Annotated in this window: 39 protein-coding genes; 30 read left to right on the top strand and 9 right to left on the bottom strand. The window is 43.7% G+C overall.

Going from position 1 to position 42,980, the window contains the following annotated elements:
• Positions 1 to 587: 587 nt before the first annotated feature.
• Positions 588 to 803 carry a hypothetical protein gene (locus MHN30_RS23955; protein WP_084204346.1) on the bottom strand — a complete coding sequence of 72 codons (216 nt, stop codon included), beginning with the start codon at positions 801 to 803 and terminating at the stop codon, positions 588 to 590.
• Positions 804 to 1,113: 310 nt separating this feature from the next.
• Here MHN30_RS23955 and imuA point away from each other — a divergent pair, with 310 nt between their 5' ends.
• From imuA to MHN30_RS23245, 3 genes are read left to right on the top strand one after another with little or no spacing between them, the layout of a single operon-like run.
• Entirely contained in the window at positions 1,114 to 1,800 is a 687-nt protein-coding gene (gene imuA / locus MHN30_RS23235) for a translesion DNA synthesis-associated protein ImuA (protein ID WP_239361259.1), read from the top strand.
• Between the two features lie 2 nt (positions 1,801 to 1,802).
• Entirely contained in the window at positions 1,803 to 3,200 is a 1,398-nt protein-coding gene (locus tag MHN30_RS23240) for a DNA polymerase Y family protein (RefSeq protein ID WP_130163717.1), read from the top strand.
• On the top strand, positions 3,200 to 6,277 hold the full coding sequence (locus tag MHN30_RS23245) for an error-prone DNA polymerase (protein WP_239361261.1): 3,078 nt from the start codon (positions 3,200 to 3,202) through the stop codon (positions 6,275 to 6,277). The genes MHN30_RS23240 and MHN30_RS23245 overlap by 1 nt, the downstream gene beginning before the upstream one ends.
• Before the next feature lie 117 nt (positions 6,278 to 6,394).
• Here the strand turns inward: MHN30_RS23245 and MHN30_RS23250 are convergent, their stop codons facing one another.
• Complete coding sequence (locus MHN30_RS23250; RefSeq protein ID WP_239361263.1) at positions 6,395 to 6,865, bottom strand: hypothetical protein; 471 nt, start codon at positions 6,863 to 6,865, stop codon at positions 6,395 to 6,397.
• Between the two features lie 92 nt (positions 6,866 to 6,957).
• On the opposite strand from MHN30_RS23250, the gene MHN30_RS23255 reads away from it, so the two are divergent.
• The gene (locus tag MHN30_RS23255) at positions 6,958 to 7,341 is read left to right on the top strand and encodes a response regulator (protein ID WP_010370975.1); all 384 of its coding nucleotides are present in this window, start codon (positions 6,958 to 6,960) and stop codon (positions 7,339 to 7,341) included.
• A 93-nt stretch (positions 7,342 to 7,434) separates the two neighbouring features.
• On the opposite strand, the gene rpsT is transcribed toward MHN30_RS23255, so the two are convergent.
• Positions 7,435 to 7,695 (bottom strand): 30S ribosomal protein S20, encoded by a 261-nt coding sequence (gene rpsT / locus MHN30_RS23260; protein WP_010370978.1) that lies wholly within the window; start codon positions 7,693 to 7,695, stop codon positions 7,435 to 7,437.
• Between the two features lie 427 nt (positions 7,696 to 8,122).
• Between rpsT and murJ the strand changes: the two genes are divergently transcribed.
• The 13 genes from murJ (at position 8,123) to MHN30_RS23325 (ending at position 22,815) form a co-directional block, all read left to right on the top strand.
• Complete coding sequence (gene murJ / locus MHN30_RS23265; protein ID WP_343224360.1) at positions 8,123 to 9,685, top strand: murein biosynthesis integral membrane protein MurJ; 1,563 nt, start codon at positions 8,123 to 8,125, stop codon at positions 9,683 to 9,685.
• 67 nt (positions 9,686 to 9,752) lie between these two features.
• A complete protein-coding gene (ribF, locus tag MHN30_RS23270) occupies positions 9,753 to 10,679 on the top strand; it encodes a bifunctional riboflavin kinase/FAD synthetase (RefSeq protein WP_010370985.1) in 927 nt (308 codons plus the stop codon).
• Positions 10,680 to 10,700: 21 nt separating this feature from the next.
• Positions 10,701 to 13,529 (top strand): isoleucine--tRNA ligase, encoded by a 2,829-nt coding sequence (gene ileS, locus MHN30_RS23275; RefSeq protein WP_239361266.1) that lies wholly within the window; start codon positions 10,701 to 10,703, stop codon positions 13,527 to 13,529.
• A gap of 9 nt (positions 13,530 to 13,538) precedes the next feature.
• A complete protein-coding gene (gene lspA / locus MHN30_RS23280; RefSeq protein WP_130163722.1) occupies positions 13,539 to 14,042 on the top strand; it encodes a signal peptidase II in 504 nt (167 codons plus the stop codon).
• Complete coding sequence (gene fkpB / locus MHN30_RS23285; protein ID WP_010370993.1) at positions 14,039 to 14,479, top strand: FKBP-type peptidyl-prolyl cis-trans isomerase; 441 nt, start codon at positions 14,039 to 14,041, stop codon at positions 14,477 to 14,479. Before lspA ends, fkpB begins: the two co-directional genes overlap by 4 nt.
• Positions 14,479 to 15,408: a 4-hydroxy-3-methylbut-2-enyl diphosphate reductase gene (ispH, locus tag MHN30_RS23290; protein ID WP_239361268.1), complete on the top strand. Its 930-nt coding sequence runs from the start codon at positions 14,479 to 14,481 to the stop codon at positions 15,406 to 15,408. Before fkpB ends, ispH begins: the two co-directional genes overlap by 1 nt.
• 13 nt (positions 15,409 to 15,421) lie before the next feature.
• Positions 15,422 to 16,426: a histidine kinase gene (locus MHN30_RS23295; RefSeq protein WP_239361270.1), complete on the top strand. Its 1,005-nt coding sequence runs from the start codon at positions 15,422 to 15,424 to the stop codon at positions 16,424 to 16,426.
• Positions 16,423 to 17,109 (top strand): LytTR family DNA-binding domain-containing protein, encoded by a 687-nt coding sequence (locus MHN30_RS23300; RefSeq protein ID WP_239361271.1) that lies wholly within the window; start codon positions 16,423 to 16,425, stop codon positions 17,107 to 17,109. Before MHN30_RS23295 ends, MHN30_RS23300 begins: the two co-directional genes overlap by 4 nt.
• Before the next feature lie 117 nt (positions 17,110 to 17,226).
• On the top strand, positions 17,227 to 17,781 hold the full coding sequence (gene pilV / locus MHN30_RS23305; protein ID WP_045990204.1) for a type IV pilus modification protein PilV: 555 nt from the start codon (positions 17,227 to 17,229) through the stop codon (positions 17,779 to 17,781).
• Positions 17,778 to 18,785 carry a PilW family protein gene (locus MHN30_RS23310; protein WP_099029363.1) on the top strand — a complete coding sequence of 336 codons (1,008 nt, stop codon included), beginning with the start codon at positions 17,778 to 17,780 and terminating at the stop codon, positions 18,783 to 18,785. The genes pilV and MHN30_RS23310 overlap by 4 nt, the downstream gene beginning before the upstream one ends.
• Complete coding sequence (locus MHN30_RS23315; RefSeq protein ID WP_239361272.1) at positions 18,773 to 19,234, top strand: pilus assembly protein PilX; 462 nt, start codon at positions 18,773 to 18,775, stop codon at positions 19,232 to 19,234. Before MHN30_RS23310 ends, MHN30_RS23315 begins: the two co-directional genes overlap by 13 nt.
• Before the next feature lie 22 nt (positions 19,235 to 19,256).
• Positions 19,257 to 22,391, top strand: a complete 3,135-nt coding sequence (locus MHN30_RS23320; RefSeq protein WP_239361273.1) for a PilC/PilY family type IV pilus protein — start codon at positions 19,257 to 19,259, stop codon at positions 22,389 to 22,391.
• Complete coding sequence (locus MHN30_RS23325) at positions 22,378 to 22,815, top strand: type IV pilin protein (protein WP_130163728.1); 438 nt, start codon at positions 22,378 to 22,380, stop codon at positions 22,813 to 22,815. The genes MHN30_RS23320 and MHN30_RS23325 overlap by 14 nt, the downstream gene beginning before the upstream one ends.
• A 309-nt stretch (positions 22,816 to 23,124) precedes the next feature.
• Here MHN30_RS23325 and MHN30_RS23330 read toward each other — a convergent pair whose 3' ends face one another.
• The gene (locus tag MHN30_RS23330; RefSeq protein WP_239361274.1) at positions 23,125 to 23,631 is read right to left on the bottom strand and encodes a GspH/FimT family pseudopilin; all 507 of its coding nucleotides are present in this window, start codon (positions 23,629 to 23,631) and stop codon (positions 23,125 to 23,127) included.
• Positions 23,632 to 23,730: 99 nt separating this feature from the next.
• A complete protein-coding gene (locus MHN30_RS23335; protein ID WP_010371021.1) occupies positions 23,731 to 24,336 on the bottom strand; it encodes a GspH/FimT family pseudopilin in 606 nt (201 codons plus the stop codon).
• A 68-nt stretch (positions 24,337 to 24,404) separates the two neighbouring features.
• Here MHN30_RS23335 and glnB point away from each other — a divergent pair, with 68 nt between their 5' ends.
• Complete coding sequence (gene glnB, locus MHN30_RS23340; protein ID WP_010371023.1) at positions 24,405 to 24,743, top strand: nitrogen regulatory protein P-II; 339 nt, start codon at positions 24,405 to 24,407, stop codon at positions 24,741 to 24,743.
• A gap of 218 nt (positions 24,744 to 24,961) precedes the next feature.
• On the opposite strand, the gene MHN30_RS23345 is transcribed toward glnB, so the two are convergent.
• A complete protein-coding gene (locus tag MHN30_RS23345; protein WP_222241009.1) occupies positions 24,962 to 25,726 on the bottom strand; it encodes an outer membrane protein assembly factor BamD in 765 nt (254 codons plus the stop codon).
• 123 nt (positions 25,727 to 25,849) lie between these two features.
• Between MHN30_RS23345 and rluD the strand changes: the two genes are divergently transcribed.
• From rluD to MHN30_RS23375, 6 genes are all read left to right on the top strand, one after another.
• Positions 25,850 to 26,827: a 23S rRNA pseudouridine(1911/1915/1917) synthase RluD gene (gene rluD, locus MHN30_RS23350; RefSeq protein WP_010371027.1), complete on the top strand. Its 978-nt coding sequence runs from the start codon at positions 25,850 to 25,852 to the stop codon at positions 26,825 to 26,827.
• A 1-nt stretch (position 26,828) separates the two neighbouring features.
• Positions 26,829 to 27,545, top strand: coding sequence for a peptidoglycan editing factor PgeF (gene pgeF, locus MHN30_RS23355; protein ID WP_130163730.1), 717 nt, complete (start codon positions 26,829 to 26,831; stop codon positions 27,543 to 27,545).
• A gap of 90 nt (positions 27,546 to 27,635) precedes the next feature.
• Entirely contained in the window at positions 27,636 to 30,209 is a 2,574-nt protein-coding gene (clpB, locus tag MHN30_RS23360) for an ATP-dependent chaperone ClpB (RefSeq protein WP_239361275.1), read from the top strand.
• Between the two features lie 128 nt (positions 30,210 to 30,337).
• Entirely contained in the window at positions 30,338 to 31,273 is a 936-nt protein-coding gene (locus MHN30_RS23365; RefSeq protein ID WP_239361276.1) for an NADP-dependent oxidoreductase, read from the top strand.
• A gap of 128 nt (positions 31,274 to 31,401) precedes the next feature.
• A complete protein-coding gene (gshA, locus tag MHN30_RS23370) occupies positions 31,402 to 32,979 on the top strand; it encodes a glutamate--cysteine ligase (protein WP_239361277.1) in 1,578 nt (525 codons plus the stop codon).
• Positions 32,980 to 33,109: 130 nt separating this feature from the next.
• The gene (locus MHN30_RS23375) at positions 33,110 to 33,718 is read left to right on the top strand and encodes a transglycosylase SLT domain-containing protein (RefSeq protein WP_039496979.1); all 609 of its coding nucleotides are present in this window, start codon (positions 33,110 to 33,112) and stop codon (positions 33,716 to 33,718) included.
• Positions 33,719 to 33,795: 77 nt separating this feature from the next.
• Here the strand turns inward: MHN30_RS23375 and MHN30_RS23380 are convergent, their stop codons facing one another.
• Both MHN30_RS23380 and ccsA read right to left on the bottom strand, forming a co-directional pair.
• Positions 33,796 to 35,058 carry an HlyC/CorC family transporter gene (locus MHN30_RS23380; protein ID WP_010606684.1) on the bottom strand — a complete coding sequence of 421 codons (1,263 nt, stop codon included), beginning with the start codon at positions 35,056 to 35,058 and terminating at the stop codon, positions 33,796 to 33,798.
• Positions 35,059 to 35,126: 68 nt separating this feature from the next.
• Positions 35,127 to 35,933 carry a cytochrome c biogenesis protein CcsA gene (ccsA, locus tag MHN30_RS23385; RefSeq protein WP_017216167.1) on the bottom strand — a complete coding sequence of 269 codons (807 nt, stop codon included), beginning with the start codon at positions 35,931 to 35,933 and terminating at the stop codon, positions 35,127 to 35,129.
• A 207-nt stretch (positions 35,934 to 36,140) separates the two neighbouring features.
• Here ccsA and ffh point away from each other — a divergent pair, with 207 nt between their 5' ends.
• Positions 36,141 to 37,520 carry a signal recognition particle protein gene (ffh, locus tag MHN30_RS23390; protein ID WP_010371045.1) on the top strand — a complete coding sequence of 460 codons (1,380 nt, stop codon included), beginning with the start codon at positions 36,141 to 36,143 and terminating at the stop codon, positions 37,518 to 37,520.
• A gap of 59 nt (positions 37,521 to 37,579) precedes the next feature.
• On the opposite strand, the gene MHN30_RS23395 is transcribed toward ffh, so the two are convergent.
• Positions 37,580 to 39,238, bottom strand: coding sequence for a tannase/feruloyl esterase family alpha/beta hydrolase (locus tag MHN30_RS23395; RefSeq protein ID WP_239361279.1), 1,659 nt, complete (start codon positions 39,236 to 39,238; stop codon positions 37,580 to 37,582).
• A gap of 257 nt (positions 39,239 to 39,495) precedes the next feature.
• On the opposite strand from MHN30_RS23395, the gene rpsP reads away from it, so the two are divergent.
• The 5 genes from rpsP to tyrA all read left to right on the top strand — a co-directional run bounded on the left by rpsP (position 39,496) and on the right by tyrA (position 42,815).
• A complete protein-coding gene (rpsP, locus tag MHN30_RS23400; protein ID WP_010371051.1) occupies positions 39,496 to 39,744 on the top strand; it encodes a 30S ribosomal protein S16 in 249 nt (82 codons plus the stop codon).
• 17 nt (positions 39,745 to 39,761) lie between these two features.
• On the top strand, positions 39,762 to 40,295 hold the full coding sequence (gene rimM, locus MHN30_RS23405) for a ribosome maturation factor RimM (RefSeq protein WP_010371053.1): 534 nt from the start codon (positions 39,762 to 39,764) through the stop codon (positions 40,293 to 40,295).
• Positions 40,295 to 41,062, top strand: coding sequence for a tRNA (guanosine(37)-N1)-methyltransferase TrmD (trmD, locus tag MHN30_RS23410; protein WP_239361281.1), 768 nt, complete (start codon positions 40,295 to 40,297; stop codon positions 41,060 to 41,062). Before rimM ends, trmD begins: the two co-directional genes overlap by 1 nt.
• 33 nt (positions 41,063 to 41,095) lie before the next feature.
• Complete coding sequence (rplS, locus tag MHN30_RS23415; RefSeq protein WP_017216162.1) at positions 41,096 to 41,455, top strand: 50S ribosomal protein L19; 360 nt, start codon at positions 41,096 to 41,098, stop codon at positions 41,453 to 41,455.
• A gap of 211 nt (positions 41,456 to 41,666) precedes the next feature.
• On the top strand, positions 41,667 to 42,815 hold the full coding sequence (gene tyrA / locus MHN30_RS23420) for a bifunctional chorismate mutase/prephenate dehydrogenase (RefSeq protein WP_045989966.1): 1,149 nt from the start codon (positions 41,667 to 41,669) through the stop codon (positions 42,813 to 42,815).
• The last annotated feature ends 165 nt before the right edge of the window (positions 42,816 to 42,980 follow it).

A 42,980-nucleotide genomic window follows, 5' to 3' on the forward strand; every position in this document is an offset into this window, starting at 1 on the left:
CCAGTTGCAGCGAAGTGGTAGTTCAGTTGGTTAGCTGTTGCCTTAGAGAAAGCGGCATGTCACGCCGGGGGCTGCGGCGGTTCGACGCTTCGATTCGAGTCCCGTCCACTGGGCCAGTTTGCATTTTCTTCTAAGCAAGCTTCCTTGAGCAAAATCAAAAATCAAAAATAAAATAGCTCATTTTCTTTAGTCTTTCCCTTGTCATCACTGTCAAGTAACTCATTTTTCAACATAAGCTTATAATAATGTCGTTATAACTTTGCCAGTTGCAGCGAAGTGGTAGTTCAGTTGGTTAGCTGTTGCCTTAGAGAAAGCGGCATGTCACGCCGGGGGCTGCGGCGGTTCGACGCTTCGATTCGAGTCCCGTCCACTGGGCCAGTTTGCATTTTTCTTCTAAGCAGGCTTCCTTGACCCAAATCAAAAAGCTCATTTACGTTAGTCCTTCCCTTGTCATCACTATCAAGTCACTTATTTTTCAACATAAGCTTATAATAATGTCGATATAATTTTGCTTGTTGTGGCAAAGTGGTAGTTCAGTTGGTTAGCTGTTGCTTAAGTGGATAGCATTCAGCTAGGTCAAAAGGCAATTATCTACGCGCCACACTCATTGTTTTACGTCTCAGTTCTTGTCGCCTTTTATACAAATAGACTAGGGCCTGTTGACCTTTGCTGTTTGATTTTTGTTCTTCTGAGTGTGTTTTGGTCGCGACGCTCGACTTGCCGCCTAGTAATCTAGGCAAAAGTTGAGCAACAATGAACAAAGCGCACTCAGATGAACCCAAAGGGCAGCGCTTGATTAGCATTTCTACTGTGTTGCCCCACAAGGATGTGGGGTAAGGTGACTTTGCAGGAGCACAAAGTCTTTATCGCCAGACTTACATAGAATGACTATGCTACGCTGGCTCTGCCTTGTATAAATACCAATCAAACTGCTGCAAAAACAAACTTGAAAGATCAACAGGCCCTAGTTGTAGATCTCATTTCTTCTAAGCAAAACACGATTAACTTAAAGCGCAAACTATGGTTATTTTTAACTCGCCTCTTTTCTAGCGATCTACTTGCGATCTGCCTTCATTTAAATATACTGTATATAAAAACAGTATTTGGTGATGTATGGCGAATTATATAGATCTTCTTGAGCGTAAAAACCTGCTTTGGCGTGGACGTGGACAGACCGTGCAGCATGATGTCGTCAGTACTCGCTTTGCTGCACTTGACGATTTGCTGTGCGGTGGTTGGCCGCAACAAGGTGTGATTGGTGTGAAAACTGCAATGGGAATAGGAGAGTTAAGGTTGATATTGCCCCATTTTGTGGATGATAACCGTTTGAAGGTATTAATTAATCCTCCAGGGCAAATACATGCCGCGGCATTGCATTATTTATCGTTAGACCTGAGTGAATTTATGATATTGCAGCCACCAAGTGAAAAAGAAGCACTGTGGGCTGCGGAACAATGTGTAAAAAGTGGTGCGTGTAGTGCGCTTGTACTTTGGCACGAAGCGCTTTCTATTGCTGCTGTAAAGCGTTTGCAGTTAGGTGCACAGGCGGGAGGTTGTAGGTTATTTGCTTTGTACCAAGCGCAGTACGCCCAGACTTTACCATTTACACTTTCAGTGGTTTTACAAGCACAGCACAGCGGCTTGGATGTGATAGTAAAGAAGCACAAGGGGCACTTTGCACATCGCAGTCTTAAACTAGAGAATCCCCACTATTGGCCAGAGCTTGAAAAGCCGAACCTACCTCATGTTAGCGATAATATAGTTGCGTTTTCAGGCTATGAGCGGCGCTTAACGAGCTAGTTATGTGGTTATATCTCTATTTTCCTATGCTGCAATTAGAGGGAATGACAAAGCAAACGGTTTCCGGTGATTTTGTTACACCCGTTATTATTATTGATGGCCGCAAAAACCAGATAGTGCAGCTAAATGATGCAGCGCAGCAGCGAGGTATAAAAATAGGAATGGGCCTTGGGACTGCTTGTGCATTGTGTACACAGCTTCATGTTTTGCCCTACGACGACTTTCTAGAAAGACAACAGCTATTAGACATTGCCAATATGCTTTATCAAGTGAGTGCAGATATTGTAATCGATGAACCTAATGGTCTTGTGCTTAAAGTCGATTCTATGCTGTCGCTCTATCATGATTTGCCAAGTTACTGGCAAGTAATATCTGGACAATTAGCGCAACTTGGCAAGAGTTATTATTACGGCATGGGTGAGTCCACAATAATGGCTAAGCTCTTGGCGCGAGAGCACTGCAATGTGCTTGTGTTAACGCCTTGCCAAAAGCGTCATTACTTGGGGAAAATAGGACTAACACGTACAAGTCTAGACAGTCGGGTGGTTGAACTGCTTGCTCGCACCGGAGTTAAAAACGTGGCGCAGTTAGAGCAGTTTGCACTCAGTGAGCTGGCTAAACGTTTTGATACTGCGCTCGTACATTATGTAGGCTGCTTGTTTGGAAAACTAAAAGAAACCCTTAACTATTTCCAACCTGCGGAAGCCTTTGAACTTAACGCGCCTTTACTTTACGAAGTCGAAGAGATGGCTTGGTTAGAAAAGCCAATTGAGCATTTGCTATCGCGTTTAGCATTATTCCTACAGCAACGTAACTTAGTAACTCGAACGCTTTATTTTACCTTAGCACTTCGAGATAAAGAGGCTTTAGAGATCACATTAAACAGCGCGGAGCCTGAATATAAGGTAGAAAATTGGCAGCGCCTGTTAAACCTCAAGCTAGAATCCATAACCTTAGATGCACCCGTACAAAGTGTTTCACTCAAAGCTGATGCACTAGAAACGCAGCATGCCACAATAAAAGATCTCTTCTCAACGCAGCAAAGTGCGATGTCTGCGCAAGGACTGCGGGCTATTCTATGTGCTAAGCTCGGTGAGCAGGCTGTGCAATATCTACAACTTACAGGCGATCCTCGTCCTGAAAAGGCCAGCACTTATAGCCACGAGCCACATTTCACGACACTCAAGAGTAAATTAAGACCTACCATTCTATTTCCGAAGCCACAGCCTTTATGTGAAAAAGTCAATATTATTTCTGGTCCAGAGCGTATCGCTTCAGGGTGGTGGGACGGTGAGCCGGTCCAGCGAGACTATTTTATTGTACAAAATGAACAAGCGCAGCGGTTATGGGTATTTCGAGAGCAAAATAACCATTGGTATATTCATGGAGTATTTAGCTGATGTCTTATGCCGAGCTTTTTTGCCAGAGCAATTTTTCATTTTTGACTGGCGCATCGCGACCAGAAGAGTTGGTCAAACAAGCAGATTTTTTAGGTTATAGCGCAATAGCCATTACTGACGAATGCTCTTTGGCTGGCATTGTCCGTGCTCATGCTTATATTCGTGATCATAAGCTCAAGATAAAACTCATAGTTGGGAGTTTGCTGAAGTACAACAATATTGAATTGGTTGCTCTTTGCCCTTGCCAGCTCGCTTATACAGAGTTATGTCGAGTGATTAGTAATGCTCGCCAGCGAACGGAGAAGGGACAATATCAGCTTAGTGAGTGGGATATTATGTCGCTTAAGCATGTTTTATTGTTGTGGTTGCCAAAGGGGAACAGTCAAGATGTTCAATCATTGCAATGGCTGTGTAAATACCACCAAAATAGAATATGGATTGGCTACCGACGTAACTTGAGTGCAGAAGATGTACATTACTTTACCCATTGTGTAAAGCTGTCAAAAGCGTACCAAATACCTATTTGCGCTGTTGGTGGGGTGCTTATGCACTGTTCGTCTAGACTTGCGCTACAGCACACACTGACCGCCATTCGACAGAATCATGTGATAAGCGAGATCCCTGAGAAAATGATTTGCAATAGCGAGTCGGCACTTAGATCTATCTCTAAGCTTAATAAGTTGTTTTCACCTACCTTTCTTGAAGAAAGTACCAATATCGCGAAGCGGTGCGTATTTAATTTAGACTCATTGCATTATCAATATCCTCAGGAGCTAGTGCCTAGGGGCTTTACTCCAATGGCTTATTTACGTGCGTTGGTCGAAAAGGGTAAACAAGTTCGCTTTTCTGATGGCGTGCCGCCAGATATAGAAGCCATTATTGATAAAGAGCTAGCGCTTATTGAAGCGCTTGATTATCCGTTTTTCTTTATCACTATTCATGACATTGTGATGTATGCAAAACAGCATCAAATCTTATACCAAGGGCGAGGCTCAGCCGCTAATTCCGTGGTCTGCTACTGCTTAGAGATAACCGCGGTTGACCCTCGACAAGTGGGCGTATTGTTCGAGCGTTTTATTAGTAAAGAGCGTAATGAGCCACCCGATATAGATGTAGATTTTGAACACCAACGTCGTGAAGAGGTGATCCAATATATCTACAAAAAATATGGCCGTAAACGCGCAGCATTAGCAGCAACGGTGATTACGTATCGTTTAAAAAGTGCCATGCGTGATGTTGGCAAAGCCTTGGGCATGGAAATGGCACAAATAGAGTACTTTATTAAGCATCTCAACCGCCGTGATAAAGGACTTAACTGGCAGGCCCAATTAGTGGAGCTAGGGTTAGAGCCAAACTCATTAAAAGGTCAGCACTTTATTCAGTTGGTTAATGACATTATGGGGTTTCCAAGGCATTTATCGCAGCATGTTGGTGGTTTTGTTATCTCAGAAAGTCCATTACATGAATTAGTGCCCGTAGAAAATGCAGCTATGCCAGAGCGCACCATTATTCAATGGGATAAAGATGACCTTGAAACCCTTAAGTTACTCAAAGTTGATATCTTGGCCTTGGGTATGCTAAGCGCTATCCGTAAGTGTTTTGGCTATATTGCAGCGCATACGAAGCGAAACCTGGATCTTGCCCAGTTGACTCGTATGCAAGACGACCCTTTGGTCTATAAGATGTTGCAAAAAGGGGATAGTGTTGGCGTGTTTCAAGTAGAATCGCGTGCACAAATGAGCATGTTGCCAAGGCTGAAACCCGCGAGTTACTACGACTTAGTGATCCAAATAGCAATTGTACGTCCCGGCCCTATTCAAGGGGATATGGTGCATCCATTTTTAAAGCGACGGGATGGTGAAGAGCAAGTGACTTATCCATCCGAAGCGGTTAAATCGGTATTAGAGAGGACCATGGGAGTTCCCATTTTCCAAGAACAAGTGATAAAACTGGCGATGGTTGCAGCTGGGTTCACTGGGGGAGAAGCGGATAGCCTACGCCGAGCCATGGCATCATGGAAGAAAACCGGAGAGCTGATGCAGTTTAAAGAAAAGCTCATTCGAGGCATGCTAGAGCGGGGCTATGAAGCACAGTTTGCTGAGCGGATTTTTGAGCAGATCTGCGGTTTTGGTGAATATGGCTTTCCTGAAAGCCACTCAGCTTCTTTTGCTGTGCTGGCTTACGCCTCTGCGTGGTTGAAATACTACTACCCCGCAATGTTTTATACCGCTCTACTTAATAGTTTACCAATGGGATTTTATTCGGCTTCACAGCTGTTGCAAGATGCATCAAGGCATAAGGTTAGCATTTTACCTATCTGTGTTAACCAGTCCGATTACGAACATCAAGTCGTACAAGAGCCAAGACAAGCAACGTTTGCGATCCGTTTAGGACTTCGGCTTATAAAAGGGTTAAGTGAAGAAGAAGCACTGCAATTATTACAATGCAGACCTCAAGAGGGGTTTGGTAAAATCGTGCAGTTACAACAAGCTGGTATTACCAACAGTACTATTGAAAAGTTGATTTCCGCAGATGCTTTACATCACTTTGTGGATAGCCGTTATGCTGCTAGGTGGTCGCTTGCAGATCACAGTAAAACCTTGCCACTATTCAGTGATATTGAAGAGAAAGAGTCGCAATATAGTCACTTTAGCGCCACAGAGTTCGAAAACTTACAGGAAGATTATAATAGCACTAAGGTCTCTTTACGCACTCACCCAATCAAGCAACTTGAGCAAGCAAAGCTTATAGACCGAACGGTTAAGGCTAATGAACTGCTTTATCGACCGCATAAATCGTTAGTAACAGTGATAGGGCTGGTAACAGGAAAGCAAGCCCCAGGTACCGCAAAAGGCGTGACCTTTTTTACTTTGGAAGACGAAACAGGCAACATCAATGTAATTGTGTGGTCTGGTACTGCTCGAGCACAAAAGCAAGCCTATATGGGTGCTCAGCTATTAGAAATAAAAGGCATAGTAGAGAAGGAAGGGGAAGTGGTACATGTTATTGCTGGTAGGTTAATCGATAGAAGTGAGTTACTAGCAGCGATGACAATTAAGGCTCGCGCTTTTCATTAGTTGCTTTTTAGTGATTTTTTGTGGCTTAAAGCTGAGGAATGTTGTCTTCGTAAATGCGCTCTATATTTTTATAAAGTTAAAGCCCCAATAAAGAGGCATTTTTGTCATGTCTCCACTTTAGCCTTGGAGCAGTTTCATCATGGCTGCTATAAAGCCTTCTTGCTTGATTATTTGATATTTTTGGCAGGTGTCTGGGTTTTTCAAATCGTGGCATAGGTATAGTGTATTGCGCTCAAGCGCTGGCTTTGGATGTAAATTTGAGTCAAATAGCACAGGATCAATACCAGGAAGACCCGGCCAATATATACTACTAGCCACAAGTCCTAATTTCTCATAAGTAATCAGTTGTGGTTTTGGCAAGACAACAAATAGTATTCCAATGACTGCAAGTGCTATCCACTTACCTTTTCCCTTAGGTCCATCATTATCTGTAGCAGTTTGTGCTTGCTGTGCTTGTGCGGTTTGCTGAGCCTTCATCGCTGCAATTTGTTGTGGCGATGGTCGACGGTTTTTTGTTGTACTAGTGCGTTTCTTTTGGTTGGACTGTACTTGACCTAAAAGCGATTGTTTTTTTGATGGTTTTGCCATGCTTTAAGTAGCCTTTTAGTTGCAGGTCTCTATAATGCTTCTATGCTAAGTATAATAGCTTATTTTTACACTACAGCCTACGGGAAAGGACTATGGATCAAAATATCTCTATTTTAATCGTCGATGATGTAGGGACAGTTCGCAGCTTTTTACATCAAACCTTAATGCACTTAGGCATTGATCATGTAAGAGAAGCCTCCACTGCAACGCAGTGTGTAAAGTCATGTGAAGAGCAACATTTTGATATTGTCTTTTTAGATATTGAGCTGCCCGATGGTGATGGTAAAGAGTTAATTGCAACCCTAAATGAAATAAACCCAAATATTAATGTCGTTATGGTGTCGGCACACTCAACGGTAGACAATGTTAAAGATGCTATTGAGCGCGGTGCTAAAGGTTTTGTTGTTAAGCCATTTTCGCCAAAGAAAATCGCGGCTATGCTGAAGAAGTTTTACCCAGATTTAGAATTGGTTTAAAACTGCACTGATTTTATCTTTTGATACCAAAGTATATAAATTACAGGCATAAAAAAACCGACATAATGTCGGTTTTTTCAATCCAGCAACAAATTAAAGTGCTTTGATCTTAGCAACTAAACGGCTCTTATGACGAGCAGCTTTGTTTTTGTGGATTAGACCTTTAGTTGCGTAACGGTCTAGGATAGGTGCAGCAACAGCGAATGCTTGAGTTGCAGCTTCTTTATCACCAGCTTCAATTGCAGCGATTACTTTTTTGAAGTATGTACGCATCATTGAACGACGGCTTGCGTTGTGCTTACGACGCTTTTCGCTAGTGATAGCGCGTTTTTTTGCAGACTTGATGTTAGCCAAGGTTTGCTCCTAACAATCTTAAAATAAGCTTAATTTAAAGGCCGAGGAATATGCCTGTTTTAATCGCAAAAGTCAATATAAATTAACAAGCGCGGCCTAATGTTCAACACCCAAGACTCGACTTGGGCTATTCTCAATTCTTAACCTGTACAAATCAAAACGTTGCTATGCGACATTTTTACTTCTATAGCAGGCAAGTAAACCCGTAATATCCCAAGTTGCACTAATAATTTGCAAAGCGTAGCTTCACAAAGTGCCTTGAAAATCTCAGGTCTGAACCAAAGTAAACAGTCAAATTTCACAAGGTGAAACAGGCCTACCAAGGTTAATGGCGCGTATTGTATCAAAGCTGACAGGGCACGCCTAGTGCTAAATGCACAACGACTGTGGCATAATCTGCCGCGATTCACTGAATTTAGGAGTTAAGGTGGCAAAAGGGTTATTTAAATCGGGTATGATTGTCAGTGCCATGACTATGATTTCGCGGGTTCTGGGGCTAGTTCGAGATGCCGTCGTGGCAAACCTATTGGGCGCAGGATTGGCCGCCGATGTCTTTTTATTCGCCAACCGGATCCCTAATTTTTTACGTAGGTTATTTGCAGAAGGCGCGTTTGCTCAGGCGTTTGTTCCTGTACTTTCAGAAATTAAAGAAAAGCATGGAGACGATAGAGTAAGGTTATTCGTTGCACAAGCCGCTGGGACACTCGGGACCGTATTGCTTATTGTTACTATTTTAGGGGTGATAGGCTCGCCTGTGATCGCCGCATTATTTGGCACAAGCTGGTTTCTCGACTGGTGGCAAGGTGGTGCAGATGCCGAAAAATTTGTGCTTGCAAGCGCACTATTAAAGCTCACCTTTCCTTACTTATTTTTTGTTTCATTAGTTGCACTTAGCGGTGCGGTACTGAATGTTTATAATCGCTTTGCCGCAGCGGCCTTTACGCCAGTTTTACTCAACGTGTCGATTATTGGCTGCGCTATTTTTCTCCATGATAAATTTGCACAAGGTGCGTACGCTCTAGCACTCGGTGTATTTATTGGTGGTATTGTTCAACTATTATTCCAGATCCCATTCTTGTTGCGCTTAAAAGTCTTGAGTCGCCCTCAATTTGCATGGCGAAGTCCTGAAATAACCAAAGTAAGAACTCTGATGATCCCTGCATTATTTGGTGTTTCTGTTAGCCAAATTAACTTACTACTGGATACCGTCATTGCCTCTTTTCTCGTGACGGGATCGATTGCTTGGCTTTATTATTCAGACAGATTAATTGAATTTCCACTCGGCCTATTTGGTATCGGTATTGCGACCGTGATACTGCCTGCACTTTCTAAATTACACGCAGGAGAAAAAAGTGAAGACTTTCAGAAAACACTAGATTGGGGTGTACGTTTTGTCATCTTCTTGGGATTACCAGCGATGCTAGGGCTGATGGTGATAAGCCCACTTATTATTTCAGTATTGTTTGGCCATGGTGAGTTTGTTTCTCAAAATGCAGACAATATAAATAAGGTAAGCTTAGGGGTAGCCGCATATTCCGTTGGCTTGTTAAGCTTTATGTTGATTAAAGTACTGGCGCCGGGCTTTTACGCCAGACAAGATACCAAAACGCCTGTTCGAATTGGTATTATTACTATGGCACTCAATATGGTTTTCAATCTCATCTTAGCGCCTTTTATTGGTTATCTAGGCCTTGCATTGGCAACTTCATTATCAGCGTCTTGTAATGCGTTTTTACTTTATCGTCAGCTGTCACATCAAGGTGTGTATCAGCTAAGCGCATTTTCTCTTGGTTTTACTGCCAAATGCTTTGTTGCAGCGGTCGTGATGGCTGTATGTGTATACTTTCTCGGCGCACGTTTTGAATGGCTAGAGTGGGGACTGATGGAGCAGGTGCTATTACTTTGCGGATTATTAGTAACTGCGATGGTGAGCTATTTTAGTTTACTATTTATACTAGGGGTAAGATTGAGCACAATCCGAGATGCTTGATTCGCATTTTTAAGCAACTTGGGTATAATCGGGCTCTTTGATATTTGCTGCACAAAGGCACGGCACTATGCAACTAATCCGAGGGATCCATAATATTCGACCACATCATTTTGGTTGTGTGTTGACGATTGGAAACTTTGACGGGGTTCATCTTGGACATGTAGAGGTTTTGAAGGGGCTGATTAGCGACGCAAAACACTATCAACTTCCAAGCACAGTGATGTTATTTGAGCCGCAGCCCTTGGAGTTTTTTGCCAAAGATAAAGCACCGGCTAGGCTGACGCGATTACGTGATAAACTAGTCCTGTTGCAAGAGCTTGGTATAGAGCGAGTCATTTGCGTCAACTTTAATCGCAAATTTGCCTCGCAAGATGCAGAGCAATTTATCAAAGAAGTCCTAGTGACAAAGCTTGGAACCAAGGCGCTCACGGTCGGCGATGACTTTCGTTTTGGCCGTGAACGTGCTGGTGATTTTGCAATGCTAAAACGAGTGGGCGAACCGCTAGGTATGCAAGTAAAAGACACGGCAAGTTTTCGCAAGCAAGATTGTCGTGTAAGTAGCACGTTGATCCGCACGGCACTTGCGGCTGGTGATTTGCGTCAAGCACATGATATGTTGGGCCATACCTATGCCATTTCAGGCCGTGTTATTCACGGTTGGAAGAAAGGCAGAGAGCTTGGTTTCCATACTGCAAATATTGCCTTAAAACGCCAAGTGAGCCCTGTGCGCGGTGTGTATGCGGTCAAAGCGACTGTGAATCACAAAACACATTATGGTGTAGCAAATGTTGGCACTAAGCCAACCCTAAACGGAACGAAAGCCCTTTTAGAGGTGCATCTGTTTAATTTTAATGAGACCATCTACGGTCAGTTTATGAAAGTGGAGCTAATTGAAAAGCTTCGCGATGAGCAAAAATTCGAAACATTGTCGCAGTTAACAGAACAAATCAGTCGTGATGTTAGCAATGCAAAACAGTGTTTTTCTTTAACGTAGCCGATACGGAAAGTAGGATAAATGAGCGACTACAAACATACTTTAAATCTACCGGAAACTGAGTTTCCGATGCGTGGTAATTTGGCGCAACGCGAACCAAAGATGCTGAAAAAATGGTATGAAGAAGACCTATACGGTCAAATTCGCATTGCGAAAAAAGGTAAAAAGCCATTTATTTTGCATGACGGTCCTCCGTATGCAAATGGTGATATTCACCTAGGTCACTCAGTAAACAAAATCCTAAAAGATATTATTATTAAGTCAAAAACGCTTTCTGATTTTGATGCGCCTTATGTACCTGGTTGGGACTGTCATGGTCTTCCAATTGAGCTACAAGTGGAAAAGAAAGTAGGCAAACCAGGTAAGAAAGTATCGGCTGCTGAATTCCGTGAAAAGTGCCGCGACTATGCTAAAAAGCAAGTTGATGGTCAAAAAACAGATTTCAAACGCCTTGGTGTGTTAGGTGACTGGGATAAGCCATACTTAACCATGAACTTTGATTTTGAAGCCAATGCTATTCGTGTGCTTGGTCGTATTATCAAAAATGGTCACCTGCACAAAGGTGCAAAGCCAGTTCACTGGTGTACGGATTGTGGTTCAGCACTTGCAGAAGCAGAAGTTGAATACCAAGACAAACAATCGCCAGCAATCGACGTAAAGTTTGTGTTTGCTGATCAAGCGGCAATCATTGATGCGTTTGGCTTGGCCGAAGGCCATGAAGGCAAAGGCGAAGTAAGTACCGCAATTTGGACTACAACGCCTTGGACATTGCCTGCAAACCGAGCCGTGGCAGTACACGGTGCGCTAGAGTATGCACTGGTACAAATTGAAGATGAAGGTCAAGAGCAGCGTATTGTGCTTGGTTCTGAATTAGTCAAAGACGCTGTTGATCGTTTTGGATTCAAGCACTTCCACGTACTAGGTTACGCGAAAGGCGCTGCGCTTGAGAATCTGCGCGTTGCACACCCATTCTTAGATTTCGATGTGCCTGTTATTTTAGGTGAGCACGTAACAACAGACTCAGGTACTGGTATCGTTCACACAGCACCTGGTCACGGTCAAGAAGACTTTGCAGCGGGTCAGGCTTACGGTCTAGAAGTTGCAAACCCGGTTGGTGCAAATGGTGTTTATCTACCAGATACGCCGATTTTTGCAGGTCAGCACGTATTTAAAGCAAATGACAGCATCATTGAGTTATTAACTGAGAAAGGTGTGTTGTTCCGCCATAAGGCATTAACGCATAGTTATCCGCATTGCTGGCGTCACAAAACTCCTATTATTTTCCGTGCGACGCCACAATGGTTCGTCAGCATGGATCAGGCTAACCTACGTGCTGATTCACTGAATGAAATCAAAAAGACAGAATGGTTACCAGAGTGGGGTGAAAGCCGCATCGCAAACATGGTTGAAGGTCGCCCTGATTGGTGTATTTCACGTCAGCGTACTTGGGGTGTACCAATCGCGTTATTTGTCGATAAAGACACTGGCAGCCTACATCCTGAAACGGAAGCCCTTATTGAAGCCGTTGCTAAATTAGTGGAAGAAAAGGGTATTCAGGCGTGGTACGACTTAGAGCCTAGCGTGCTGTTAAGTGAAGCAGATGCTCAACAGTACGTAAAAGTACAAGATACACTAGACGTATGGTTTGACTCAGGTGTAACACATGCGTGTGTTGTTGATGCACGCGAAGATTTAACAGGTCCTGCAGATCTTTACCTTGAAGGCTCAGATCAGCACCGTGGTTGGTTTATGTCATCAATGATGACTTCAGTTGCTATCAACGGCCATGCACCATATAAGCAAGTGTTAACGCACGGCTTCACGGTCGATGAAAAAGGCCATAAGATGTCTAAGTCATTAGGCAACGTGATCTCGCCGCAAGACATCATGAACAAGCTAGGTGCAGACATTTTACGCCTATGGGTAGCTTCTACTGATTATACGGCTGAAATGACCGTGTCTGATGAAATCTTTAAGCGCTCAGCTGACCGTTATCGTCGTATTCGTAACACAAGTCGTTACCTACTTGCGAACCTAAGCGGCTTTGATCCAAAAACGGATTTAGTAGCAATTGAAGATATGGTTGAGCTAGATCGCTGGATTGTTGCGCGTGCTGCGCAGCTACAAACTGAGATCAAAACAGCGTACGACAAGTACCAAATGCTTCAAGTAACACAAAAGCTTATGAATTTCTGTACTGGTGAATTGGGCTCGTTCTATTTAGACGTGATCAAAGACCGTCAGTACACCGCGAAAAGTGATAGCCATGCCCGTCGTTCTTGTCAATCAGCGCTTTATCATATCGCGGAAGCGATGACACGTTGGATGGCACCTATCATGAGCTTTACCGCACAAGAAATCTGGGAAGTATTACCAGGTGAGCGTGGCCAGTTTGTATTCACGGATACTTGGTATGATGCAATTGAAGGGGCGACAGAAGGCTCGTTGAATAACGAGTACTGGCAGAACTTACTCGCGGTACGTGATGAAGTAAACCGTGTGCTTGAGAATGCACGTAAAGAAGAAGTGATCGGTGCAACGCTACAGGCTGAAGTAACGCTATATACAGGCGGTGACTTAGCTGAGCAGCTCAATGCCATTGGTGACGAATTACGCTTCGTATTACTGACTTCAAAAGCAACGGTAGAAGTAGTTAACAGCAAACCAGAAAATGCAATTTCATCAGAAATTGATGGTTTATACATTAGTGTTGCGGCAACATCGGCTAAAAAGTGTGATCGTTGTTGGCACTATACCGACGACGTAGGTACGGATGAGCAACATGCAGACATCTGTGGCCGTTGTATTAGTAACGTTGAAGGTGACGGCGAGCAACGTCAATTCGCCTAGGAGTAAAACGTGACACAAACTACACAGAAAAGTGGTCTGGTGTGGTTGTGGCTTAGTCTACTGCTTTTTGCAGTAGACTATTTCACTAAAGCACTGGTTATGGCTAAAATGGAACTCTATGAGTCCATTGATATTTTGCCTATTTTCAATCTCACCTATATGCATAACTATGGTGCGGCTTTTAGCTTCCTAAGTGAAGCTGGTGGCTGGCAGCGTTACTTTTTAAGTGGCATTGCCGTGGCGATTAGCACTTTACTGATTTTTTGGCTACGTAAATTGCCCGCATCAAATTGGAAGTTGGGATTGGCCTACGCGCTGGTATTAGGTGGTGCTGTAGGAAATTTATACGACCGCATTATTCATGGTTATGTGATTGACTTCCTTCATTTCTATTATCAAGACTGGCATTATCCAGCGTTTAATGTGGCAGATATGGCGATTGTCGGCGGTGCTGCACTATTAATTTTCGATGCCTTTACCAGTGGAGATAAACCACAGGAGAAAAATGCGTGAGTGAGCAACTAATTGGAGCAAAGTCTGAAGTCTTGTTCCATTTTTCAATCAAGTTATCAGACGGTTCAGCAGCAGATTCTACCAAAGTTCATAATAAACCCGCTAAGTTGTTTATGGGTGATGGCAGCCTGACGGAAAATTTTGAAAAGTGTTTGCTTGGATTAAAAGCGGGCGATGAGAAATCTTTTGAGCTAGAGCCAGAAGACGCGTTTGGACAACCAAATCCTGATAACATCTATTATGTTGATAGAAGCAAATTTGGCGCAGAAACCCCCGCTCAAGTAGGTAGCATCATTGCATTTACGCAACCTGATGGTACTGACTTACCTGGATTGATCCGAGAAGTAGCCGGCGACTCGGTAACTGTCGATTTCAATCACCCGCTTGCAGGCCAAAAAGTAACGTTTGAAGTTGAAATTCTTGAGGTAAATAACTAATGGATATCTTGCTGGCAAACCCGAGAGGATTCTGTGCAGGTGTAGATAGAGCGATCAGCATTGTTGAGCGTGCACTCGATATTTTCGAAGCGCCTATTTACGTTCGCCATGAAGTTGTTCATAACAAATATGTTGTTGATGGTCTGAAGTCTCGTGGTGCGGTATTCGTTGAAGAGCTAAATGAAGTGCCAGACGACAGTATTGTTATTTTCAGCGCGCATGGTGTTTCTCAGCAAGTACGTAATGAAGCGAAGCGCCGAGAGTTAAAAGTCTTTGATGCGACTTGTCCGTTAGTGACAAAGGTGCATATGGAAGTGACGCGTGCTAGCCGCAGAGGTACTGAGTGTATTTTGATTGGGCATCACGGCCACCCTGAAGTTGAGGGTACTATGGGTCAGTATGACAATCCGAATGGTGGTATTTATCTTGTTGAAAAACCAGAGGATGTAGCAGCACTCAAAGTGAAAGATGCTGACAATGTGTTCTATTGCAGTCAAACGACGTTATCGGTAGATGACACTGCGGATGTAATTGACGCACTGCGTAGCAAGTTTCCGAACATCAGTGGTCCTCGAAAAGATGATATCTGTTATGCCACGCAAAACCGCCAAGATGCGGTTCGCGACTTAGCGGACAAAGTTGAGTTATTGCTTGTGGTGGGTGCGAAAAATAGTTCTAACTCTAACCGCTTAAGAGAACTTGCGGATAAAATGGGAACTAAGGCATTTCTCATCGATGATGCCTCTTCCATCGAAGAAACTTGGTTCGATGGGGTTGCAAAAGTAGGTGTAACTGCCGGCGCATCTGCACCTGAAGTGCTGGTTCAACAGGTTATCTCTCGACTTAAAGAACTTGGTGGGGAAACGGTAGTTGAGAACCCTGGGCAAGAAGAAAATGTCGTGTTTGCCGTACCTGTAGAACTCAGATAAGAGAGTTAGCACGATGACACCGCGTATCAGGTTGTTGTCTGCACTATTGAGTGAGCGAGGTGTGCTAGCATTGCTAGTTGCCTCGCAAATCCTAGCCTTTTTATATACGCTGATTTCCGCGACTGCGTTTTGGCAATCCCTTGGGTTAACTAGCTTATTTATTCATTTCACTGCCTTTTTATCACTTGCCGTGATAGCGATTGTGTGCCATGCTGTTGAGAAGCGCTCAGATTTAGTTGAAGCTGGAATTCTCATTTCTGTCTTCGTGCTTTGTACTGTTGTCACCAGTACGGTTTTTCCCTATGGTTTTACACTGCTCGGTTGGATTGATGAGGCAAAAATTGAATTGAGCTTATGGCGTAACATCGCAATATGTCTTTGCATTATCACGCTTTTCGCGCATTTCTTAGCTATCTTTACCGATAATATTCGTAAGGTGAAAGCGCTATCTCAAGCGGAACTTGCAGCGTTACATGCGAGAATTCGGCCGCACTTTTTATATAACTCACTCAATACCGTGGCCGAATTGACTCATATCGATCCAACTGCAGCAGAAAAGTCAGCATTAGCCCTTGCCGATTTATCTCGCGCTGCGATGTCCACACAAAATATTGTTCCGCTGGAAAGTGAAATATCTTTATGCAAAGCGTATTTAGAACTTGAGCAGTGGCGCTTTGCAGAGCGTTTGAGGGTAGAGTGGGAGTTAGACAATGTCTTGGGAGATGTTTTGATCCCTGCGTTGATATTGCAGCCATTGGTGGAGAACGCGGTTAGCCATGGGGTAGAGCCAAACCCAAATGGAGCGGATATTCGTATTCATATTCACTGTAGTAAACGCACCTTATCGGTGGTAATTTTTAACAGCTATGATGCAAAATTAAAGCCGACGCACCAAGGGCATGGCATTGGGATAAGTAACATCAGACGCCGCTTGGCTTTACACTATAAGCAGCCCATTGATTTTAAAACCGAAGCCCGTCAATATAGCTATACCGTCAGTTTTTCGCTACCGCTATGAAAACAGTAATATCTTACCTTATTGTGGATGATGAGCCGTTGGCAAGAGCTCGCGTTAAACGATTAATGCAAAAGCACGTAGGCTTTCGTTGTATCGGTGAAGTTGATTGCGCTGACAGTGTGGAAGCGTTACTAAAGCAGGAGCCTGTGCAGCTAATTTTTCTTGATATTTCGATGCCGGGTCAGTCAGGTATTGAGCTTGCAAGCCAACTACGCCTGCAATTTCCGAGGATGAAAATCGTGTTTCTAACGGCGCATCCGGAATATGCGTTAGAAGCATTTGAGCTGCACGCCAATGGCTATCTAGTGAAGCCACTAGATAGTGATAAGCTAGATGCTTTATTGACTACTATCTTTCCGAGTATGGAGACGCTAAGCTATTACGTTGGCAGTGAGTTGCGTTACGTTCAGGTTTCGGATGTTATGGTTGCCGAGGCGGATGAAAAATATACGCGAGTAACCTTGAATTCCGGCCTACAAGCATTAATTGACATGTCACTCAAGTCACTGTTAGATAAGTTTCCAACACATTTTATTCAAATCCACCGCAGTACATTAGTTAAGCGAACAGAAATTTCTGCTTTAGAACTACATGAACAAAAGCACTATGTTTGTCTCAAGTCGCTGCCCAATCGCTATGAAGTTAGCCGTAGAGCTTACACCCAACTAAAAACATTATTTTAAGTGTTAAGCGGTGAATAAACCGTTTATCGCCTCAATAGACCTTTCATACTATCCCGTATTGAGTTTCAAAGACGACTAATTACACTGAAGCTAGGACAATTGAATTCTGGTTGAGATATGCATATTTCGCTAAAGCAACATGGCTTCACACTGTTAGAAGTGCTTATTGCGTTTATGATTTTAAGCTTTGGACTGCTTGGCGCTGTGGCATTACAAGCAAAAGCTAAACAAGCAAGTTTTGATTCTATGCAGCGAGCCGCTGCGGTAGAGCTTGCCAGTGACATCATGCACAGAATAAGAACAAATGATGCGGCAAATATAACCACACTTTACGATGTTGACTTTAATAGCACCGAAGACGTACAGGCAAACACCACGTGTTATACACAGCGCTGTAATGCAGAAACGCTTGCGAAAACAGATATTGCTAATTGGCGTCAAGCGATAAGAGCAAGGGAAAATACAGGTTCGTTGGATAACGCGATTGTGTGTATTAATCCAACCGCAGGTGCCACTCCATCTGGGGTAAATGTGCAGGTTATTGTCACTTGGCGAGGGCGTCAGGCAATGACCGCATTGGAAAATAATCCAGCAGCCGGGTGTGGTGTTGAAGACGATAGACGGCGTGCAGTCGTAATGGAAACTTTTGTCTTGTTAAGGAGTCAGCCGTGAACAAAATCCGAGGTTTTACATTGTTAGAACTCATGATCGCCATGTTTATCGGCGTATTGTTGTTAGGCGGCGTCATTGCTACTTATGTCGGTATGAAAGCGACGACCAACGACACCATGAGTATTGGAGAGCTACAAGAAAAAGGACGTTTAGCGCTTTCCATTATGCGGCGGGATATCGAGCAAGTTGGCTTTTGGGGGACTTTTTACGATCAAGGTTTCACGGATGATAATCAAGCCGCTCCAGCTAACCCAGGAAGTGACTGCTCTGGTGGGATAAACAATGGTAGTTTTCCGAACAATGAGCCTGCTAATTTCAGGCCTATTTGGGCAACATTCACAACAAATGCAACGGCAATGGGATGCATAACCAAAGCTCGACCACAATCAGAAGTGTTACAGGTGAAGTTTCTGGAAGGGAGTCCTGTAGAGGTAACAGGTCTTGTGCCAGACGCAGGTGCTATCCAATCAACTAGGTATTATTTTATTGCACAACAAGAGCAAGCCGAATTTATTGCAGGTGGCAATGTTGGCAACATGCCAAGCGTGAATGCGACACTTTGGCCATATAGTCACCATGTATATTATGTGAGTGAAGAGCAGCAGGTAATTAATAATCGTACTATTACTATCCCCGTTCTAAGAAGGCAAAGACTACATGTAAACGGTGGTATGAAGGATGAATTAGTGATCGAAGGCGTTGAACAAATTCGTTTTGTTTTTGGTTTAGATACCAATTTTGACGGTCGAGTGGATAGATATAGAAATACAACAAATATGTCCGATGCTGACTGGGGCGCTACAAGAGGCATCTTATCCCTACAGCTGTTTGTATTGGTAAGGGTGCTAGAACCGGATGTTGACTTTGGGGTACAGTCGCGATCTTACGTATTAGGGAATGATCCTGATAAAAGGACGTTGACTTATAACGATGCCATTAGACGTACCGTATTTTCAACCACAATATCAATGTACAACATGGGAGGCTCAGCATGGGAAATGTAAAGCAACGGGGTGTAGTACTGATCATGGCGATGGTCATGGTAGTCGCCATAATGGCGGTTGCAGTAACGTTAATGAGTACCAGTACGTTGGATATAAAAATGACCCATGCCGTCATGGAACGAGAAGAAGCTGAAAGCTTACTCTTTGGTGAAATGCAAAGATTAATTCAGCAAGAGCAGCCGCGTTCTAACAATATTTTTCTGCGTTCAAGGCAGCAGTTAGCAGACGAAGGCACAACAGTACAAACGCCTAATGGCCTACAAGCCACTGTGACTAACCTAAATAATGGTGAGCTAGAGCTGTTTTGTCCACGTCAATACGACTATACAGAGGGGTTTGTGTGCAACATGACGGAAGTCGAAGCCACTGTGGAATATGGTGATAGGGGACGTCACAACGTCACCATAGTGATGGGAATTGGTCAGGAAATTGTGAGTGTTTCAAATTAACAGCCTTTTTCGAGTAACTGATATGAATAAGTTAATATACACGATAGTTGCATTAATGGCGCTATTACAAACCGCTCAAGCGGAAGACATTGAGCTTTATGTTAAACATAATGTTTCTACTCGCGAACAACCTCGGGTACTGATGTTGTTCGATACATCAGGCAGCATGGCGTGGGACTCACAAAATGGTAAGGCGTGTTATGAGCGTTACTCATATCGCGTGTGGACTGGCTGGCGTTATGAAACACGTTATGGCTACCGAGAAACAGAGTGCTTTAACGGTAGTAACTGTTATCAAGCAAATCAGTACAATCAAGCCGTTCAGGGCTGCGCGGATAGCCGTCTAAAAGTAGCACAAAATGCAATGCGCAGTTTAGTTAGTGATAATGATGATATTAGATTTGGCCTGTCTCGACTTTATTCTTCGAGTGGGGGTTATATTCTTAATGGGATTGGCAGTAGCCGCAGCGATATTGTTGATAAGATCAACGCATTACCAGCAAGTGGTTCTACGCCGCTGTCAGAAACGCTTTGGGAGTTATATAACTACCTTAAAGGTGGTGACGTATATTGGGGGACCAATGGCGGAAACGACAGGGATAAGGGGATAGAACGTGGTAACGACTATATTTCTGCGTTTACCCCCGTGCGTGGCGAAGAAGAGCGGTGTGATACGTCAATCAACTTAATTTTAATGACGGATGGCGACCCTACCAGCGATACTGACTCTAACACAAGTATCGTTAATGAATATTATTCAGTGTATGGCGCCTACCCTAACTATTTCGACATTAATGAAGGCTCTGGTGTTACCAAAAACTATTTACCAGCTTTAGCCAAAACAATGCGCGGTACGTCTCAAGTTAAAGTTGACTTATATCCTTCTACTCCAGATGAACATGACTTTGCGCGAGTCTTTACGATCGGTTTTGGTAACGGTATGTCTAATACAGGTAAAGAGTTGCTTGCGGAAACTGCTAAGGAAGGGGGAGGGCAATACCTGCACGCTAATACCGCAAATGAACTGTCGGATGTACTCAAAACCACGATTACCAATATCAGAAATGTGAGTGCAAGTTTTAGTTCACCAACGGTGTCCGCCAATGCTGAAGATCAAACCCAAACAGGTGATGCACTTTATTACACTCAGTTTAAACCAGAGACACATACTCGCTGGCGTGGCAACCTGAAAAAGCTTAAGTTTGTGGGCACAGAGATAGTAGGTCAGGAACTGACTAAAGCGATAAATGATAAAGGTGCGATTGATAGCAATATCACAACATATTGGTCGCAAGCGGAATCAAAAGATGGCAACAATATCGAAAAAGGGGGAGTTAACTATGCGCTTGAAAATCAGGTTACTAGAAAAGTACTGTCTGATTTTGGTGGCGGTGATTTAGTTGATTTCACCTATAATAACGCCGAAAGTGCCTATGGTAATTTAACTAAACTTGCCACAGCAATGGAGTTAAGCGGTGCGAGTAAAAGTGAGATACAAAGTATTTTTAATTGGGCGATAGGTCAAGACGTCGACGATGATGATGGTGACGGTTTGAGATCTGAAAGAAGGCCAGACATATTCGCCGATCCCTTACATTCAAAGCCTGCAACGGTCGACTATGGCAATGGCGATATTCGCGTGCTCATTGGCACCAACGCCGGCATGCTCCATATGTTTAAAGATCAAGGAAATAGCGTAACTGAAAGCTGGGCATTTATTCCAGGTTCTTTATTACCTATCCTGAATCCAGTCAAAACACGTAAAGCAGAAACGAAATTGTATGGCCTAGATGGACCTATTACTGTGTACTTTCACGATGTGAATAAAAATCGCAAGGTGGAAGCGGGTGATAAGGTTTGGGCCTTTGTGGGAATGCGCCGCGGCGGCAATAAATACTATGGCTTTGATATTACCAATCCAGATTCACCCAAACTATTGTGGGGTGGGCCTATTTCCGGTGATTCAAACAAGTTTAAAAACTTGGGACAAACGTGGTCCAAGCCCGTGGTGACTTTCATTGAAAAGCAAAAGGATAGACCGGTATTGGTTTTTGCAGCAGGATACAATACCAATAAAGACAATGTTGCACGTAGCGATGATAATGATAAAGGCGTAGGGATTTACATGGTTGATATCATGTCAAACAATGCTGATATTGTTTGGTCGCTCACTGGAGATGCGTTTAAAGGTAAGCACAGTATTGTTGCGGAGCCAACGTTAACGGACTCAGATTACGATGGCTATATTGACAGAATTTATTTAGCGGATACCGCAGGGAGTATCTGGAGAATTGATATACCCGGTCCAAACCCATCTGATAGTACTGAGCCTTGGACTCATTTTGAGTTGGCGCGTTTGGGGAGTAGCTTTGCTGATGAGGATAGACGCTTTTTTTATCGTCCAAATATTGCTCGTACTTTTTATAGTAAGGTAACAGAGACTAGATATAACGGGAATTTGATTAAAGAGCGCAGAGATACGCCGTTTGATGCCATTGTTATTGGTAGTGGTAATCGCTCTAAGCCGACAGATTCAAGTGTGACTGACTACCTTTTCATGATTAGGGACATACATACGAAGACTCAGTCATTTGTAAATGACATTCCAGACCCTATATTAATTTCTGATTTAATGGAAATGAAGAGCGATCCGTTTGGGAATGCTGTAGACAATATTGACGACTTTATTGAACTAGAAGTAGAGCTGGCTAAGTTTAATGGCTGGAAGTATCAGTTATCAGGGGGCGAAAAGTCGCTCTCTGGAGCTACTGTTATTGGAGGAGTCGCATACTTTACTTCATTTACACCAGCAGATCAGACAACCCAACAATGCACATTAACAGGTGGTAAAGGGCAGCTTTACATGTTCCATTTACATTATGGTACAGGTAAAACTTATGTTACTTCACAGGATTTACCGGATACGCCGACTCTAGTTGTACGCAAAGATGAAAATGGCAAAAGAGTTCCTTATATCGCAGGCCCTGGGATTATAGCTGATGGCAGCAATCCATTTGTACCGCCGGGAATACCAGGGGAACCAGTGCCAGTTGTGGGAGATGACGACAAGGTTATTATCTTTAAAAATAAAACTTCGGGTATCAGAACAAGACAACTTTACATTTATAAGAGGGAAGATAGCGATGAGAAGAAATAGTACCCTAGACAAAGCAATATCAGGTTTTACCTTGATAGAAGTAATGATAGTGGTGGTGATCATCGGTATTCTCTCTGCGATTGCGTACCCTAATTACACTGAGTATGTGAGAAGGGGGGCAAGGGCTGATGCCATGACTTTGTTACTTGACGCCGCGAATAAGCAAGAGCAATTCTTTGTTGATAACAGAGCTTACAGCGATAATCTAGCGGCAATCGGTGTAGCGACTGCAACGGAAAATGGTTATTTCAATGTAACACTTGAAAACGTCACTGCAGATACTTTTAGAATCGTCGCAACAGCCGCAGCAGGGCCGGTTCAAGGCGATGAACAGTGCCCAGCTTTAACCATTGATGAACTTGGGGTTCGAGGTGTTACTGGGACAACGGATCAAGACGCTATAGATAGGTGTTGGGAACGTTAATTTTCGGGGGGACTAGTTGACTCCCCTTTGTATTAATACTAACTATCCCGAGCTTAGGTTATTTAACCTGAGATTTGGATAAGGAATGAGCTAATTCATTGTTTTTAATATTACATTAAATTATTTCCTTATCTAGCTAGAGAGTTTTGGGGATAACACCGCTTCCGCGTCCTGTTCTCGCTAAGGTACCTACATCCTGTAGGCAAGGCGAATTTACGTACCAATAGCGGGCTATTGGAAGTGAATTCAACGCAGTTAGCGATAAAACTGGTTGCTAAAAAGGCATTAATTATTAGAAGCTTAGATTATTTACTTTTGACATTCATCAGTATCTTTTAGAGTGCTTCTCCCTGTGTAGCTAACTGACAACGACAATCCCACGGTAGAATTTGCGTTACAATAGACAAAAGTACCGTTATAGAGTCCCGCGAGATGGCCAAAGCGGCGAAATATAATGGCGTTTCTTGGGTAGGTGAGCTTGTCACCTGAGTCTACTGAGTCCACAACCGATAATTTATAATCATTGCCTGAAAACTCACCTTGAGGGTGGTAGTCGATAAAAACCGTTAACTGAGTGTGCCATTCTTTGTCGTCGCAGCGATTGTTTTTCAGTGGGCATAAAGTAACGGTTGCACCACTTGCAACGGCCTGAATGCGAGCAAAATTAATGGCTCGTCGCAACGCTTCTAGTTTTATTTTTGGTTTATCAAACTGAAATAAAGTCGTAAGACTGGGAAGAGAAAATAAACTGACGATGGTGATAATCGCCAAACACACTAAAGATTCCAATAGGGAAAATCCCATATGACGATGCATATCCTTTGCCTCGTTTTATATTTTCTTTAAGCCTAGTCGTTTATATATTAAAGGCAAGATTGGAACTTAGAGATATTTTGCGCATCAGTACTTTTGTGGTTATCCACAGGTATCTGTTGTATTTCCTCGATATAATGCTGTGCCAGCGGTTGAAACACTCAACTGCTGATTGTTGTCGTCACTACCAGGACAATAGGTAAAATTTCCGGCGTTTGAACCACTTAATAACCCACTCGAATCAAACCTTAGACGATTGTCACCAGAAAATACCATAGTGTCGTTATCGTCTACGACCTCCATCGTTCTATGGATAGTATCACCATTACTAAATGTGCCATTTTTATCACTATCAACAAACACGCTAATTCTGTTCGTTGCCCAATTATCTTGGCAAGTAAATGCAGTCCTAGCTTGAATATTGGCAGGTGGCGCGGGGCAAAGAATGACAATTTCGTCTGCGGCGGTTGCTTTTACACGAGCAAAAGCGATGTTACGTTGTAATTCTTGTAAGAAGGACTCTGCTCGGTTACGTTGCAGCAGGTTGCCATCAAAGCTAAATGAAATGGCCAACACGATAGCCAATATAGCGATGGTTATCATCAGTTCTAGTAGATTGAATCCTGCTGATTGTTTCATTACCGCCTCACAACCAAAAAGTAATAATTTATGATTAATATTATTGCGTGAAATCACTTCAACTTTCAATGTCTTTGTTTGCCTTGGGCAAGCGGATTGTCTAAAATCGACGCTATACCAAAGGAATCGAGATAATCATGAAGAAAATAGAAGCAATAATTAAACCGTTTAAACTTGATGATGTCCGAGAAGCGCTTTCGGATGTGGGGATAACAGGTATGACGGTATGTGAAGTAAAAGGTTTTGGTCGTCAGAAAGGTCATACTGAGTTATATCGCGGTGCTGAATATATGGTAGATTTCTTGCCTAAAGTAAAGCTTGATATTGTTACCGCAGATGAAGACGTTGACAGAGCCATTGAAGTTATCCTAAAAACTGCGCAAACGGGCAAAATTGGTGACGGTAAAATCTTTGTGACCGATGTTGAGCGTGTGGTTCGGATCCGTACAGGTGAAGAGGACGAAGAAGCGATTTAATACGCTGTTAAGTCAAATACTTACCTTTTAAGGCTGCTTACCTTCTATTATGGGCAGCCTAACTCCTTCCTTATTACAACTACAATCAAATAAAATACGCTGACGGCTGATGTCTATGTACAGAAAACAAGTATTTTTTACTGCTGTAGAATGCTTGAAGGCGAGTACTGCTGGGAGAGAAGTCACGACATCGGTGATATCGTGACTTAGCACTCTATTTATTTGTTACGTGCGTTAACCGATTTGGCTTTTTTCACGTTATCCGCAAGGTCAGGAAGACCAAGCTTTCGGTAGCTTTTTTCCATAATGTCAAAAGCTTGGGTCAGATAACTACTTTGAGAGTAGTGTTCTACTACATATTTACCACGGTTTGCTGCGGCAAGGAATGCTTCACGCTCGAAGTAATATTCAGCGACTCTCAGTTCGTAACGAGCCATTTTGTTTAGTAACCATACTAAGCGTTTTTTCGCCTCTGGTGCATACGGACTGTTTGGATAGTTTTTAACTAACGTGGTTAAATCCTGAAAAGCAACGCGGGTTCGATTGGCATCGCGGTCGGCTCTGTCGACACCAAAATATTCTTGGAATGCGTTTTCGTCGGCTTTAATACTTACCAAGCCTCGCATGTAGTACATGTAGTCTAGGTCTTTATGATTTGGATTTAAGCGAATAAAACGATCAATAGTGGCAAGAGCTTGGTCAGTGTTACCTGTTTGATAATATGCATAGACTAAGTCCATTTGAACTTGTCTTGCATAAGGGCCAAACGGGTAACGAGCATTAATCGCGCCCAATAATTCAATGGCGCGGGCATATAAACCGGAATCTAATGTTTGTTTAGCATCTTCATAAAGCGCTTGGGCGGATTTGTTTGGTACGCGTTCAATATCTTCTTGTTCTGGTGCGGATGAACAGGCTGCCAAACCCAAAACAGACGCGGCTAACGCCAGCCTAAAGGCGTGTGTCCTTAAGTTTTTAATCATTTTATTTTACTACCTTTGTTTTCTTCGGCTAGGCCAACTCGGCAAAACCGAGTAAACTATGCATTAATACGATTCTAACCCAGTCGAGCACGGCTTGCACTGGTAAATTAGGTAAAGTTTCAGATGTCAGAGCAAATTTCCCTCCAAGCGGAGGTTCCAGTCGAACTCGGTGGTAAACGTCTAGACCAAATATTGGCGCAATTGTTCCCGGATTTTTCTCGTTCAAGAATAAAAACTTGGATCCTTGAAGATAAAGTCACCGTAGATGGTGAAGTATTCAACACCCCTCGTGAAAAGTTACTTGGTGGTGAAAGTGTCGCTATCGAGACGGTTATCGAAGCACAACGTGAATACGAAGCGCAAGATATAGAGTTAGACATTGTTTATGAAGATGATGACATTCTTGTGATAAACAAGCCGATGGGGCTGGTGGTTCACCCCGGTGCCGGTAACCCAGATGGCACTGTGTTAAATGCTCTGCTGCACCATCACCCAGAAATCATTAACGTGCCTCGTGCTGGTATCGTACACCGTCTAGACAAAGACACGACTGGTCTAATGGTCGTGGCGAAAACTATTCAAGCACAAACGCACTTGGTAAAGAATCTACAAGCGCGTGAAAACTTCACACGTGAATACGAAGCTGTCTGTAATGGCACGATGACGGCAGGTGGCATGATTGAAAAGCCAATCGGTCGTCACGCAACCAAGCGTACACATATGGCAGTACATGAGATGGGTAAGCCAGCTATCACTCATTACCGTGTTGCTGAAAAGTTTCGAGCACACACGCGCTTGCGCCTGCGCTTAGAAACCGGTAGGACGCACCAAATTCGTGTACATATGGCGTATTTGAATCACCCACTAATTGGCGATCAGCTCTATGGCGGCCGTCCTCGTCCACCAAGAAATGCGACTCAAGGATTAACCGAGCAATTAAGAGAGTTTAAACGTCAGGCATTGCATGCTATAAAACTGAGTATCGCTCACCCTATTACTGGCGAGAAGATGACGTGGGAAGCGCCTGTGCCTGAAGATATGATTAAACTGGTGGCAGCGCTCAGAGAAGACACCAAAGAAAACCCGGATTTAACGTTATAAGATGCAACTTGCTCAGTGGCCATTAACCCAATTCGTTGGGACATTATCAACAACGCGCAAGGGCGGTGTTTCAGCACCGCCGTATGATAGCTTTAACCTAGCCTTTCATGTTGGTGATAATGCTGAACATGTAGCCGAAAACCGTCGAATTTTACATGGTTATGTGGCCAACCCGATTGTATGGCTTGAGCAAGTACATGGCGCAGAAGTGGTGGTGGTCGACGAGCAGTTTGAAATCGCGCAGGTCCATCAAGCCGATGCCTTATACACTCGCTTGCGTCAAACACCACTGGCTATCATGACAGCAGACTGCTTACCCATTCTGCTTGCATCAAAAGATGGTGAAGAGGTGGCCGCTATCCATGGTGGTTGGAAGCCTCTTGCAGCTGGAATTATCTCGCAAACACTGGCTAAGTTTAACTGTGCACCTGAAGAGATCTGCGTATGGTTTGGCCCTGCGATTGGACCTAGTGCATTCGAGGTAGGTGAAGACGTAGTACAAGCTTTTGAGACGCAACGAAATACGGCATTTGATGCCAAAAAAGACGGTAAGTATCTTGCGGATATTTTTGAGCTTGCACAGTCGTTATTACGCGAGCAAGGTGTAAAGGATTTTTACGGCGATAAACACTGTACAGTAACTATGCCCGAGCAGTATTTTTCCTATCGTAGAGACAAAACAACGGGCCGTATGGCAACTTTGATTTGGCGCAAATAATCAGGGTAAATTATTACTTTTACGCTTGATCTTCGTTTAGTTAATACCCATAAATAAGGTAATTCGATATTTTATATGGGTAAATAAATCATGCGTTTAGATAGATTTACAAGCAAATTCCAAGCTGCGCTTTCCGATGCGCAGTCATTAGCGCTTGGGCGCGATCACCAATTTATTGAACCTGTTCATTTAATGTACGCTTTGCTCCAGCAGAGCGGCTCGAGTGTGCGCGCATTATTGGCACAAGCAGGTGTGAGCGCCGACGAGCTTAATACTAAGTTGTCACAAGCCATTGAAAAGCTATTTAAAGTAGAAGGTGTAGGTGGTGATGTACAGCTTTCAAATAACCTTATTTCACTGATCAATCTATGTGATAAATATGCACAAAAGCGTAAAGATAAGTATATCTCCAGCGAGTTATTTGTTTTTGCTGCGTGCGAAGATAAAGGCCCATTAGGCGAGATTTTCAAAACGCTTAATATCACCCAGCCAAAGATTGAGCAAGCCATTAAGGCTATTCGAGGGGGTCAAAAAGTGGATGACCCTAATGCTGAAGACACTCGCCAAGCACTTGAGAAATTTACCATCGATCTCACTGAGCGTGCCGAGCAAGGCAAGCTTGATCCGGTTATTGGCCGTGACGACGAAATTCGCCGCACTATTCAAGTGCTACAGCGCCGTACTAAAAACAACCCTGTACTTATCGGTGAACCGGGCGTTGGTAAAACCGCCATCGTTGAGGGGCTCGCGCAGCGTATTATCAACGGTGAAGTTCCAGAAGGCTTGAAAAGTAAGCGCGTACTATCGCTAGATATGGGAGCATTAGTGGCGGGGGCCAAATACCGTGGTGAATTTGAAGAGCGCCTAAAGTCGGTATTAAACGAGCTGGCTAAAGAAGAAGGCCAAGTTATTCTCTTTATTGATGAAATCCATACCATGGTAGGCGCGGGCAAAACCGACGGTGCAATGGATGCGGGCAACATGCTAAAACCCGCACTTGCTCGTGGTGAACTTCACTGTGTGGGGGCGACCACGCTCGATGAGTATCGTCAATATATTGAAAAGGACGCAGCACTCGAGCGTCGTTTCCAAAAAGTATTTGTTGCAGAGCCAACCGTAGAGGACACCATCGCGATTCTACGTGGCTTAAAAGAGCGTTACGAATTGCACCACTCGGTGGATATTACCGATCCTGCGATTGTCGCTGCGGCTAATTTATCACATCGTTATATCTCAGATCGGCAGCTTCCAGATAAAGCTATCGATTTGATAGACGAAGCAGGGTCTTCAATTCGGCTGCAAATTGACTCAAAGCCGGAGCAATTAGACAGACTAGAGCGCCGTATTATCCAACTAAAATTGGAAGATAACGCGCTGGCAAAAGAGAAAGATGAAGCGAGTCAAAAGCGTCGTACTGAGATGCAAACACTCATTAATGAATTAGAAGCTGAGTATCGAGAGCTTGATGAAGTGTGGAATGCCGAAAAAGCCTCACTACAAGGCACGCAAGTGATTAAGGCTGAGCTTGAGCAAGCGCGTTTAGATCTAGAAGTCGCGCGTCGAGCAAGTGACTTGCAACGTATGTCCGAACTACAATATGGTCGGATCCCTGAGCTTGAGCGAAAACTAGACCTTGCTTCTCAGGCTGAAATGCAGGAAATGAGTCTTTTAAAAAATCAGGTCGGTGAAGATGAAATTGCAGAAATTTTATCGCGCTGGACTGGGATCCCAGTCGCAAAAATGCTTCAAGGTGAGCGTGAAAAGTTACTGCAAATGGAAGACGAGCTTCACAAAAAAGTGATTGGTCAAGACGAAGCCGTTAATGCGGTTGCCAACGCTATCCGTCGCTCACGAGCCGGGCTTGCAGACCCAAATCGCCCAATTGGTTCGTTCTTGTTCTTAGGTCCAACAGGGGTTGGTAAAACGGAGCTGACCAAAGCGTTAGCCAACTTTATGTTTGATACGGAAGATGCCATGGTGCGCATTGATATGTCCGAGTTTATGGAAAAACACTCAGTTGCGCGCTTGGTTGGCGCACCTCCTGGTTATGTTGGCTACGAAGAAGGCGGCTATTTGACAGAAGCGGTAAGGCGTCGCCCTTATTCTGTGATTTTACTTGATGAAGTGGAAAAAGCGCATCCAGATGTATTTAACATCTTATTGCAGGTCTTGGACGATGGTCGCTTGACCGATGGTCAAGGTCGCACGGTTGATTTTAAAAATGCGGTGATCATCATGACCTCGAACTTAGGGTCGGATGTCATTCAAGAGCAAGCAGGAAATAACGACTACGCAACACTCAAGGAGCGTGTTATGGGCGTGCTCGCTAGTCAGTTTAGACCTGAATTTATTAACCGCATTGATGAAACTGTGGTGTTCCACCCGCTTATCAATGAACATATTAAAGAAATTGCGAGTATCCAATTAGACAGATTGAGTAAACGCTTAACTGAAAAAGGCTTTGCGCTTGAGCTCAGTGACGCTGCGCTTGATAAAATCGCTGCGAGCGGGTTTGATCCTGTATATGGTGCCCGTCCTCTAAAACGAGCAGTGCAACAATACATTGAAAACCCGTTGGCGCAGGACTTGTTACAAGGTAAGTTTGTGACTGGCGATACCATTAAAGTCGAGGTTGTCGACGACCAGATAGTGTTCAATCACTAATATAGCTAAACGCTCTTACAGTCATACTGTAAGAGCGTTTTTCCTTCCCATACTGTAAATTTCTTCAAACTCCTTACCCTTTCGCGTATTCTACAAAGATAACAAACTGTCTTCTAAGAACGCCGCATATGATAAATAACTCAACCACTTACGGTATCTACGAATTTGGTGATAGCAATCAGCTGTGTAGTACCACCATTTCTTTGCCAGCACTTAGTTCAGGCCTAGTGCGCATAAAAGTAAACAGTACCAGCATAAATCCTATTGAAGTGAAAACCAGACAAGGCCTTGGTTATGTTGCAGCGCAAAAAAGCGCAGATGCCTTTTTGCCGCTCGGATATGATCTGTATGGTGAGGTGGTTGAGGTTTATGGCTCAGATAATCAATTTAAAGTAGGCGACCTTGTCATCGGTATGATTGGGTTTGCGAGTAACCCCGGAACCTATAGTGATTATGTAGTGGCGCTTGAGTCAGAGCTCATCAAGGTTTCTTTGCAAGAAAATCCAGATATTGCAGGTCTTTGTCTTGCGGGTCTTACTGCAAAACAAGCGCTAGATAAATTTTCGAATCATAATCGTCCACTATATGTATTGGCACCAACTGGTGGCGTGGGGCATTTAGCAATTCAACTAGCACAGCTCCAAGGGCGAAAAGTCATTGCTGTCTCGACCCGCCCTGAGCACGAATTGTTGTCGAAGCTCAAGGTAACGGCAATAAGTTATGACGAATTTTATCAGCACCAAGTTGAATGCGATTTACTGGACTTAATTGGTGGCGATATTGCATTACAGTGTGTCGATTCGATGAAGTCGAATTCGCACCTAGTGACTATTCCCAGCGTCACCAAAGAAATGGTCTGTGAGCGAGCCACGACAAGGGGGGTAAGGGCTGAGGGGATGTTGGTTGCGAGTAATCTAGGCGATCTTAAATATTTGTATCAGGCGTACCAAGCTGGCAAAATCAGCATCAACGTAAGTCATTACTTTGCGATGGCGGATATTGCGCTGGCTCATCACTGTATGGAAAGTGGTAAGCATGTTGGCAAAGTTATTATTAAGGCCTAAGTGTACTAAAAGTAGCCATATTTAAATTGATTGCTCGGTTTAAATCACTCATTTAATGAATACACTTGGTATAATTTGGTTTCGACCCCATAAACTTGAAATTGGCCTGTAGGTTCGAGGAAGAATTTTTGAAACAATTAGACTTAAACACTAAGCTGGACTTATTGTCTGACGGCGCGCATCGCGGCGTTTTCAAAGGTATCAAAAGAGGTATCGAACGTGAGGCATTGCGGATCCAAGGGTCGGGAAAAATAGCGAAAACACCGCATCCAGAAAAGACGGGCCACGCACTGACCAATGGTCATATCACCACTGATTTTTCTGAGTCGCTACTCGAATTTATCACCCCAGTGAGTGAAGACCCACAAGAGACATTAGCGCAACTTTCTGATCTACAGAAGTTTACTTTGGCTAACATGGGTGATGAGTTACTGTGGCCTTTGTCGATGCCATGCTTTATTGAGGATGAAGAAGATATTGTCCTAGCACAGTTTGGCACTTCTAATATCGGCAAAATGAAAACGCTATATCGTGAAGGGCTAAAAAACCGTTACGGCAGCATGATGCAGGCCATTGCGGGTGTGCACTTCAATATTTCGTTTCCAGAGGCCGTATGGCAAAGTCTGCAAGTGATGTCTGAAGATGATAACCCTCAACAATCATTTATCTCCCAGCAGTATTTAGGCCTTATTCGTAATTTCAAGCGTGAAATGTGGCTGATAAGCTACCTGTTTGGCGCATCTCCTGCGCTTTGTCCGTCATTTTTGCAAGGCAAAAAGAGCGACTTGCCATTTAGTAAGCTAGAAAATGGCTCCATCTACCTTGAATATGGCACCGCACTTAGACTGGGTGATTTAGGTTATACCAATAGCGCACAAAGCTCGCTTAAGGTGATGTATAACGATCTGGATGAGTATATTGCGGGCTTGCGACAAGCCATTCGTTGTCGCTCCGACTTATATCATGAAATTCCAGACTATCGAGCAGCAGAGCCAAAACAGCTGAATCGCAACATTTTACAAATTGAAAATGAGTTCTACTCGCCAATTAGACCAAAGCGCAATGCCAAGTCTGGTGAAACGCCGACTCAGGCACTTGAACGTGGTGGTATCGAATATATCGAAATTCGTGCGCTGGATGTTAACCCATTCGAGCATACAGGTGTCAGTCTTGAGCAAATCCACTTCCTCGATGTGTTCTTAACCTATTGTTTGCTAAAGCCAAGCCCTGAGCTTTCGTTTGAAGCGCAGAAGCTCGCTGGTAAGAATTTACATCAGGTGGTTAACCAAGGTCGCTGCACTGCACTTGAACTGAGTAAAGCGGGTGAGCCTGTGAGTGTGAAGCAGTGGGGCACAGAGATTTTTACAGACTTACTCAAAGTCGCAAAAATGTTAGATGCGAGTACCGAAAAATTAGTCTACGTGGCAACAGTGGAAAAATCAATGTTGTCAATTGAAACACCTGCACTTACTTTTTCTGGGCAGTTGCTATCTCAACTGAAGAGTCGTACCTTAGAACAAGGCTCAATGGGCATTGAACTTGCGAAAAAATATAAGCAACTTCATCAAGATATCAAATACGGCTATTACGATGAAGATACGCTGAAGTCATTTGCACGTCAGTCTTTCGAAGATGAGGCTGCGGTTAGAGCTGCTGATACGGTGGATTTCACTGCTTTCCTTGACGATTATTTTTCAAGGGCATAATGCACAAGGCATAAAAAAGCGCAGCCATAAGGCTGCGCAAATAAATTTCAGGGATGAAACAATGCTAAACTGCTGCATTCATAAGTTCAGACCAATGCAAATTGTAAAAGTTCATTAGGTTTCGAAAAAAATGCAAAAAAAATTAATTTTAATTAGCCTCGCCGCTGTTTTATCCGGATGTGCTACTGCACCACCTAAACAACCTCATGATATTTGTAAGATTTTTGAGGAAAAAGAAGATTGGTACTATGACGCTCGTGATGCTCAAGAAAAATGGGGTTCACCAAAGCATGTACTAATGAGCATGATGTACCAAGAAAGCTCTTTTCGTCACGATGCGGCGCCTCCAATGGAATACTTCCTATGGTTTATTCCTGTTGGCAGAGTGAGCTCTGCTTATGGCTACTCTCAAGCCAAAACTCCGACCTGGTCTGATTATATTCGTGAAACTGGAAACTCAGGTGCAGATCGCGATGACTTTGAAGACGCCATCGATTTTATGGCTTGGTTCGTATATAAGACTCACAAAGTAAACGGCGTGTCTAAGTGGGACGCTTACGCACAATATCTCAATTATCATGAAGGCTGGGGCGGTTATCGTCGTGGTACTTATAAAAATAAGAAATGGTTAATGCAAGTCGCAAATAAGGTAAAGCATCGTGCTGCGCGCTATGCCGTTCAACTTAAACGCTGTGAAGATGATTTAGATAAGAACTGGTTCGAGAGAATTTTTTCTTGAGTACATTGCGGTGTTACTTTTAACACCGCAACTGAGTTTAGTTTTTACTTGCTTAAGAGTTATACCAATTAGTTAAGCTAATTGGTATTAGAAGAAATTTTCACCATCTTGATCATGTTTTCTTTGATCTCAATGACTTCCATCTTATAACCAGAAATCGTTAAGCCAAGAGGCGCATCTGGAATATCTTCAAGGTGCTCAACAATCAGGCCGCTGAGGGTTTTAGGGCCTTCGGTAGGTAAGTCCCAACTCATTTCTTTATTTAAGTCACGCACGTTTACACTGCCGTCAACCATAACTGAGCCATCACGCTGCATGTTTACGTCTTCGCTCGGCGCACGCGTCTGCGTGGTCGTAAAGTCACCTACGACTTCTTCAAGAATATCTTCGAGCGTAACCAGACCTTGAATGTCACCATACTCATCAACAACAAGACCAATACGCTCTTTGGCTTCTTGGAATTTGATCAGCTGTGTATTGAGCGAGGTATTCTCTGGTACATAGTAAATCTCTCTTACCGCACGCAGTAGTGACGGCTTATCAAACTGCTCTTTTGTCAGTAGGCGTAGCGCATCACGAGCGTGAATAAAACCAACCGCATCATCAATTTGGTCACGGTAAAGTAGCACTCGGGTGTGCTGTGCATTCGTGAGCTGGCGAGCAATATCTTTCCACTCGTCATTGATATCTATCGCATTGATTTCACTGCGTGGGATCATAATGTCTTCTACGGTCACGTGATCTAAGTCTAAGATAGAAGTGAGCATGTTTTGGTGGTTTGAGGGCAACATAGCGCTTGACTCATTTACCACGGTTTTTAATTCTTCTTTACTTAGGCTGTGCTCCTCAATCTCTTGTGGTGTGATCCCGACCAAACGTAACATACCATTGGTGATCCAGTTGGTCGCAACAACCAAAGGAAACAAGACCTTCAACAACACTTTTAGGATAACAGAGCTTGGAAACGCGACTTTCTCAGGGTATAAAGCTGCGAGAGTCTTAGGTGTAACTTCAGCGAAGATAAGGACCACGAGTGTGAGGCCAAAAGTAGCTACTGCGATACCCATATCGCCATACAGGCGTAATCCAATGATGGTTGCAACTTGTGCAGCGGCAATATTGACGAGGTTATTTCCGATCAGGATCAGACCAATCAGTCTATCAGGACGGTTAAGGAGGTTACTTACACGCTTCGCACCACGGTGATTCTCTTTTTCAAGATGGCGTAGACGAATACGGTTGATTGACATGATACCGGTTTCTGAACTAGAAAAATAAGCCGACATCAAAATGAGCACGCCGAGTATGATAAACAAGGCGCTGGTCGATATGTCTTCCAACAGTGGATCCCTTTTTTACTTACGAAAGAGTATTAAGCGTTAGTGAGTTACGATAGTCAAGTTAAAGTTTAAAACCTGCCTAAAATCACTTCTTGTATAAAGCGACTACCAAAGTAACCTAAAGTCACGATGCCAGAAGCCGCTATGATTGAAATCACCACAGACTTACCGCGCCAGCCGAACTGCTTATGCCCAAAGGCGACGACGACATAAATAAGCCATGCAACGATAGATAAAATGGTTTTGTGAATAGTCTCTTTGGCGAACATACCGTCTAAAAAGTAAAAACCAGATGCTAATGCCAGCGTTAATAAACCTGTGCCTACAAATAACAGCTGATAAAGCTGCCTTTCCACTTGCATAAGTGGCGGTAGATGGCTGGTCATAATCGCCAAATCCCGTTGTTTTAAGCGTTTATCAATAAACATAAATTGAATGGCGTAGAGCGTGGCGATGATAAGTACACAGTAAGCCAACAAAGAAAGTGAAATATGTAAAACGAGGCCAACATCTATGTTTATCGTATGCATAATAATGTGGTGTGGAATAAATAGGCTTGCTAATAACAAAATAGCCGCGAAGCCATACACCACGGGCAGCAATAATGTTGCAGGGAAGCGTAAAGATACGGTCGTTACAGAAACCACGATAACCCAACAGGTTAACAAGGCAACGTTGACGGTACTGAGATCTTGCCCTTGATGCGTAAACACTGAATTCACCAATACTAGCATATGAGTTAAAATGGCGACGGTGCTTAATATTAAGGTTTTCTTTTGATCTGGACCTTGTTTGTCAAATAAGCGCGATAAAACATGGCTGGTGGCCATGATGTAAAAGAGACAGGCGATTAATGACAAGCTAATAATCAACATAAAAATAAGTGCCTAATTTTTGCTTTCCTTTTTTAGCTATTGTATTTAAAGCCTATCCACTTGCATAGGGTTTTATCTCAATCCGTTAACTTATTCTTATTTTCGTTCAGCGAAAGCGTAAAAAGCAGAACAATCGGCTTGAATACTGTATTAGTGGCTCGCATATCAGTATAATGCCCGACAATTTCGAGATTTTGGAACCGATACATGTTTGAAAACCTCCAAGAGCGTTTAGGAAAAACGCTTAAAAACATCAGTGGCCGTGGCCGACTAACTGAAGACAATATTAAAGAAACACTCCGTGAAGTACGCATGGCATTGCTTGAGGCTGACGTTGCCTTGCCAGTTGTGCGCGACTTTGTAAAACAAGTAAAAGAACGCGCGGTTGGTGTAGAAGTCACAAAGAGTCTGAGCCCAGGCCAGGTTTTCATCAAGATTGTTCGTGAAGAACTTGAAAAGTCGATGGGTGAGGCCAACGAAGAGCTTAACCTAAACGCGCAGCCGCCAGCTGTCGTGATGATGGCAGGTCTTCAAGGTGCGGGTAAAACCACCAGTGTTGGTAAGCTGGCTAAATTCCTTAAAGAGCGCAAAAAGAAATCTGTGTTGGTGGTGAGTGCTGACGTTTATCGTCCTGCGGCTATCAAACAGCTCGAAACGTTAGCAGCAGAGGTTGACGTCGAGTTCTTCCCCAGTGATATTTCACAAAAGCCGGTAGATATCGCAACGGGTGCTATTTCTCACGCGAAGAAAAAGTTCATTGATGTGGTACTTGTGGATACCGCAGGTCGTTTGCACGTAGATGCAGACATGATGGACGAAATCAAAGATTTACACGCGGCGATTAATCCGATTGAAACCTTATTTGTTGTTGACTCAATGACAGGTCAGGATGCTGCAAATACAGCAAAAGCGTTTGATGAAGCGCTGCCACTCAGCGGTGTTATCTTAACCAAAACGGATGGTGATGCGCGTGGCGGTGCGGCGTTGTCTATTCGTCATATTACAGGTAAACCCATTAAGTTTATCGGTGTGGGTGAAAGAACCGATGCCTTAGAGCCATTCCACCCTGACCGTGTTGCATCTCGAATTCTAGGTATGGGCGACGTACTGTCGCTTATTGAAGAAGTCGAAATGAAAGTCGATAAAGACAAAGCCCAAAAAGTGGCTGAGAAAGTCTTTAAAGGCGATGGTTTTACATTGGAAGATTTTGCTGAGCAGCTGCGCCAGATGAAAAACATGGGCGGTATGATGTCGATGATGGAAAAGCTGCCTGGTATGTCGAACTTGCCGGATGCAGTAAAAGGTCAAGTAAATGATAAGACCTTTAACCAAATGGAAGCTATCATAAGCTCAATGACGCCAAAAGAGCGTGCACGTCCTGAAATCATCAAAGGCTCGCGTAAAAAGCGTATCGCTGCGGGTTCTGGTACGCAAGTACAAGACATTAATAAGTTGCTGAAGCAATTTACCCAAATGCAGAAGATGATGAAGAAGATGAAAGGCAAAGGCGGCATGATGAAAATGATGAAGAACATGAAAGGCATGATGCCGCCGGGCATGTTCGGTGGCGGTGGGCCTAAGTTCTAACACCGTTTTATAGTTTTTATAACGTGAAGGCAAGCCATGGGGCTTGCCTTTTTGTTTACTTAGTTATTCTTAAAATTGGGCACTATTGGCCTAAAGTTTTCTGCTTTTTTAGGGTCGCCTGTACCAATGTACTGGGCTTCTTGTGGATAGGGGTAAACAGGGCGAGTGAAAAGAATATTACCCTGCGGATCTTCTTTTTGCGTCATAAGCGCATCCGGTGCTATGCCTGTATCAAGCCAATGCGCTAACGCTGCGATAGCATCAAAGGTTTCAGCGCCAGGTCCCTCGATACCACAATGCACCAATCCTGGTGGCAAGAATAGCCGAGCAAAGTCGTAGGTGTTGTCTTTACCCATATAGTTGATAACTGACTCATACCAATCAATAGTTGCATATGCGGGTATTGCAGCGTCTGACCATCCATGTAATACAATCATTTTGCCACCGCTATTTTTAAATCCAGTGAGATCAGGGTGATCGGCGTCCATAAAGCTTGAGATAGGTGAAAGCTCTCCAGCCTCATTGTTATAAGAAAAGTCTCTCCAGTTGCCTTGATTGTATCTTTCTCGAGGAAAAGCCAAGTACTTTAAATACTCGGTTGCAGCATAATAGTGATAAGGCTTGATAAACGGTGCTTCAGGGAACAACCAACCTGTCCATTCAGGTTCAGAGCCATAGGGTAGGCCGCCATAAATAACGTTATCTTGTTGGTCGTAGGATGGTGCATATATGTCCTTAATTGCGTTAACTTGGCGAGGTGTCAGGCATTTACCTGTGGTGTTGTCGCTGCACAGGAGCGTTTGCGGGTCAAAATCACAGCGTCTTGGGTCGCTTATTAATCCATCAACTAAGCCATCTTTATGGTCGCAAGCTTGCATGACGGCCTGTGAAATAAAGTCAGTGTAGCTTGCATCGAGCAGTGCGTTATCGTTTTCATCCAAAATAGCTTTTGCATTATCCATGCAGTTGATTAGGTTAACTTTGGTGTAATTAATCGTCGGTCCTCTGGCAATCACGCCATCAAAGTCATTTGGGTAACGCTTTGCGGCCATTATCCCAGCATGACCTCCCTTCGAACAACCCGATATAAAAGAGTACGTAAGTTGTTTACTATAAAAGCGTTCAATAACCGCTTTTGCTGCAACAGCAACCACGTGGTTCGCTCGGTAGGCAAAGTCTTCTCTTAACGGCACATTGTTTTTAGCCCACAAACCATCGAATCCAGCAGCGGTATGGCCGCCATCATGAGACATGGTCGCGTAACTGCGCATAACGCCAGCCATCGTTGGGTAGTTGGATACTTCGCCACAAAAGCCCATACAGGCATTGAGTAAGAAACGTTGGTTCCAAACTTGATTCAATGGCAACCGAAGCTGAAAACGTATCGTCGGTGCGGCATAGCCTTCAACCAAACAGTGCTCAGGTAAAGAGTTTGTTCCTTTTGGTATAGGTGCACCTAATAGGCGACTATACTTATATGTCCAGAGTTCTGTGTCGTCATCTAGGGTTTGGCTTGGTACATATTCTGCGTTGGTGATACTCATTGCAGCATTGCCTTGTTCTAGCTGCGAAAAGTCACCAAAACGTAACAGTTTACAAGCCGTTATTTCCTCATTGTTTGCTGCAAGTGTTGAAGTAGCAATGAGCGCAAAAGAAAAGAGTGGTATACCTAGAAGTAGATGTTTAATTGAACGTTTTGCTTTGCGCATTTGGTTCATATGTGTGCTTTCCTTATAAATGAAACAACAGGGATTTTCGACTTTTCAGCAGTGCTGAAAAAGTCAATTTTTTGTACCACTATTGGGACGAATGTGGCGTGCGAAACTTCAGCGGTAATTTTTGTAGCAGGGCCTAATAAAGCATCAACTTTGGAATTAACTTGCATTGCGCGTGAAAATGCGTAAAATGCCCGAGCTTCCCGTAATGGGAAGTACAAACTTATTAATGAAAACAGTCAATCTATGTAGAGGACGGTATGGTAACTATTCGTTTGCAACGTGGCGGCGCTAAAAAGCGTCCATTCTATCAAATCGTGGTTGCGGATAGCCGTTTCTCGCGTGACGGTCGTTTCATCGAGAAGGTAGGTTTCTTTAACCCTATCGCTGCAGGTCAGGAAGAAAAAGTACGTTTAGATTTATCTCGTGTTGATCACTGGGTAGGTCAAGGTGCAGCTCTTTCAGATCGTGTTGCGAAGCTGGTTAAAGACGCTCGTAAAGCGGCTTAATAGGCGTAAGTGTAACCATGAGTCAAAGTAAAACCTCGACAATCGTTGTTGGTAAGCTTGGTGCTCCTTATGGCATCAAGGGTTGGCTTAAGGTGCATTCATTTACTGACGATCCCCAAGGGATCTTCGATTTCAGCCCATGGTTGATAGGGCAACAAGGTAAATGGCAAAACCTTGAAGTGAGCGACTGGCGTCGTCACAACAAGGGATATATCGCTAAATTTGCACAGGTAAACGACAGAGACGAAGCAGTGGCTTATACCAATGCTGAAATCGCTGTTTATGCTGAGCAGCTTCCTGAATTACCTGAAGGGGAGTTTTATTGGCGAGATCTCATCGGCATGTCAGTAGTAACCGATAAAGGCTACGACTTAGGCATAGTTGATGACTTGATGGAGACTGGTTCAAATGACGTTTTGGTTGTGAAAGCAAACAAAAAAGATGCATTTGGCCAATCGGAAAGATTAATTCCATTCTTAACAGACTCTGTTATTTCGGATATTAATCATGACGAGAGAAAGATTACGGTAGATTGGGATCCTGCGTTTTAATGAGCGATCAGCAAAAGCTATGGGTTGGAGTGGTTTCACTTTTTCCTGAGATGTTTGATGCGATAACTCAGCAAGGCGTAACGGGTCGAGCTGTGAAAAACGGCTTGATTGAGTTTAATTGTTGGAACCCAAGAGACTACGCCACTGATAAACATAGAACCGTGGATGACCGCCCTTATGGTGGTGGCCCGGGAATGTTGATGATGGTTGAGCCTCTGAAAAAAGCTATTCTTGATGCCAAAGCGGCAGCAGGAGAAGGCGCTAAAGTAATTTATATGTCCCCTCAAGGGCGAAAGCTAGATCAACAAGGTGCGACTGAATTGGCGCAATCTGAAAAGTTGATTTTAGTAGCGGGTCGTTATGAAGGTATTGATGAGCGGATCATCGAGTCTTATATAGACGAAGAGTGGTCCATCGGCGATTTTATACTGAGTGGTGGTGAGTTACCGGCCATGACATTAATCGATGCAGTTGCACGATTAGTGCCTGGCGTACTAGGTCACAACCAATCAGCTGAACAAGATTCATTTTCGGATGGCTTGTTAGATTGTCCTCATTATACCCGGCCGGAAACATTGGATGATAAACAGGTGCCTGCTGTATTACTCAGCGGAAACCACCAAGAAATAGCCAAATGGCGCTTAAAGCAGTCTTTGGGTAGAACTTGGCAACGTCGTCCTGACTTGTTGCGTAACCTAGCTCTGACTGAGGAGCAGGCGGCATTACTTGCTGAATTTCAGCAAGAGAATGGCCAAGCTTGTGGCTAGAAGACAGTTACACCTAGGAATGTGAGAAATAAAATGGCAAAAGTAAACCAAAATATTATTAAAGAGCTTGAAGCTGAACAGCTTAAGCAAGACGTACCTGCGTTCGGCGCTGGTGATACAGTAGTTGTACAGGTACGCGTAAAAGAAGGTAACAAAGAGCGTCTACAGGCCTTTGAAGGTGTTGTAATCGCTAAGCGTAACCGTGGTCTACACTCATCTTTCACTGTTCGTAAGATTTCAAGCGGTGAAGGTGTTGAGCGTGTATTCCAAACGCACAGCCCTCTTATCAGCAGCGTAGCAGTTAAGCGTCGTGGTGCGGTTCGTCGCGCTAAGCTTTACTACCTACGTGAGCGTTCTGGTAAATCTGCACGTATTAAAGAGAAACTTAACTAATACGTCGCATTTATCAAATGCAGATAAAACAGGCCGCTTTATGCGGCCTGTTTTGGTTTTATCCCTCTCATTATTTCCATTCTGTGAATACTCACTGACATATCAGGCGTCTTGTCACGATATTTTCATGGTTGCTTACTTTTAAAGCGGCGCACTTCTTGTTAGACTCGGTGTATTATTTAATTTACTACTGTATATATAAGTTTACATAATGAATGGGGCTAACGATTTAGAAGCAATACGCGTTGCAATAGATGATTGCGATAGCGAGCTTGTCGCGCTACTTGCAAAGCGCAAAGCATTGACCGAACAGGTTGGAAAAATAAAACAGCAAAAGGGCGCACCGCTACACGTGCCGAAGCGCGAAGCTGAGTTGATCAAAGCCCGGCGTGCAGAAGCTGATGCCAAAGGGGTAAACCCTGATTTAGTCGAAGATATTCTGCGTCGTATGATGCGAGAAGCCTACGAAAACCAGCAAAGTGAACTCGCCTGTGCCGCACCAAAAATGTCTCCGGTTGTTATTGTCGGTGGTCAAGGCGCCATGGGTAAACTGTTTGCGAAACAGTTTAGGCGCTCAGGCTACGAGGTACGCATTTTAGACAAAGACAATCAATCACAGGCTACTGAGCTACTGAGTGATGCTAAGTTAGTATTGGTGAGCGTTCCTATCAATGCCTTTGAGCAGGTTGTTAATGCGCTACCAACGCTGCCTGATGACTGTATTCTTGCTGATATTACCTCTGTGAAGCAAGCCCCGCTCAAAGTACTAATGAACAAGCACAACGGCCCTGTGGTCGGTCTACACCCTATGTTTGGTCCAGATATATCTCATTGGGTTAAGCAAACTGTCGTGGTGTGCGAAGGACGTATGCCAAAGCAATGTGAAGGATTAATCAAGCAACTAAAGATCTGGGGCAGCCAGTTGGTACCCATGGACGCTAAAAAACACGACCAGTCCATGCAGATCATCCAGGTAATGCGCCACTTAACCACGTTTGTGTATGGGCAGTTTTTATCTAAGCAGTGCCATTCATTAAAAGAGCTAAGAAGCTGCTCATCGCCTATCTACCAATTAGAGCTGATGATGGTTGGGCGACTATTTGCGCAATCCCCTGAACTTTATTCAGATATTATGCTCGCGCAATTTAATGATGTAGAAGGGTTATTGGCAAGCTATCAAGATACCTTTGAGCAGACATTGACCAAGCTACAACAAGGCGATAAAGAAGGTCTAATGCAATCTTTCTCACAAGCCAAACATTATTTCTCAGAAAGCGCGAAACACTTCCTATCACAAAGCCGAGGCCTGCTTAACAAAGCCAATGACGCAAAAGTGTTGGATTATGAGGAAAGTATTTAGCGCCAAGTTATGCCTCCTACATCACAGTGCAAATAGTGTTGTGGGAGATGTATGGACTCCTCCCCCTTAACGGGAGAGTACGGTATAAAGATATTGCAAAACACTTTTACCAAATAAGGAGTCCATACATGACACAGTCTAATTTAATTGCTATCGACTTGGCAA

Origin of the sequence: Pseudoalteromonas sp. OF7H-1, from assembly GCF_022347825.1 — a bacterium.
Lineage (GTDB): Bacteria > Pseudomonadota > Gammaproteobacteria > Enterobacterales > Alteromonadaceae > Pseudoalteromonas > Pseudoalteromonas maricaloris.

Excerpts from the sequence above, each read along its gene's own strand:
- MHN30_RS23375 (WP_039496979.1), top strand. The coding sequence starts at position 33,110 with ATGCAAAAAAAATTAATTTTAATTAGCCTCGCCGCTGTTTTATCCGGA.
- MHN30_RS23320 (WP_239361273.1), top strand. The coding sequence starts at position 19,257 with ATGAATAAGTTAATATACACGATAGTTGCATTAATGGCGCTATTACAA.
- MHN30_RS23245 (WP_239361261.1), top strand. The coding sequence starts at position 3,200 with ATGTCTTATGCCGAGCTTTTTTGCCAGAGCAATTTTTCATTTTTGACT.
- MHN30_RS23240 (WP_130163717.1), top strand. The coding sequence starts at position 1,803 with ATGTGGTTATATCTCTATTTTCCTATGCTGCAATTAGAGGGAATGACA.
- MHN30_RS23345 (WP_222241009.1), bottom strand. The coding sequence starts at position 25,726 with ATGATTAAAAACTTAAGGACACACGCCTTTAGGCTGGCGTTAGCCGCG.
- rpsP (WP_010371051.1), top strand. The coding sequence starts at position 39,496 with ATGGTAACTATTCGTTTGCAACGTGGCGGCGCTAAAAAGCGTCCATTC.
- MHN30_RS23250 (WP_239361263.1), bottom strand. The coding sequence starts at position 6,865 with ATGGCAAAACCATCAAAAAAACAATCGCTTTTAGGTCAAGTACAGTCC.
- MHN30_RS23300 (WP_239361271.1), top strand. The coding sequence starts at position 16,423 with ATGAAAACAGTAATATCTTACCTTATTGTGGATGATGAGCCGTTGGCA.
- ispH (WP_239361268.1), top strand. The coding sequence starts at position 14,479 with ATGGATATCTTGCTGGCAAACCCGAGAGGATTCTGTGCAGGTGTAGAT.
- rluD (WP_010371027.1), top strand. The coding sequence starts at position 25,850 with ATGTCAGAGCAAATTTCCCTCCAAGCGGAGGTTCCAGTCGAACTCGGT.
- pgeF (WP_130163730.1), top strand. The coding sequence starts at position 26,829 with ATGCAACTTGCTCAGTGGCCATTAACCCAATTCGTTGGGACATTATCA.
- ileS (WP_239361266.1), top strand. The coding sequence starts at position 10,701 with ATGAGCGACTACAAACATACTTTAAATCTACCGGAAACTGAGTTTCCG.
- clpB (WP_239361275.1), top strand. The coding sequence starts at position 27,636 with ATGCGTTTAGATAGATTTACAAGCAAATTCCAAGCTGCGCTTTCCGAT.
- tyrA (WP_045989966.1), top strand. The coding sequence starts at position 41,667 with ATGAATGGGGCTAACGATTTAGAAGCAATACGCGTTGCAATAGATGAT.
- MHN30_RS23395 (WP_239361279.1), bottom strand. The coding sequence starts at position 39,238 with ATGAACCAAATGCGCAAAGCAAAACGTTCAATTAAACATCTACTTCTA.
- MHN30_RS23325 (WP_130163728.1), top strand. The coding sequence starts at position 22,378 with ATGAGAAGAAATAGTACCCTAGACAAAGCAATATCAGGTTTTACCTTG.
- MHN30_RS23315 (WP_239361272.1), top strand. The coding sequence starts at position 18,773 with ATGGGAAATGTAAAGCAACGGGGTGTAGTACTGATCATGGCGATGGTC.
- MHN30_RS23955 (WP_084204346.1), bottom strand. The coding sequence starts at position 803 with ATGCTAATCAAGCGCTGCCCTTTGGGTTCATCTGAGTGCGCTTTGTTC.
- ribF (WP_010370985.1), top strand. The coding sequence starts at position 9,753 with ATGCAACTAATCCGAGGGATCCATAATATTCGACCACATCATTTTGGT.
- glnB (WP_010371023.1), top strand. The coding sequence starts at position 24,405 with ATGAAGAAAATAGAAGCAATAATTAAACCGTTTAAACTTGATGATGTC.
- MHN30_RS23365 (WP_239361276.1), top strand. The coding sequence starts at position 30,338 with ATGATAAATAACTCAACCACTTACGGTATCTACGAATTTGGTGATAGC.
- ffh (WP_010371045.1), top strand. The coding sequence starts at position 36,141 with ATGTTTGAAAACCTCCAAGAGCGTTTAGGAAAAACGCTTAAAAACATC.
- rplS (WP_017216162.1), top strand. The coding sequence starts at position 41,096 with ATGGCAAAAGTAAACCAAAATATTATTAAAGAGCTTGAAGCTGAACAG.
- trmD (WP_239361281.1), top strand. The coding sequence starts at position 40,295 with ATGAGCGATCAGCAAAAGCTATGGGTTGGAGTGGTTTCACTTTTTCCT.
- ccsA (WP_017216167.1), bottom strand. The coding sequence starts at position 35,933 with ATGTTGATTATTAGCTTGTCATTAATCGCCTGTCTCTTTTACATCATG.
- pilV (WP_045990204.1), top strand. The coding sequence starts at position 17,227 with ATGCATATTTCGCTAAAGCAACATGGCTTCACACTGTTAGAAGTGCTT.
- MHN30_RS23255 (WP_010370975.1), top strand. The coding sequence starts at position 6,958 with ATGGATCAAAATATCTCTATTTTAATCGTCGATGATGTAGGGACAGTT.
- MHN30_RS23295 (WP_239361270.1), top strand. The coding sequence starts at position 15,422 with ATGACACCGCGTATCAGGTTGTTGTCTGCACTATTGAGTGAGCGAGGT.
- rimM (WP_010371053.1), top strand. The coding sequence starts at position 39,762 with ATGAGTCAAAGTAAAACCTCGACAATCGTTGTTGGTAAGCTTGGTGCT.
- imuA (WP_239361259.1), top strand. The coding sequence starts at position 1,114 with ATGGCGAATTATATAGATCTTCTTGAGCGTAAAAACCTGCTTTGGCGT.
- MHN30_RS23330 (WP_239361274.1), bottom strand. The coding sequence starts at position 23,631 with ATGCATCGTCATATGGGATTTTCCCTATTGGAATCTTTAGTGTGTTTG.